The 54,965-nt window shown below is 64.2% G+C and carries 59 protein-coding genes and 2 tRNA genes (1 of these 61 running past the window's edge); 34 read left to right on the forward strand and 27 right to left on the reverse strand.

What is annotated here, in order from left to right:
• From HY852_RS06720 to HY852_RS06760, 9 genes are all read left to right on the forward strand, one after another.
• Positions 1–780: Hsp70 family protein (locus HY852_RS06720; RefSeq protein ID WP_291603614.1), on the forward strand; the 780-nt coding region annotated here is incomplete at its 5' end.
• A gap of 242 nt (positions 781–1,022) precedes the next feature.
• Positions 1,023–2,153 carry a molecular chaperone DnaJ gene (gene dnaJ / locus HY852_RS06725; protein WP_291603616.1) on the forward strand — a complete coding sequence of 377 codons (1,131 nt, stop codon included), beginning with the start codon at positions 1,023–1,025 and terminating at the stop codon, positions 2,151–2,153.
• 91 nt (positions 2,154–2,244) lie between these two features.
• Positions 2,245–2,844 (forward strand): rRNA adenine N-6-methyltransferase family protein, encoded by a 600-nt coding sequence (locus HY852_RS06730; RefSeq protein WP_291603617.1) that lies wholly within the window; start codon positions 2,245–2,247, stop codon positions 2,842–2,844.
• A gap of 60 nt (positions 2,845–2,904) precedes the next feature.
• Entirely contained in the window at positions 2,905–3,483 is a 579-nt protein-coding gene (locus HY852_RS06735; RefSeq protein WP_291603618.1) for an NADPH-dependent FMN reductase, read from the forward strand.
• Positions 3,484–3,489: 6 nt separating this feature from the next.
• Positions 3,490–4,200, forward strand: a complete 711-nt coding sequence (gene pyrF, locus HY852_RS06740) for an orotidine-5'-phosphate decarboxylase (protein ID WP_291603619.1) — start codon at positions 3,490–3,492, stop codon at positions 4,198–4,200.
• 21 nt (positions 4,201–4,221) lie between these two features.
• On the forward strand, positions 4,222–4,524 hold the full coding sequence (locus HY852_RS06745; RefSeq protein WP_291603620.1) for a DUF1330 domain-containing protein: 303 nt from the start codon (positions 4,222–4,224) through the stop codon (positions 4,522–4,524).
• 163 nt (positions 4,525–4,687) lie between these two features.
• On the forward strand, positions 4,688–5,503 hold the full coding sequence (gene dapB / locus HY852_RS06750; protein ID WP_291603621.1) for a 4-hydroxy-tetrahydrodipicolinate reductase: 816 nt from the start codon (positions 4,688–4,690) through the stop codon (positions 5,501–5,503).
• Positions 5,504–5,535: 32 nt separating this feature from the next.
• Positions 5,536–6,159: a 2,3-bisphosphoglycerate-dependent phosphoglycerate mutase gene (locus HY852_RS06755; protein ID WP_291603622.1), complete on the forward strand. Its 624-nt coding sequence runs from the start codon at positions 5,536–5,538 to the stop codon at positions 6,157–6,159.
• Positions 6,156–6,683, forward strand: a complete 528-nt coding sequence (locus HY852_RS06760; protein ID WP_291603623.1) for a GNAT family N-acetyltransferase — start codon at positions 6,156–6,158, stop codon at positions 6,681–6,683. Before HY852_RS06755 ends, HY852_RS06760 begins: the two co-directional genes overlap by 4 nt.
• 22 nt (positions 6,684–6,705) lie before the next feature.
• On the opposite strand, the gene HY852_RS06765 is transcribed toward HY852_RS06760, so the two are convergent.
• On the reverse strand, positions 6,706–7,602 hold the full coding sequence (locus HY852_RS06765; RefSeq protein ID WP_291603624.1) for a bifunctional helix-turn-helix domain-containing protein/methylated-DNA--[protein]-cysteine S-methyltransferase: 897 nt from the start codon (positions 7,600–7,602) through the stop codon (positions 6,706–6,708).
• Positions 7,603–7,655: 53 nt separating this feature from the next.
• On the reverse strand, positions 7,656–8,177 hold the full coding sequence (locus HY852_RS06770) for a DUF2244 domain-containing protein (RefSeq protein ID WP_291603625.1): 522 nt from the start codon (positions 8,175–8,177) through the stop codon (positions 7,656–7,658).
• Positions 8,178–8,199: 22 nt separating this feature from the next.
• Between HY852_RS06770 and nth the strand changes: the two genes are divergently transcribed.
• On the forward strand, positions 8,200–8,985 hold the full coding sequence (nth, locus tag HY852_RS06775; RefSeq protein ID WP_291603675.1) for an endonuclease III: 786 nt from the start codon (positions 8,200–8,202) through the stop codon (positions 8,983–8,985).
• Positions 8,986–9,107: 122 nt separating this feature from the next.
• On the opposite strand, the gene HY852_RS06780 is transcribed toward nth, so the two are convergent.
• The 4 genes from HY852_RS06780 to HY852_RS06795 all read right to left on the reverse strand — a co-directional run bounded on the left by HY852_RS06780 (position 9,108) and on the right by HY852_RS06795 (position 14,346).
• Positions 9,108–9,860: a sulfate transporter family protein gene (locus tag HY852_RS06780; RefSeq protein ID WP_291603626.1), complete on the reverse strand. Its 753-nt coding sequence runs from the start codon at positions 9,858–9,860 to the stop codon at positions 9,108–9,110.
• Between the two features lie 642 nt (positions 9,861–10,502).
• Positions 10,503–10,931 carry a hypothetical protein gene (locus HY852_RS06785; RefSeq protein ID WP_291603627.1) on the reverse strand — a complete coding sequence of 143 codons (429 nt, stop codon included), beginning with the start codon at positions 10,929–10,931 and terminating at the stop codon, positions 10,503–10,505.
• A 217-nt stretch (positions 10,932–11,148) separates the two neighbouring features.
• Positions 11,149–11,598 (reverse strand): nickel-responsive transcriptional regulator NikR, encoded by a 450-nt coding sequence (nikR, locus tag HY852_RS06790; protein ID WP_291603628.1) that lies wholly within the window; start codon positions 11,596–11,598, stop codon positions 11,149–11,151.
• Positions 11,599–11,655: 57 nt separating this feature from the next.
• A complete protein-coding gene (locus tag HY852_RS06795) occupies positions 11,656–14,346 on the reverse strand; it encodes a heavy metal translocating P-type ATPase (RefSeq protein WP_291603629.1) in 2,691 nt (896 codons plus the stop codon).
• A gap of 50 nt (positions 14,347–14,396) precedes the next feature.
• Here HY852_RS06795 and HY852_RS06800 point away from each other — a divergent pair, with 50 nt between their 5' ends.
• From HY852_RS06800 to HY852_RS06820, 5 genes are all read left to right on the forward strand, one after another.
• Entirely contained in the window at positions 14,397–14,672 is a 276-nt protein-coding gene (locus HY852_RS06800; protein WP_291603630.1) for a metal-sensitive transcriptional regulator, read from the forward strand.
• Between the two features lie 103 nt (positions 14,673–14,775).
• Positions 14,776–15,171 carry a hypothetical protein gene (locus tag HY852_RS06805; RefSeq protein ID WP_291603631.1) on the forward strand — a complete coding sequence of 132 codons (396 nt, stop codon included), beginning with the start codon at positions 14,776–14,778 and terminating at the stop codon, positions 15,169–15,171.
• 96 nt (positions 15,172–15,267) lie between these two features.
• Positions 15,268–15,675 carry a FixH family protein gene (locus tag HY852_RS06810; RefSeq protein WP_291603632.1) on the forward strand — a complete coding sequence of 136 codons (408 nt, stop codon included), beginning with the start codon at positions 15,268–15,270 and terminating at the stop codon, positions 15,673–15,675.
• Positions 15,672–17,090 carry an efflux RND transporter periplasmic adaptor subunit gene (locus HY852_RS06815; RefSeq protein WP_291603633.1) on the forward strand — a complete coding sequence of 473 codons (1,419 nt, stop codon included), beginning with the start codon at positions 15,672–15,674 and terminating at the stop codon, positions 17,088–17,090. Before HY852_RS06810 ends, HY852_RS06815 begins: the two co-directional genes overlap by 4 nt.
• On the forward strand, positions 17,087–20,239 hold the full coding sequence (locus HY852_RS06820) for a CusA/CzcA family heavy metal efflux RND transporter (protein ID WP_291603635.1): 3,153 nt from the start codon (positions 17,087–17,089) through the stop codon (positions 20,237–20,239). Before HY852_RS06815 ends, HY852_RS06820 begins: the two co-directional genes overlap by 4 nt.
• Before the next feature lie 15 nt (positions 20,240–20,254).
• On the opposite strand, the gene HY852_RS06825 is transcribed toward HY852_RS06820, so the two are convergent.
• Positions 20,255–21,160, reverse strand: a complete 906-nt coding sequence (locus HY852_RS06825) for a YiiX/YebB-like N1pC/P60 family cysteine hydrolase (RefSeq protein ID WP_291603636.1) — start codon at positions 21,158–21,160, stop codon at positions 20,255–20,257.
• Between the two features lie 186 nt (positions 21,161–21,346).
• On the opposite strand from HY852_RS06825, the gene HY852_RS06830 reads away from it, so the two are divergent.
• Both HY852_RS06830 and HY852_RS06835 read left to right on the forward strand, forming a co-directional pair.
• Positions 21,347–22,762, forward strand: a complete 1,416-nt coding sequence (locus HY852_RS06830; RefSeq protein ID WP_291603637.1) for an FAD-dependent oxidoreductase — start codon at positions 21,347–21,349, stop codon at positions 22,760–22,762.
• On the forward strand, positions 22,762–23,472 hold the full coding sequence (locus tag HY852_RS06835) for an adenine nucleotide alpha hydrolase (RefSeq protein WP_291603638.1): 711 nt from the start codon (positions 22,762–22,764) through the stop codon (positions 23,470–23,472). Before HY852_RS06830 ends, HY852_RS06835 begins: the two co-directional genes overlap by 1 nt.
• Before the next feature lie 6 nt (positions 23,473–23,478).
• Here the strand turns inward: HY852_RS06835 and pheT are convergent, their stop codons facing one another.
• The 3 genes from pheT to pheS form a co-directional block, all read right to left on the reverse strand.
• Positions 23,479–25,887, reverse strand: coding sequence for a phenylalanine--tRNA ligase subunit beta (pheT, locus tag HY852_RS06840; protein ID WP_291603639.1), 2,409 nt, complete (start codon positions 25,885–25,887; stop codon positions 23,479–23,481).
• The gene (locus HY852_RS06845) at positions 25,884–26,327 is read right to left on the reverse strand and encodes an endonuclease domain-containing protein (protein WP_291603640.1); all 444 of its coding nucleotides are present in this window, start codon (positions 26,325–26,327) and stop codon (positions 25,884–25,886) included. The genes pheT and HY852_RS06845 overlap by 4 nt, the downstream gene beginning before the upstream one ends.
• Positions 26,328–26,449: 122 nt before the next feature.
• Positions 26,450–27,532 carry a phenylalanine--tRNA ligase subunit alpha gene (gene pheS, locus HY852_RS06850; RefSeq protein WP_291603641.1) on the reverse strand — a complete coding sequence of 361 codons (1,083 nt, stop codon included), beginning with the start codon at positions 27,530–27,532 and terminating at the stop codon, positions 26,450–26,452.
• Between the two features lie 148 nt (positions 27,533–27,680).
• Between pheS and HY852_RS06855 the strand changes: the two genes are divergently transcribed.
• Entirely contained in the window at positions 27,681–28,088 is a 408-nt protein-coding gene (locus tag HY852_RS06855) for a hypothetical protein (protein WP_291603642.1), read from the forward strand.
• A 37-nt stretch (positions 28,089–28,125) separates the two neighbouring features.
• On the opposite strand, the gene rplT is transcribed toward HY852_RS06855, so the two are convergent.
• On the reverse strand, positions 28,126–28,485 hold the full coding sequence (gene rplT, locus HY852_RS06860) for a 50S ribosomal protein L20 (RefSeq protein ID WP_291603643.1): 360 nt from the start codon (positions 28,483–28,485) through the stop codon (positions 28,126–28,128).
• 82 nt (positions 28,486–28,567) lie between these two features.
• On the reverse strand, positions 28,568–28,768 hold the full coding sequence (rpmI, locus tag HY852_RS06865; RefSeq protein ID WP_029585522.1) for a 50S ribosomal protein L35: 201 nt from the start codon (positions 28,766–28,768) through the stop codon (positions 28,568–28,570).
• Positions 28,769–29,033: 265 nt separating this feature from the next.
• Between rpmI and HY852_RS06870 the strand changes: the two genes are divergently transcribed.
• Positions 29,034–29,453, forward strand: a complete 420-nt coding sequence (locus tag HY852_RS06870; protein ID WP_291603644.1) for a hypothetical protein — start codon at positions 29,034–29,036, stop codon at positions 29,451–29,453.
• A gap of 85 nt (positions 29,454–29,538) precedes the next feature.
• Here the strand turns inward: HY852_RS06870 and infC are convergent, their stop codons facing one another.
• Entirely contained in the window at positions 29,539–30,078 is a 540-nt protein-coding gene (gene infC / locus HY852_RS06875) for a translation initiation factor IF-3 (protein WP_291603676.1), read from the reverse strand.
• Positions 30,079–30,324: 246 nt separating this feature from the next.
• Here infC and HY852_RS06880 point away from each other — a divergent pair, with 246 nt between their 5' ends.
• Positions 30,325–31,116 (forward strand): alpha/beta hydrolase, encoded by a 792-nt coding sequence (locus tag HY852_RS06880; protein ID WP_291603645.1) that lies wholly within the window; start codon positions 30,325–30,327, stop codon positions 31,114–31,116.
• Between the two features lie 57 nt (positions 31,117–31,173).
• Positions 31,174–31,641, forward strand: coding sequence for a nuclear transport factor 2 family protein (locus HY852_RS06885; RefSeq protein WP_291603647.1), 468 nt, complete (start codon positions 31,174–31,176; stop codon positions 31,639–31,641).
• 107 nt (positions 31,642–31,748) lie between these two features.
• Here HY852_RS06885 and HY852_RS06890 read toward each other — a convergent pair whose 3' ends face one another.
• The 3 genes from HY852_RS06890 to HY852_RS06900 all read right to left on the reverse strand — a co-directional run bounded on the left by HY852_RS06890 (position 31,749) and on the right by HY852_RS06900 (position 34,555).
• Positions 31,749–32,546, reverse strand: a complete 798-nt coding sequence (locus HY852_RS06890) for a thioesterase family protein (RefSeq protein WP_291603648.1) — start codon at positions 32,544–32,546, stop codon at positions 31,749–31,751.
• A 171-nt stretch (positions 32,547–32,717) separates the two neighbouring features.
• Positions 32,718–33,914, reverse strand: coding sequence for a tRNA epoxyqueuosine(34) reductase QueG (queG, locus tag HY852_RS06895; protein ID WP_291603649.1), 1,197 nt, complete (start codon positions 33,912–33,914; stop codon positions 32,718–32,720).
• On the reverse strand, positions 33,863–34,555 hold the full coding sequence (locus HY852_RS06900) for a glutathione S-transferase family protein (protein ID WP_291603650.1): 693 nt from the start codon (positions 34,553–34,555) through the stop codon (positions 33,863–33,865). Before HY852_RS06900 ends, queG begins: the two co-directional genes overlap by 52 nt.
• Positions 34,556–34,726: 171 nt before the next feature.
• Here HY852_RS06900 and HY852_RS06905 point away from each other — a divergent pair, with 171 nt between their 5' ends.
• Complete coding sequence (locus HY852_RS06905; RefSeq protein WP_291603651.1) at positions 34,727–35,530, forward strand: undecaprenyl-diphosphate phosphatase; 804 nt, start codon at positions 34,727–34,729, stop codon at positions 35,528–35,530.
• A gap of 102 nt (positions 35,531–35,632) precedes the next feature.
• Here the strand turns inward: HY852_RS06905 and HY852_RS06910 are convergent, their stop codons facing one another.
• Positions 35,633–36,601 carry a complex I NDUFA9 subunit family protein gene (locus HY852_RS06910; protein ID WP_291603652.1) on the reverse strand — a complete coding sequence of 323 codons (969 nt, stop codon included), beginning with the start codon at positions 36,599–36,601 and terminating at the stop codon, positions 35,633–35,635.
• A 135-nt stretch (positions 36,602–36,736) separates the two neighbouring features.
• On the opposite strand from HY852_RS06910, the gene HY852_RS06915 reads away from it, so the two are divergent.
• From HY852_RS06915 to ptsN, 8 genes are all read left to right on the forward strand, one after another.
• A tRNA-Leu gene (locus HY852_RS06915) sits at positions 36,737–36,823 on the forward strand.
• Between the two features lie 290 nt (positions 36,824–37,113).
• Complete coding sequence (locus HY852_RS06920) at positions 37,114–37,728, forward strand: ribonuclease H-like domain-containing protein (protein ID WP_291603653.1); 615 nt, start codon at positions 37,114–37,116, stop codon at positions 37,726–37,728.
• A 160-nt stretch (positions 37,729–37,888) separates the two neighbouring features.
• Positions 37,889–38,617: an LPS export ABC transporter periplasmic protein LptC gene (lptC, locus tag HY852_RS06925; RefSeq protein ID WP_291603655.1), complete on the forward strand. Its 729-nt coding sequence runs from the start codon at positions 37,889–37,891 to the stop codon at positions 38,615–38,617.
• Positions 38,614–39,315: an LptA/OstA family protein gene (locus tag HY852_RS06930; protein ID WP_291603656.1), complete on the forward strand. Its 702-nt coding sequence runs from the start codon at positions 38,614–38,616 to the stop codon at positions 39,313–39,315. The genes lptC and HY852_RS06930 overlap by 4 nt, the downstream gene beginning before the upstream one ends.
• A gap of 210 nt (positions 39,316–39,525) precedes the next feature.
• On the forward strand, positions 39,526–40,527 hold the full coding sequence (gene lptB / locus HY852_RS06935; RefSeq protein WP_291603657.1) for an LPS export ABC transporter ATP-binding protein: 1,002 nt from the start codon (positions 39,526–39,528) through the stop codon (positions 40,525–40,527).
• Positions 40,528–40,617: 90 nt separating this feature from the next.
• Entirely contained in the window at positions 40,618–42,234 is a 1,617-nt protein-coding gene (gene rpoN, locus HY852_RS06940; protein ID WP_291603659.1) for an RNA polymerase factor sigma-54, read from the forward strand.
• Between the two features lie 83 nt (positions 42,235–42,317).
• Positions 42,318–42,926: a ribosome-associated translation inhibitor RaiA gene (gene raiA / locus HY852_RS06945; RefSeq protein WP_291603660.1), complete on the forward strand. Its 609-nt coding sequence runs from the start codon at positions 42,318–42,320 to the stop codon at positions 42,924–42,926.
• 220 nt (positions 42,927–43,146) lie between these two features.
• Positions 43,147–43,608 carry a PTS IIA-like nitrogen regulatory protein PtsN gene (ptsN, locus tag HY852_RS06950; protein WP_291603661.1) on the forward strand — a complete coding sequence of 154 codons (462 nt, stop codon included), beginning with the start codon at positions 43,147–43,149 and terminating at the stop codon, positions 43,606–43,608.
• Positions 43,609–43,756: 148 nt separating this feature from the next.
• Here the strand turns inward: ptsN and HY852_RS06955 are convergent, their stop codons facing one another.
• From HY852_RS06955 to HY852_RS06990, 8 genes are all read right to left on the reverse strand, one after another.
• Positions 43,757–44,023: a DUF1150 domain-containing protein gene (locus HY852_RS06955; protein WP_291603662.1), complete on the reverse strand. Its 267-nt coding sequence runs from the start codon at positions 44,021–44,023 to the stop codon at positions 43,757–43,759.
• Positions 44,024–44,073: 50 nt separating this feature from the next.
• The gene (locus HY852_RS06960; protein WP_291603663.1) at positions 44,074–44,499 is read right to left on the reverse strand and encodes an Hsp20 family protein; all 426 of its coding nucleotides are present in this window, start codon (positions 44,497–44,499) and stop codon (positions 44,074–44,076) included.
• A gap of 206 nt (positions 44,500–44,705) precedes the next feature.
• The gene (locus tag HY852_RS06965) at positions 44,706–45,797 is read right to left on the reverse strand and encodes a sn-glycerol-3-phosphate import ATP-binding protein UgpC (protein WP_291603664.1); all 1,092 of its coding nucleotides are present in this window, start codon (positions 45,795–45,797) and stop codon (positions 44,706–44,708) included.
• Position 45,798: 1 nt separating this feature from the next.
• Positions 45,799–46,647: a sn-glycerol-3-phosphate ABC transporter permease UgpE gene (gene ugpE / locus HY852_RS06970; protein WP_291603665.1), complete on the reverse strand. Its 849-nt coding sequence runs from the start codon at positions 46,645–46,647 to the stop codon at positions 45,799–45,801.
• A complete protein-coding gene (gene ugpA, locus HY852_RS06975; protein ID WP_291603666.1) occupies positions 46,647–47,528 on the reverse strand; it encodes a sn-glycerol-3-phosphate ABC transporter permease UgpA in 882 nt (293 codons plus the stop codon). Before ugpA ends, ugpE begins: the two co-directional genes overlap by 1 nt.
• 76 nt (positions 47,529–47,604) lie before the next feature.
• On the reverse strand, positions 47,605–48,921 hold the full coding sequence (gene ugpB, locus HY852_RS06980) for a sn-glycerol-3-phosphate ABC transporter substrate-binding protein UgpB (RefSeq protein WP_291603667.1): 1,317 nt from the start codon (positions 48,919–48,921) through the stop codon (positions 47,605–47,607).
• 271 nt (positions 48,922–49,192) lie between these two features.
• Positions 49,193–50,398, reverse strand: coding sequence for a CaiB/BaiF CoA-transferase family protein (locus HY852_RS06985; protein WP_291603668.1), 1,206 nt, complete (start codon positions 50,396–50,398; stop codon positions 49,193–49,195).
• A gap of 198 nt (positions 50,399–50,596) precedes the next feature.
• Positions 50,597–51,022 carry an organic hydroperoxide resistance protein gene (locus tag HY852_RS06990; RefSeq protein ID WP_291603669.1) on the reverse strand — a complete coding sequence of 142 codons (426 nt, stop codon included), beginning with the start codon at positions 51,020–51,022 and terminating at the stop codon, positions 50,597–50,599.
• Positions 51,023–51,175: 153 nt separating this feature from the next.
• On the opposite strand from HY852_RS06990, the gene HY852_RS06995 reads away from it, so the two are divergent.
• A complete protein-coding gene (locus HY852_RS06995; protein WP_291603670.1) occupies positions 51,176–51,634 on the forward strand; it encodes a MarR family winged helix-turn-helix transcriptional regulator in 459 nt (152 codons plus the stop codon).
• 101 nt (positions 51,635–51,735) lie between these two features.
• On the opposite strand, the gene HY852_RS07000 is transcribed toward HY852_RS06995, so the two are convergent.
• Together HY852_RS07000 and HY852_RS07005 are read right to left on the reverse strand one after the other, a co-directional pair.
• A tRNA-Ala gene (locus HY852_RS07000) sits at positions 51,736–51,811 on the reverse strand.
• Positions 51,812–51,878: 67 nt separating this feature from the next.
• Positions 51,879–52,274: a TIGR02300 family protein gene (locus tag HY852_RS07005; protein ID WP_291603671.1), complete on the reverse strand. Its 396-nt coding sequence runs from the start codon at positions 52,272–52,274 to the stop codon at positions 51,879–51,881.
• Positions 52,275–52,433: 159 nt separating this feature from the next.
• Between HY852_RS07005 and aroA the strand changes: the two genes are divergently transcribed.
• The 3 genes from aroA to HY852_RS07020 form a co-directional block, all read left to right on the forward strand.
• Positions 52,434–53,771 (forward strand): 3-phosphoshikimate 1-carboxyvinyltransferase, encoded by a 1,338-nt coding sequence (gene aroA, locus HY852_RS07010; RefSeq protein ID WP_291603672.1) that lies wholly within the window; start codon positions 52,434–52,436, stop codon positions 53,769–53,771.
• Positions 53,768–54,406 carry a (d)CMP kinase gene (gene cmk / locus HY852_RS07015; protein ID WP_291603673.1) on the forward strand — a complete coding sequence of 213 codons (639 nt, stop codon included), beginning with the start codon at positions 53,768–53,770 and terminating at the stop codon, positions 54,404–54,406. Before aroA ends, cmk begins: the two co-directional genes overlap by 4 nt.
• A 251-nt stretch (positions 54,407–54,657) precedes the next feature.
• The coding region annotated (locus HY852_RS07020; protein WP_291603674.1) for a S1 RNA-binding domain-containing protein crosses the window boundary (this coding region is incomplete at its 3' end): on the forward strand, positions 54,658–54,965 show 308 of its 753 nt. Its footprint extends 445 nt past the window's final position.

A 54,965-nucleotide genomic window follows, 5' to 3' on the forward strand; every position in this document is an offset into this window, starting at 1 on the left:
GGCGTGCTGCAGGGCGACGTCAAGGACGTTCTGCTCCTCGACGTGACTCCGCTGTCGCTGGGCATCGAGACGCTGGGTGGCGTGTTCACCCGCATCATCGATCGCAACACCACCATCCCGACCAAGAAGAGCCAGGTGTTCTCGACCGCCGAGGACAACCAGAACGCGGTCACCATCCGGGTCTTCCAGGGTGAGCGCGAGATGGCGGCCGACAACAAGCTGCTCGGCCAGTTCGACCTGATGGGCATTCCGCCGGCCCCGCGCGGCATGCCGCAGATCGAGGTGACGTTCGATATCGACGCCAACGGCATCGTCAACGTCCAGGCCAAGGACAAGGCGACCGGCAAGGAGCAGCAGATCCGCATCCAGGCGTCCGGCGGACTGTCGGAAGCCGATATCGAGAAGATGGTCAAGGATGCCGAAGCCAACGCGGCTGCGGACAAGAAACGCCGCGAGGCGGTCGACGCCAAGAACCATGCCGACGCGCTGGTGCATTCCACCGAGAAGGCGCTGGCGGAGCACGGTTCGAAGGTTGCGGAGACCGAGCGTCGGGCCATCGAGGATGCAGTCAGCGACCTGAAGGAGGCGCTGAAGGGCGACGATGCCGAGGCGATCAAGGCCAAGACCAACACGCTGGCGCAGGCTTCGATGAAGCTCGGCGAGGCCATGTACAAGCAGCAGGCCGAAGCCGATGCGGCCAAGGATGCTGCAAAGGACGACGTCGTTGACGCGGAATTCACCGAAGTCGACGACGACAAGAACAACAAGAAGTCTGCATAGAGCCCGCGAGGGTCGCGATGCGGACGGATTGGACCCATGCCTCGATAGCCTCTCCCTTCTCGGGGGAGGCGGTCGTATCGGGCATGACGGGGCACTCCCCCGATACGATCGGTCAATTCCCGGCAATCATGTTGAACGCTGCTCTGCAGCCCTCCGCCGCGCGGCGGGAGGGCGCTCGTACCGTCGCGAGGCGACGTTGTTACTCTCCGACTTGAACCGCGATTGGATAGACCGAGTTCAGCATGTCCACCAAGCGCTGCTATTACGAAACCCTCGAAGTCGAACGCGACGCTGACGACTCCAGCCTGAAATCGGCCTTCCGCAAGCTGGCGATGAAATTCCACCCGGACCGCAATCCGGGGGATCAGACCAGCGAAGTCCGTTTCAAGGAAATCAACGAGGCCTACGAGATCCTGAAGGATAAGGATAAGCGGGCCGCCTATGACCGTTACGGCCACGCTGCGTTCGAGCAGGGCGGCTTCGGCGGTGGCGCTGCCGGGTTCGGTGCGGGTTTTGCGTCCTCGTTCTCCGACATTTTCGAGGATCTGTTCGGCATGGCCGGGCAGCGCGGCCGCGGTGGCCGCGAGCGTGGCGCCGACCTGCGCTACAACATGGAGATCACGCTGGAAGAAGCCTTCCAGGGCAAGACCGCGCAGATCGAGATTCCGGTCTCGGTCACCTGCGAGTCATGCTCAGGTACCGGCGCCAAGGCAGGCACCAAGCCGAAGACCTGCTCGATGTGCGGCGGCATGGGAAGAGTGCGTCAGGCGCAAGGCTTTTTCACGCTGGAGCGGACCTGCCCGGGCTGCCAGGGTCGCGGCCAGATGATCGAGGACGCCTGTTCTTCCTGTTCGGGGTCGGGCCGGGTGACGCGCGAGCGCACGCTGTCGGTCAACATCCCGCCAGGTGTCGAGGACGGTACTCGCATCCGGCTGGCTGGCGAGGGTGAAGCCGGTATTCGCGGCGGCCCGCCTGGCGATCTCTATATTTTCCTTTCGCTGGCCCAGCACGCGTTCTTCCAGCGCGATGGCGCCGACCTGCATTGCAGGGTGCCGATTTCGATGGTGACGGCGGCGCTCGGCGGCGAATTCGAGGTGCCCACCATCGAGAAGGCCAAGACCAAGGTGAAGGTCCCTGCCGGCACCCAGTCCGGCCGCAGATTCCGCATCGCATCAAAGGGCATGCCGGTGCTTCGTTCGCGCCAGATGGGCGACATGTATGTGCAGGTCGTCGTCGAAACACCGCAAAACCTGACCAAGAAGCAGCAGGAATTGCTGATGGAATTCGAAAAGCTGTCATCCGGCGCGACCCAGCCGGAGTCCGCGGGCTTTTTCGCCAAGGTCAAGGATTTCTTCGGCACTCGCGCGAATTGACGTTCGGCTTGACCATATCCCCGGCGGCCTATACGTGTTTGTGACGAGTTTCTGACACGCCGCGGCCGACGCGGTCCCGTCTGGTAGTGATATGCCACTGCAATCGTCTGTACGTGCGTTGAAAAAGCCTCGTCTTGACGATGAGGTGCGATTTCTCCGTTCATGGATCGAAAAACCGCTGCACGTCGGCGCCGTCATGCCGTCGGGACGGCCTCTCGCCCGCACCATGGCGCAATATGTCGACCTCGAGTCGGACGCGCCGGTAATCGAGCTCGGGCCCGGTACGGGTGCGATCACGCAAGCCTTGGTCGAGCGCGGCATCGACCAGAAGCGGCTGGTTCTGGTCGAGTATAATCCTTCCTTCTGCGCGCTGCTGCGCGACCGCTATCCGCAGGCCAAGATCGTGCAGGGCGACGCCTACAGGCTGCGTGATACGCTCTGGAACGTTCTGGGCACGCGTGCCTCCGCCGTCGTTTCCGGCCTGCCGCTCGTCACCAAGCCGATGCTTACCCGCCTCAAGCTGATCCGCGACGCCTTTGCGCTGCTCGCGCCGGGCGAGCCCTTCGTGCAGTTCACTTACGCCGTGGTCCCGCCGATTCCTAAATCGCTGCCCGGCGTGTCCACAGAGGCATCCGAGCGGATCTGGATGAATCTTCCGCCTGCCCGCGTCTGGGTCTACCGCAAGAGCTGATCTTTCCTGCTCGCGCTCCTCGCGAGGCGGTCCCCGTCACGCCGAACGCGATTTTAGCTCATGGCTACGCCGAAAATCCTCGTCATTCCCGGATCAACGCGCACCGGCTCGCACAACGTGAGGCTTGCCGCTGTCGCGGCTTACGAATTCGCGCAGGCTGGCGTCGAGGTGACGCGCATCTCGCTCGCCGATTTCCCGCTGCCGATCTATGACGCAGACCTCCAGGCGAGATCCGGGATACCGAAGAACGCGGTCAACCTGAAGCGCATGATCGGCTCCCATCATGGCGTATTGATCGTCACGCCGGAATACAACGCGTCGGTGCCGCCGCTTCTGAAGAATGCGATCGACTGGATCAGCCGCGTCCAGGATCCGCACGAGACGCGCAACCAGGTATTTCGCGATCGTCCGTTTGCGATTGCCGCGGCCTCGCAGAGTCGTCTCGGCGGCGCCCGCGCCTTGGCGGCGCTGCGGCTGATCCTCTCCGCCTGCCACGCCAACGTGATTGCCAGCCAGCTCGCGCTGTCTTTCGCCGACCAGGCCTATGACGATATGGACAGGCTGAAGCTCCAGGCCGATATCGATGCGCTGGGCGGCCTGGTGCGGCAATTGATCGACGTTTCCCAACGCATGATGTGAGGTGACATGCAGCCAGCCAAAATCGCCCAGCGTGAGCGCCTGATCGTCGCGCTCGACCTGCCCGGCACCGAATCGGCGGAGGCGATGATCGCGCAGCTCGGCGACAGCGTCGCCTTCTACAAGATCGGCTATCAGCTCGCTTATGCCGGCGGCCTGTCGCTGGTCGCCAAACTCGCGGATCGCGGCAAGAAGGTCTTCATCGATCTGAAGCTGCACGACATCGGCAACACGGTGGCGCGCGGCGTCGAGAGCATCGCCAGATCAGGAGCCACCTTCCTCACCGTGCACGCCTATCCTCAGACCATGAAGGCGGCAGTCGAGGCCCGCGCCGGCTCAAATCTCAAGATCCTCGCCGTCACCGTGCTGACCTCCTACGACGATGACGATCTGCACGCGGCCGGCTATCGGCTCGGCGTGTCCGACCTCGTCGCCGCGCGCGCCCAGCAGGCGCAGGTGCTCGGCGTGGACGGGTTGGTCTGCTCGGCGGAGGAAGCGGCCTCGCTTCGCAAGATCGTCGGTCACCAGATGTATCTGGTCACGCCCGGGATCCGGCCGGCGGGCGCCGCAACAGGCGACCAGAAGCGCATCATGACGCCAGCCCGCGCGATTGCCGCGGGAGCCGATTACCTGGTGGTGGGTCGCCCGGTGCTCGAGGCAGCCGATCCCAAGGCTGTGGCCGAGGCCATCCAGGCGGAAATCGCGCAGGCGCTGGATTGAAGAAGAGAACGGAGGAGATGAATGGCCAAGGGATACTGGATCGGACGCGTCGACGTTCATAACGATGACGGGTACAAGGCCTACGCGGCGGCCAACCCGGCCATTTTCAAGAAGTTCGGTGGTCGCTTCGTCGTGCGCGCCGGCAGGTTCACGGCCGTGGAAGGCCAAAGCCGCTCCCGGAACGTCGTGATCGAGTTTCCCGATTATGAGACCGCGCTGGCCTGCTACAACTCGCCCGAATACCAGGCGAACATCAAGGTGAGACAGCCGCATTCCATCGCCGACCTCATCATCGTCGAAGGCTATGATGGCCCGCAGCCCTAAGCTCGGGTTCGGTCGTCACGGCCGGGCTGGGCCGGGTCATCTCCGTTTCTGACGCTGTGTCATTCCGGGATCGCCCTTCGGGCGCCCGGGAATGATGCGTGTGGTCCCGATCGGTTGCCGGAACATCGTCCCCCGGCTACAACGGCGCGGAGAGGATAAAACCATGTCCGACATGCGCTTGATCGTTGCGGGGGCGGGCGGCCGGATGGGCCGCGCATTGACGCGTGCGATGGCGGAAACCGAAGGCGCCGTGCTGGTGGGTGCCCTGGAAGCGCCGGGCTCGCACCTGTTGGGCAAGGACGCCGGCGTGCTGGCCGGACTGCCGGCCAACGGCATCCAGCTGTCGGCCGATCTGTGGTCGATGTCGGCCGAAGCCGACGGAATTCTCGATTTCACCGTGCCGGCCGCCACCATCGCCAACGTCGCGATCGCCGCCGAGCGCGGCCTGGTCCACGTCATCGGCACCACCGGGCTGTCGGCGTCCGACGAGGCCGTGATCAGGAGCGTCACCAACCGTGCGGTCGTGGTGAAGTCGGGCAATATGAGCCTGGGCGTCAATCTGCTGGCGGCGCTGGTCAAGCGCGCGGCGCAGGCACTGGGCGAAAATTTCGATATCGAGATCGTCGAGATGCATCACCGCGCCAAGGTCGATGCGCCCTCGGGCACCGCCTTGATGCTGGGCGACGCCGCCGCAGCGGGCCGCGGTATTTCACTGGAACAGCATTCGGCCCGCGGCCGCGACGGTCTCACCGGGCCGCGCCGCACCGGTGACATCGGCTTTGCCTCGCTGCGCGGCGGCACTGCGGCGGGCGATCACAGCGTGATCTTTGCCGGGCCCTTTGAACGCCTGACACTGTCGCACCACGCCGAGGATCGCATTCTCTTTGCCCACGGCGCGCTGAAGGCGGCCCTGTGGGCGCATGGCAAGGCGCCTGGCTTCTACTCGATGGCCGACGTGCTCGGCCTTTCCGACGCCTGAACGATTTGATCCAACTTCACGGAAAGTAAGGAATGAGCGAACGTCTTCTCGTGCTCGTGCGCCACGGCCAGAGCGAATGGAATCTGAAGAACCTGTTCACGGGCTGGAAGGACCCCGATCTGACCGAGCAGGGGGTTGCCGAGGCAAAGGAAGCCGGCCGCAAGCTGAAGGCCAACGGCCTCACCTTCGACGTCGCTTTCACTTCGGTGCTCACGCGCGCACAGCACACGCTCGATCTGATCCTCGCCGAGCTCGGCCAGACCGGCCTGCCTACAGCCAGGAACCTCGCCCTGAACGAGCGCGACTACGGTGACCTCTCTGGGCTGAACAAGGACGACGCCCGCAAGAAGTGGGGCGAGGAGCAGGTGCATGTCTGGCGGCGCTCCTACGATGTGGCGCCGCCCGGCGGCGAGAGCCTGAAGGATACGCTGGCGCGCGCGCTGCCCTATTACGTGCAGGAGATCCTGCCCTGCGTGCTGCGTGGCCAGCGCACGCTGGTCGCCGCCCACGGAAACTCGCTGCGAGCCCTGATCATGGTGCTGGAGAAGCTGTCGCCCGAAGGCATTCTCAAGCGCGAGCTCGCCACCGGCGTGCCGATCATCTACCGGCTCAACGCCGACTCTACCGTCGCGTCCAAGCTCGATCTGGCGACGTGAGCGCAAGCTTCGAGATCTCTGTTCTCGAAGCCCCACTTTCGGAGGCAGCGATCGATCAGCTCGCCTCCGTGCTGGTCGATTGCGTCGATGGCGGTGCCAGCGTCAGCTTCATGACGCCGTTCAGTAAGGGCGATGGTCTCAGATTCTTCCGCAAGGTCGCCGGCTCCGTCGCTGCCGGCGATACGGTGTTGCTGGCGGCAACGCTTGACGATCGCATCGTCGGAACGGTGCAGCTTGGCCTGGATACCCCGCCCAACCAGCCGCATCGCGCGGACGTGAAGAAGATGCTGGTGCACCGTGCCGCGCGTGGTCGTGGCGTCGGTGCGGCATTGATGGCGGCGATCGAGGATGAAGCAAAGCGGCGCGGCCGCTGGCTACTGGTTCTTGACACCGTGCCGGGCGACAACGGCTATCGGCTCTACAGGAGTGCCGGCTGGACCGAAAGCGGCGTCATTCCGGATTACGCGCTGCTTCCCGACGGGCGGCTGTGCGACGCGGCGGTGTTTTGGAAGCGGCTGCGCTAGCTTCTGCGCGTCGGCACTTTGGCTACTGCAGTCCCAGTTGCCCCGCCTCCCAGCCGAGCATGGCGCGCTTGCGCGTCAGGCCCCAATGGTAGCCGGTGAGCGCGCCGCCCTTGCCCAGCGCGCGGTGGCACGGCACCACGAAAGAGATCGGATTCCTGCCGACTGCGGCGCCGACCGCGCGCGATGCCTTCGGGCTCTTGATCCTGCTCGCGATGTCGGAATAGCAGACCGCGCGTCCCATCGGTATCCTGAGCAGCGTCTCCCACACCCGCACCTCGAAATCGGTGCCGATCAGGACCACGCGCAGCGGTTGATCCGGCCGCCACAGCCTGGTGTCGAAGATGCGCTGGGCGAGCGGTGCCGTTCCCTCGTGATCTTCGACATAGGTCGCCTTCGGCCACCGTCGCGTCATGTCCGCGAGCGCGACCTGCTCTTCGCCGGGATCGGCAAACGCAAGCCCCGACAGGCCGCGGCTGGTGGCGATCACGATCGCGGTGCCGAAGGGCGAGGCGTGCAAGCCGTAGCGCAGCGTGAGCCCGGCGCCGCCGTTCTTCCATTCGCCCGGCGACATCGCTTCATGCGTGACGAAGAGATCATGCAGTCGTCCCGGTCCCGACAGTCCGGAATCGAGGGCGGCATCGAGCACGCTGGCGGAATCCCTGAGCAGGCTCTTGGCGTGGTCGAGCGTCAGCGCCTGCATGAAGGCCTTGGGCGTCAGGCCGGCCCAGCGGCGGAACAGATGATGCAGTTCGTCCGGCGTGACGCAGGCGACATCGGCCATCGCCTCGATGGTCGGCTGCGCGCGCCAGTGCTCGGAAATGAACGCGATCGCCCGGCGCACCGCGTCATAGTCACGCAGCGCGGCGTCCTGGGGGCCCGGCTTGGCCAGGCGCTGGTCATGGATGGCTAATGTCATCATGCTTGGGATGTAAGGCAGCGCCGTTGCGGAAACCACCCGATTTCTGATCGCGCCTAAGCGACGGGATTGAACGTCGGGCCGCGCCTGGCCGCCGCCAGCGCCGCCAGTAAGGCTTTGGCGAAGCTGGCCTTTTCGTCGGGAGCGAGAAAGCTGCCGATCGAGATCCGCCGGCCGTGCGAGACCAGGTAAAGATGCTCCACACCGAATGTCTCGTGCGTCTCCACGTCCAGCTTGACCCACAGCGGGTTGAGCGCCCATTCGACGACATGGCCACGGTGGCTGATCCGGCGCAGGCGCAAGTGCGACGGCGTCACCAGGATCTCTTCACGCGCCCGGGCGCGGCGGAAATTGACCCTGAAGGCCCACCAGATTGCCAGCACATCGAGCGCAAGAAAGCCGAGCACCGGCCAGGCGCCCATCACCATGAACGCGATGCCGGCGGCGAAGCTGACCGCGCTCACGAAAACCAGCAGCAGGACAAAGCCGTTGCGGCTGAGCGAGCGGTGCGGCGTCAGCAGCGCGGAAAACAATTCCGGCTCGGCGGCTTGTTGATCAAAGTCGTTGCCTGTGCTCATGGCCGCTCAGTATATCCCGATCATGGCGAAAATCACCCGCAAGCCGGCTTCGAGAAGACCGATACCTTCCCCGCGCGGCGCGAAGTCCGGTACGCGGCCCGGAGCGAAGAAATCAGCAAAGCCGGCGGTTCAGACCGTCCGCGCCCCGAAGCGGTCGCTGAAGGCGGCAAAACCCTGGACGCCGGCCGAAATTCGCGAGGCATTCAGCCGCTTCCAAAAAGCCAATCCGGAGCCGAAGGGCGAGCTCGAACATCTCAATCCCTTTACCCTTCTCGTCGCGGTGGTGCTGTCGGCGCAGGCCACCGATGCCGGAGTCAACAAGGCGACGCGCGAATTGTTTGAGATCGCCGACACGCCGCAAAAGATGCTCTCGCTCGGCGAGGAACGCCTGCGCGACTACATCAAGACCATCGGGCTTTACCGCACCAAGGCCAAGAACGTCATCGCGCTCTCGCAGAAGCTGATTTCTGATTTCAACGGCGAGGTGCCGCGGACGCGTGCCGAGATCGAGACGCTGCCGGGGGCGGGGCGCAAGACTGCAAATGTGGTGCTCAACATCGCCTTTGGCGAGCACACGCTCGCGGTAGACACCCATGTTTTCCGTGTCGCCAACCGGACCGGGCTCGCGCCGGGCAAGACGCCGCTCGAGGTCGAGCTTGGCCTGGAGAAGGTGATCCCGGCCGAGTTCATGCGGCACGCGCATCACTGGCTGATCCTGCACGGCCGCTACACCTGCCTCGCGCGCAAGCCGCGCTGCGAGGTGTGCCTGCTCAACGACCTGTGCCGGTGGCCGCAGAAGACGGCATAGCTGGAGCAACTTGCACTGCCTCAATCCTGAGGAGCCGCGCTCTTGCGCGGCGTCTCGAAGGATGGGCCACGGGCCTCATGGTTCGAGACGGCGCTGCCGCGCCTCCTCACCATGAGGAGAAACTACACCACCGGCACGCCGCTCTTGCGCCTGGGCTCGATCAGCTCGGGCCGCGGGCCGGACAAGCGCTTGTGCATGTGAACCATGAAGGCCATGCCGAACAGCGGTGTCGCGAGATTGACGATCGGGATGGAGACCATAACGGCGATGATGAGCCCGGCGATGAAGATCGTCGTGGCATTGTCCTTCCGCATCGCCTTTGCTTCCTCGGGCGAACGGAAGCGCATCGCCGCGAGCTCGAAATATTCCCGTCCCAACAGCCACGCCGTGGCGATGAAGAAGACGAGGAATCCTGCGCCGGCGAGGAAAACGAAGGGCAGCGCCACGAAATAGACCAGGATGGTAAGCAGCGCCGTCTTGATGCCTTCCTGCAGCGCGACGCCGAGCGGCAGCGCGACGCCGGGCTGTTCGGCAGGATAGTGTTCGCGCTCGACATGGTCGGCGACCTCGTCGACGAAGATGCTGGCGACGAGGGAGGTGATCGCCGGCATCAGCATGATGCCGCCTAACACCACGCCGAACCCGGCGGCGATCGACACGATCCAGGCGAGCACGTTCAGCGGCGTGTGGTAATCCGGTCCCAGCAGGCCCTCGGCCCAGCCCTGGCCATAAGTGGCGAACCAGGTGAGCAGCCGCTGCAGGCCGATCGCCAGCACCGTGATCATGACCAGCGCCAGCCCGATCGACCGCCACAGGATCGACCGCATCGGCGGCGAAATGATTTGCGACAGCGCCTTGACGGCAGCATCGAGCATGGCGGCAACCTCGCACGGCAGAAACACTCGGCGAGAGGTAGATATGCCGGCCGGCTTAGGCAAGGTCTTGGCCAGCGTCGGGTATCCAGCGCCTTGCCGCGCACGCTCGGGCCGGAGGCGACCATGGCAACGACCACGATGATCATCGCGCCGTAATCAGGCCGAGCACCCAGGCTGGATTGACGATGCCGGAAGCGCGAGCCTGCGGGACCATCGGACGGGCCTTCCGAAGCTCCAGGCTGTGGATAACGTGGATGGCTGCGAAGAGCTGTGGAAAAGCCAAAGTCTGCGCGCAAGCTGATCCGGCGCGGCAGAACTGGGCAGCCTGAAACAAATGGCCGGGGGCGATTATGGGCAGGTCGATGACGGACCTTCGACAGACGCGGCTTGAGCAATATGAGACCTCCGCGACTGAATGCGAGATGCTGGCACGGCTGACGGCTGACCGGTCGACCCAAACGGCATACGAGCACCTTGCGTCCCACTACCGCCGTCTTGCGGCTGGCTTTCGTGAAGCGCTCGCGATGCACCATGCCGCATTGGCCAAGTTGAGGCTGCGCTAGGCCAATCTGGATCGGCAGCGCGCCACAACTCAGGCCATCAGGAAGCGGGTCTTTCCGGAAAGCTCGTGGCGGGAATGGCTCAGCCCTTGTTGTCGCCTTCCACCATCCTGCGTTTGACTTCCTCGCACGTCTTGCGGACCTCGTGCGTGAACACCGCACACTCTTCAATTCGTTTGAAAATCTTCCTGGCTTCCTCACGATATGCCGCCGCGGTATCACGCATGTACGCGATCGCGGTGTGCACTTCGGACGTCATTGCCTCGCATTTCTTGGCTGCATCGATCAGCTCGGCTCCCATCGCTTCGATCTCTTTTGCAGCAGACTCATAGTCGCGCACCACCGCCTCGGCACTGAGCGCGCCGACGCGCGGGACACCGTCCTGGTGCTCGACGTAATCAGGCAGCGCGATTGAAGCCAAGGAGCTACCTGAACGGACAACTGCAATATTGGGTTCAAGTTCGAGCAAATTCACTTCGGTGGTTGTTCGAAGCTGTTCGATGCTGCCCATAGGTCGATCCTCCCTAATTCGCATTGGAAAGACCCCCAGATGCAAAAGCATTACCAGAAACAGTACGAGTGCGTCCTGCCGCCTATGTGCTTGACAGCCAGCCAATCGCCGTAATCTCCGGGAGTTCCGCCAGCGGAACCTCCGCCGAGACCGATGCCATCGGTCCCACCGCAGAACGCGGACCGTGGACGCCCGCTCAAGCCGACCTCGTCAAGTTCTAATCGTGCCGGTGCACGTGCCTGCGGACAGCCTTGGCCGGCTTGCCTGACGTGGTCGGGATCATCACGACCCGCCCGTAGCGCACGCCGCGCTCGGCGATGATGTGGTCGGCGAAATGACGCACCTCATCGGCCGATCCCCTCAAGGCCGTCATCTCCATGCAGTTGTCGTCGTCGAGATGGACGTGCAGCGTCGCCAGCGCGAGGTCGTGATGGCCATGAAATTCCTGGACGAGACGCTTGGAGAGGTCGCGGGCGGCGTGATCGTAGACATAGACGAGACCGGCGACGCACTGACCCGTCTGCGCTGAATCCTCCGCGACCTGCTGCAACCCTGCGCGCGCCAAATCGCGGATGATTTCGGAGCGATTCTGATATCCGCGCGCTTCGGCCGCGGCATCGATCTCCGCGAGCAAATCGTCCTCGATCGTGATGGTAATCCGCTGCATCGGGCGCCCCGTCCTTTAGAACACGCATCGGCCGGCTGCCGACACGCCTGCTCCACCTTACAGGCGCGTGGCGCGCAGCCGCAACGCGTTGCCGACGACGCTCACCGAGGACAGCGCCATCGCCGCCGCTGCAATGATCGGCGACAGCAGGATACCGAACGCCGGATAGAGGATGCCGGCCGCGATCGGGATGCCGGCGGCGTTGTAGATGAACGCGAAGAACAGGTTCTGGCGGATGTTGCGCATCGTCGCCTGGGACAGCCGCCGGGCGCGGACGATGCCGGTGAGATCGCCCTTGAGCAGGGTCACGCCCGCGCTTTCCATGGCGACATCGGTGCCCGTGCCCATGGCGATGCCGACCTCGGCAGCGGCCAGTGCCGGGGCATCATTGACGCCGTCGCCGGCCATCGCAACGCTGCGGCCCGCCTTCTGGAGTTTCGCGACCACGGCGCTCTTCTGATCGGGCAGCACCTCGGCTTCGACGTCGGCAATGCCGAGCTTGCGCGCGACGGCGCTCGCGGTGGTGCGGTTGTCGCCGGTCAGCATGATGACCTTGACGCCCTCGGCGGCGAGATCCTTCAGCGCCTGCGGCGTTGACGCCTTCACCGGGTCGGCGATCGCGAACAGCCCTGCCACCTTCCCGTCGATCGCCATGTTGATGACGGTCGCGCCGTCCTGGCGGAGCCGTTCGGCCTCGGCATCGAGCGGCTTCGTGTCGATACCGGTCGCGGAAAGGTATTTGGCATTGCCGAGAACAATGGTCTTGCCGTCGACTTTCCCGGTGGCGCCCTTGCCGGTCGGGGAATCGAACTGATCCACCTGTCCAAGGTTGAGCTGCTTGTCCTTGGCCGCGCGAACGATGGCGTCCGCCAGCGGATGCTCGCTGGCACGCTCGACGCTGGCCGCAAGTCGCAGGATCTCGTCTTCGACCAAGCCCTCGGCGGGAACGATCGCAACCACCTTCGGCTTGCCCTCGGTCAGCGTACCCGTCTTGTCGACGACGAGGGTGTTGATCCTTTCCATCCGCTCCAGCGCTTCGGCATTCTTGATCAGGACGCCGGCCTGCGCGCCCCGTCCGACGCCGACCATGATCGACATCGGGGTCGCGAGTCCGAGCGCACACGGACAGGCGATAATCAACACGCTGACGGCAGCCACCAGACCGAACGCCAGCCGCGGCTCCGGTCCGAACCAGGCCCAGGCGGCGAAGGCGATGATGGCGACGACAACGACCATGGGCACGAACCAGCCCGAAACCTGGTCCGCCAGCCGCTGGATCGGCGCGCGCGAGCGCTGCGCCTCCGCGACCATCTTGACGATCTGCGACAGCAGCGTGTCGCGCCCGACCTTTTCCGCGCGCATCACGAAGCCGCCGGATTGGTTGAGCGTGCCCGCGATAACCTTGGCTCCCGCCTCCTTGGTGACCGGCATGGACTCTCCCGTCACCAGCGACTCATCGAGCGAGGAGCGCCCCTCAAGAATGATGCCGTCCACCGGCACCTTCTCGCCGGGACGCACCCGCAGACGGTCGCCGACATGGAGCGTGTCGATCTCGACCTCGTGCTCGCTTCCGTCGTCGCCGATGCGGCGCGCGGTCTTTGGCGCGAGCTGCAGCAGCGCCTTGATCGCGCCCGAGGTCGCCTCGCGGGCTCGCAGTTCGAGCACCTGGCCGAGCAGCACCAGCACGGTGATGACCGCCGCCGCCTCGAAATAGACCGCGACCGCCTCGCCGTGGCCGCGGAAGGTGGCGGGGAAAACCTGCGGCGCGACGGTGCCGACGAGGCTGTAGAGATAGGCGACGCCCGTGCCCATCGCGATCAGCGTGAACATGTTGAGGTTGCGGGTCAGCACCGATTGCCAGCCGCGGACGAAGAACGGCCAGCCCGCCCACAGCACGACCGGAGTCGCGAATGCCAGCTGGATCCAGTTCGACAGGGCTGGGTTCACCCAATTGTGCGGACCGGCGAGATGTCCTCCCATTTCCAGCACCACCAGCGGAACCGAAAGCAGCGCGCCGATCCAGAAACGGCGCGTCATATCGATCAGCTCAGGATTGGGCGCAGTCTCCAGGCTCACCACCTCGGGCTCCAGCGCCATGCCGCAGATCGGGCACGATCCGGGACCCACCTGGCGAATCTCCGGATGCATCGGGCAGGTGTAGATTGCGTCCGCCGGCACGTCGGCCGGCTTTTCCTCAGCCCTCGACTTGTCGAGATACTTGCCGGGATCGGCCGCGAATTTGGTGCGGCAGCCGGCCGAGCAGAAGTGGTAGGTCTTGCCTTGATAATCGAAGCGATGCTTCGAGGTTGCCGGGTCAACCGTCATGCCGCAGACTGGGTCGAGCACTTTTCCAGTCACCTCGCCGTGAGCGTGATGAGCTTGTCCGGCGTGGGCGCCGTGCCCGCCGCAGCAGCTTGAAGCCTTCGCGGCATTCTCGACGACCGGAGCCGGTCCCTTCAATTTCTCAAGGTACTTGCCGGGGTCGGCGGCAAATTTGCTGCGGCAGCCGGCGCAGCAGAAATGATAGGTCACGCCTTGATAGTCGAAGCGATGCTTCGAGGTCGCCGGATCAACCGTCATGCCGCATACGGGATCAATGACTTTTTTGGCCGGCTCAGCGTCATGCCCGCCACAGCAGCTTGCTGTTTCCGCCGGCTTGGTGATCGCCTGACGCTCCGTCTGCGAGGAACAACAGCATCCGGAATGGCTTGTCGGATCGCCCGCCTTGTTGTGATCGGCTTCGCTCATCGAAATTCTCCGGCCTTGAAACCTATACCCGGTAGGGGTATATATGCGGAATGCGACAGGACATCAAGGCTTCGCTTCAGAAACGGCTGGGCCGTATCGAAGGGCAGGTCCGCGGGCTTTCGAAGATGGTCGACGAGGATCGCTACTGCATCGATATCGTCACCCAGATCTCCGCCGTGCGCGCCGCCTTGCGTCGGGTGGAGGAAGAGATCCTTAAGGATCATGTGGCGCACTGCGTCGAACATGCGATTGCCAGCGGCAACACAGCCGATCAGCGAAAAAAAATCGCGGAACTGATGGCAGTCATCAGCAGGTCGGAACGCTAGCATGCGGCGCCCGATGCAGTTTGATGCCGGTCAATGTCCGCCCGGACGCAATTTGCGATTTATTATGCTTCTTGCGCCGGTTGCTTTGTGAGAAGATGGAAGCGTGAAACGCAACTTCGCCATACGCCGGCTGCTCGCGATCCTCGTGGTCGCAGGGCTCGTATTGGCGCCGTTGGCGCGCGCGGTGATGGCAACCACCACGCCGGAAACGGCCATGACGATGGCGAGCCAGATGGCCGACCACGTGTCCATGTCGGCCATGGACGGCGCGATGGCCGACCACATGTCGTGCTGCCCGTCCAACGCGCCGGCCGTGGTCGATTGCGACCAATGCGTATTCATGGCCGGCTGCATGTCGGCCTGCACGGCAGGCCTGTCCGCTGCGAAGTTCGAGTATCTTCCGATCATCTCCGCCACGCTGCCGCTCTTGCGTGACGACGCCCGCCTTGTCGGCCTGGGGCGGCCGCCTCCCGAACACCCGCCTCGAGTCCTGGTCTGAGCGGCGTCGATGACGCCGCTTGCGGCCGCGCGCCCGTTCGCGCGGATCGACGTATGCCGCCTGGCGGCAGGACCATGACATCCGAGGACTATTCACATGAAGACGCCCACTACCTCGCGCGCCCTGCGGGCTGCGCTCATTGCTCTCGCCATGACCGGTTCGGTCAGTCTCGCGAAGGCCGATATCAAGGACTATGAATTCCGCCTGGTCGATCCGAGTGTCGCCGTCGGGCGGGACAAGCTCTTGACCGTGCAGCTCATCAACAAGACGACGGGCAAGCCGGTGCCGGACGCGGTCATTTTCGCGGTCCGGCTCGACATGGCGCCCGACGGCATGCCTGAAATGGCAACCAAGATCGTTCGCGAGGCCGGCGGGGAGCCCGGCACCTATCGGTTCAAGGCCGCCTTCGGCATGGAAGGCCGATGGCAGCTTTCGCTCGGCGCCAAGGTGCAGGGCGAGACCGGGACTGTCGAAAGCAAGCTCGTCATCACGGCGCAGAAATGAAACGCGCCGTGACCGCTGGCGTCGCGGCCGTCGTGTTGATGGCGGCGGGCGGCGCATATCTGGGTGTTCGCGGGCACCATCATGACAACGACCTCGCGGGCGGCGCGCTGGTGACAGCGGCCGTCGCGCAGACGGCCGACGAGCCGATCTACTACCAGGACCCGGACGGCAAGCCGTTCTATTCGCTGGCACCGAAGAAGACGGCCGACGGGCGCGACTACAAGCCCGTGCCGCGAGCTGCGGATGTGAGTTTCGAGGATGAGCCTGAGGCCGCCTCCGCTCCACCTGCCCGCGCAGCGGGTGATCGCAGGATCAAGTTCTATCGCAATCCCATGGGCCTGCCCGACACCTCGCCGGTGCCCAAGAAGGACTCCATGGGGATGGACTACATCCCCGTCTATGAGGGCGAAGACAACGACGACAGCTCAGTCAAGCTGTCGCCTGGCAAGATCCAGCGCACCGGCGTCAGAGCCGAGAAGGCCGCGGCGCGCGTGATCCACACCACGGTTCGCGCACCCGGCTCCGTCCAACTGGATGAGCGCCGTGTTTCCGTGATCTCGATGCGCTCGGAAACCTGGGTGCAGAAGGTCGCCAATGTGACCACCGGCGCGCGGGTCGCGAAGGGCCAGCCGCTGATGGAGATCTACAGCCCGACAATTGCGGCGGCCGCCGCCGAATACATCGCAACGATCACTTCGAAGACCACTGGCACTGTCGGCGCTTACGGCCGCGGGTCGCGGCAGCGCCTCGTCAACCTCGACGTTCCCGAGCCGGTGATCTCGGCGATGGAGAAGAGCGGCATCGTTCCGATCAGTATCGAATGGTCGGCGCCGCGCGAAGGCATCGTGCTGGAGCGCAATGCGATCGAGGGCATGCGTGCGCAGCCCGGCGACGTCTTGTTCCGCGTGGCTGATACTTCCGTGGTCTGGGCCCTGATCGACGTGTCCGAGCGCGATCTCGGGTCGATCGCCGTGGGTCAGGCCGTCGCGGTCAAGGCACGCGGCCTCCACGGCCGCGACTTCAGCGGGAAGATCAGCATGATCTATCCGCAGCTCAACAAGGATACGCGAACCGTCCGCGTCAGGGTCGAGCTTGCCAACCCCGATGCGGTGCTGCTGCCCGACAGGTATGTGGACGCGGCGATCGATACCGGCAGCCCGTCACCCGTGCTGGCGGTGCCCGAAAGCGCGATTCTGGACAGCGGCAACCGGCAGGCCGTGTTCATCGACAAGGGCGAAGGCCGTTTCGAGCCGCGCGAAGTGAGGCTCGGCAGCCGCGGCGGCGGCTATGTCGAGATTCGGGAGGGAATCACCGAAGGCGAGCCTGTCGTCGTCTCCGCCAATTTCCTGATCGATGCCGAAAGCAACCTCAAGGCCGCCCTCAAAGGCTACTCGGACGCGGGGAAACAGCCATGATTGCGCGTATCATCGCCTGGTCGGCGCGTAACCTCCTGCTGGTCTTCTTCGGAACCGGCTTTGCCGCTGCGGCCGGAATCTATGCCCTGGCGCATCTGCCGCTGGATGCGATCCCCGATCTCTCCGATACCCAGGTGATCGTCTATACGGAATATCCGGGGCAGGCCCCGCAGGTGATCGAGGATCAGGTCACCTATCCCCTGACCACGGCCATGCTGACGGTGCCGCGCTCCAAGGTGGTCCGCGGCTTCTCGTTCTTCGGCGTGTCCTTCGTCTACGTCATCTTCGCGGACGGCACCGACATCTACTGGGCCCGCTCGCGGGTGATGGAATTCCTGAACAGTGCGGGATCGCGCCTGCCGCCCGGCGTGACACCGACCATCGGCCCGGACGCTACCGGTGTCGGCTGGGTTTACCAATATGCCGTCATCTCGAAAGAGCTGAACCTTGCCGATACCCGCGCAATCCAGGACTGGAACCTGAGATTTGCGCTGGCCAAGGCCGAAGGAGTTGCCGAGGTCGCCAGCGTCGGCGGCTTCGTCCGCCAGTACAACGTCATCCTCGACCCGCAGCGCATGCGCGATCTCGGCATCACGCTGCCGAAGATGCGCGAGGCGATCCGCGCCTCCAATGCCGACGTCGGCGGCCGCACCGTCGAGCTCTCGGAATTTGAATATGTCATCCGCGGCAAAGGTTATGTCAAAGACATCAACGACCTCGGCAACATCGTGCTGAAGGTCAACAGGGGCACGCCCGTCCTGCTGCGCGACGTCGCCCGCGTCGACCTCGGCCCGGATGAGCGCCGCGGCATCACCGAGCTGAACGGCGAGGGCGAGGTGGCGAGCGGCATCGTGCTGCAGCGCTTCGCGGTCAATGCCCTCGACGTGATCGAGAACGTCAAGAAGCAGTTTGCGCGGATCGCAAGCAGCCTGCCGAAATCGGTCGAGATCGTGCCGGTCTATGACCGCTCCAACCTCATCAACGCAGCAATCGAGACGCTCAAGCGCACGCTGCTCGAGGAGAGCATTATCGTCGCGCTCGTGTGCATCGTGTTCCTCCTGCATTTCCGCAGCGCGCTGGTGGCGATCCTGATGCTCCCCGTCGGCGTTTTGATGGCGTTCGGCGCGATGAAGCTGCTCGGGCTCGGCTCCAACATCATGAGCCTGGGCGGCATCGCAATCGCGATCGGCGCCATGATCGACGCAGCGATCGTCATGATCGAGAACGCGCACAAGCACCTCGAACGTGCCGGGCCCGAGCGCTCGCGCGTCGCCGTGTTGATCGACGCGGCGGCGGAAGTCGGCCCTGCGCTGTTCTTCAGCCTGCTCGTCATCACCGTTTCGTTCATGCCGATCTTCACCCTGGAATCGCAGGAAGGACGGCTGTTCAGTCCCCTCGCCTTCACCAAGACTTTCGCCATGGCGGCGGCTGCGCTGCTCTCGGTGACGCTGGTGCCGGCGTTGATGGTGGTGTGCGTGCGCGGCCGCATCGTCCCGGAGCACAGAAATCCGATCAACCGATTCCTGATCTTCATCTATCGGCCGGTGATTGCCGCGGTCATGCGAGCCAAGGTGCTGGTGATCGTCCTCGCGTTGGGAGTGCTTGCGGCCACCATCTGGCCGGCGCGACAGCTCGGCAGCGAGTTCATGCCGACACTGAACGAGGGCACTCTGCTCTATATGCCGACCACCCTGCCCGGCATCTCCGTGACCAAGGCGGCGGAGCTGTTGCAGATGCAGGACCGCATCATCCGCTCCTTCCCGGAAGTCGCCTCGGTCTACGGCAAGGCCGGCCGCGCCTCTACCGCCACCGACCCTGCCCCCTCGGAGATGTTCGAGACCATCATCAACCTCAAGCCGAAGCAGGAGTGGCGGGAGGGCGTGACGATCGAGAGCCTGACCGCGGAAATGGATCGCGCGCTGCAATTTCCCGGCCTGTCCAATGCCTGGACCATGCCGATCAAGTCGCGCATCGACATGCTCTCGACCGGCATCCGCACTCCGGTCGGCGTCAAGGTCATCGGCACCGATCTGGTTGAGATCGACCGGATGGCGAAGCAGATCGAGCAGGTGCTACGGACCGTGCCGGGAACGTCCTCGGCCTACGCCGAGCGCAGCCTCGGCGGCTACTACCTCGACGTGACGCCGGACCGCGCGACATTGGCGCGTTACGGCCTCCTGGTCCAGGACGTCCAGGATGTCATCGCCACCGCGCTGGGCGGGCAGACGGTGACCACCACGGTCGAGGGCCGGCAGCGCTTCTCCGTCAACATGCGCTATCCGCGCGATCTGCGCAGCAACCCGCAGGCCATCGCCAACGACGTGCTGGTGCCGCTGCCGGGCGGCGGCACCGTGCCGCTGGGAGAGGTGGCAAAGGTGGCGCCATCGCGCGGTCCGACGTCGATCCGCACGGAGAACGGGCAGCTTGCGACGTACATCTACGTCGACATTCGCGACCGCGACGTCGGCGGCTATGTCGCCGACGCGCAAGCGGCGGTGCAGGGCGGCGTTCAATTTCCGCCCGGCTATTACGTGGTGTGGAGCGGTCAGTACGAATATCTCGAACGCGCCATGGCGCGGCTCAAGATCGTCGTGCCGGTGACGCTGCTGATCATCTTCCTGCTGCTCTACCTCAACTTCCGCTCCATCACCGAGACCCTGATCGTGATGCTGTCGCTGCCCTTCGCCCTGGTCGGCGGCCTGTGGATGATGTGGTGGCTCGGCTTCAACCTGTCGGTTGCCGTGGTGGTCGGCTTCATTGCGCTTGCCGGCGTCGCCGCCGAAACCGGCGTCGTCATGCTGATCTATCTCGACCATGCTTGGGCGGCGGCCATGGCGCGATGTGCGGCGGAGGACCGCTCGCCCTCGCGCAAGGACCTCTATGCCGCCATCATGGAAGGCGCGGTGGAGCGGGTGCGGCCCAAGATGATGACGGTGGTTGCGATCATGGCTGGCCTGCTGCCGATCATGTGGAGCACCGGTACCGGCTCGGAGATCATGCAGCGTATCGCGGTGCCGATGATCGGAGGCATGCTATCATCGACGTTGCTGACGCTGATCGTGATCCCGGCGATCTACGGGCTCGTGCAGGAGCGCAGGATCCGCGTTGCGGTGCGAAAGAAATCGGCCGAGCTTGCGCAGGCGGCCTAACGGTGCAAAACGAGGCTATCGACCGCGCAGGCGCGCGCTCGGCGTCGGTGTCACTTCTTGAACCGGAACCCAAGCCGGAACCGGCGTCGTCTCGTCAGTCTCTTCAGGAACAAGCGGCGGCGAACCGAGCGCTTCTGGAAACACACCGAATTCGCCCGCCACCTCCTCGAGCGGCTTCTGCTTGTCGGCCCAGTGCAAGGCAGTGTAGTCGAAACCATGCACGATGGTTGGTTTCACGACTTCGAAATAGGGCGAGATGTCGAAATCGCGCGGCATATAAAGCGATGAATCGCGGATGTGCAGGATCTCGCGCTTGGCCCGGCGGGTGCCGGCACGCGTGATCTTGGGCAGGATCGGATAGCGCACGCAGTCGAACGCCTGTGCGATGAGCGCCGAGCAGATCATCTTGGTGGGATCGCCCGAGCCGAACGCGATCAGGCGTCGGCGCCAGCGCTGCGGCACCGGCAGCGGAAACAGGTAGCGCGCCAGGTCCACGATGTTCTTGGTATCGTAACCGAAGCCGACCCGGTTGATCGCATAGCGACAGACCGTGTGGCGGTCTTCAAACGACAGCCCGACCGGGCGGCAGACGCGGGTGTGATAGGGAAAGTATTTCGATAGCGGGGCGGTGGCGACGCCCTCGCCGATGTTGGCCTCGATCAGAACATGCGGCTCGCCGTCCGCCTCCGCGGCGCCGTCGATGGGACCGACGAACAGCGCGGCATGCGACCAGGTCGACTGCGTCAGATATTTGATGATGCCGGAAATACGGTTGTTGCCCTCGACCAGCAGCACGTCGCCCGGCTCGATGATGCCCCGCAGATGTTCCGGATCGCTCGGCGTGAACGGCTCGTAACCCGGCACCTCCTTCTCAAGGTACCGGGCAATCAGCTTGCCGATCGTATCGAGCACGGACCCCACGTCGGACTCTCCCACCGCCTTTGCGGCTGTTTTTCCTCCTTTATCATGGCCGACAGCCCTTTCAATTCGGTTCATCGTTTGGTGGGATCAATCATGATTGATTCACCATGATAGTTGCCGCGTGGCATGAGATGCGGCAAGATTCACAGGCTGTTCCTGGCAGTCTCAAGCCCCGGAAACCATGACATGACAATCACGCGCCGCAGCTTTCTCTCGGCGTCCGTGGCATTGGCGGCCGCCCCGCCGCTCAGCCGTGCCGCCTGGGCCGCACCCCTGCCGCGCGAGGTGGATGTCGTCGTGATCGGCGCCGGCGCCGCCGGCATCGCCGCGGCGCGGCGTATCATGGCAGCCAATCGCAGGGTCGTGGTGATCGAGGCATCCAGCCAGATAGGCGGGCGCTGCATCACGGATACCACGACCTTCGATGCGCCGTTCGATCGCGGCGCGCGCTGGATGCACAATCCCGACAGCAATCCGATAATCAGGCTCGGCCGCAACGCCGGGCTTGACGTGCTTCCGGCGCCTTCCGGCCAGAAGATCCGAATCGGCCGCCGCAATGCGCGCGCCGGCGAAACCGAGCAGTTTCTGGCAGCGCTGGTGCGCGCCAATCGCGCCATCGACGAGGCGACGCGCGGCAAGCTAGACACCTCCTGCGCGTCCGCGCTGCCGAAGGATCTCGGCGATTGGACCGGTACCGCCGAGTTCGTGCTCGGCCCAAGCTTTGCCGGCAAGGAGCTGAAAGAGTTCTCCGCCATGGACAAGGTGCGCGCCCAGGACCGTAACGCCATGATCTTCTGCCGGCAGGGACTCGGCACGCTGATTGCAAAACTCGGGCAGCAGGTGCCGGTCGTGCTGGCAACACCGGCGAGCCGCATCGCTTGGAGCAAGCGCGACGTCAGCGTCGAGACGGGGGCCGGCAAGATCGCCGCGCGCGCCGCCATCATCACGGTCTCGACGAACGTGCTCACCTCGGGCGTCATCAAATTCGCGCCCGATATCCCCAAGCGCACGCTCGATGCCGCGGCCAGGCTCAGCCTCGGCAGCTACGACCACATTGCCCTCGAGCTGCCCGGAAATCCGCTCGGGCTGGCCCGCGACGACGTCATCATCGAACAGAGCAATTCGAACCGCACCGGGCTGCTGCTTGCCAACGTCGGCGGATCCTCGCTGTGCACGGTGGATGTGGGCGGCTCGTTCGGCCGCGACCTTTCGGGCCAGGGCGAACAGGCGATGGTCGCGTTCGCGAGGGAATGGCTGACCAGGCTGTTCGGCAGCGACATTGCTAGCGCAGTGAAGAAGACCAGCGCGACGCGCTGGAATGCCGCGCCTTTCGTCATGGGCGCCTTGTCGGCGGCTTCCCCGGGCGGACAGCCGTCACGACGGATCCTGGCCGAGCCGGTCGGCAGCCTGTTTCTGGCAGGCGAAGCGACGCATGAAATGCTGTGGGGGACGGTCGACGGTGCGTGGGAGAGCGGCGAGCGCGCCGCGGATGCCGTATTGCGCCGGATCGGCGCCGTGAAATCCGCTGAGCCGGACGAAGTGCCCACGCAGTCGACCCGCCGATCCCGCCCGGCGCGGACGCAAGCCTCGCCGCCCCGCTGATGGCGAAGCCGAAGGCATTGATCTCCTGGTCGAGCGGCAAGGACAGCGCGTTTTCGCTGGTTGAGGTACGTCGCGCCGGCGACTTCGAGGTCATCGGCGCGCTGACGACGGTGACGGAGACGTTCGACCGGGTCTCGATCCACGGCGTGCGCCAGGAAATCCTGCGGGCGCAGTGCGAGGCCGCCGGCCTGCGCCAGATCGTCGTGTCGATCCCCTACCCTTGCCCAAATGATGTCTATGAGGTGCGCATGGGCGAAGTGATCGCGCGGGCCGTCGCCGACGGCATTACCCACGTCATTTTCGGCGATCTTTTCCTCCAGGAGATCAGGGCCTATCGCGAGCAGAAGCTCAACGGCTCGGGCATTACGCCGGTGTTTCCGCTCTGGAACAGGCCAACGGTGCCGCTGGCGCGTGCGATGATCGAAAGCGGGCTCGAAGCTTATCTCGCCACCGTCGATCTGAAGAAGCTGCCGGCCGACTTCGCCGGTCGCAGGTTCGATATGCAACTGCTGGCGGATCTACCCGAGGGCATCGATCCCTGCGGCGAGAACGGCGAATTCCACACCTGCGTGGTCGCAGGCCCGATGTTCACGCATCGGTTGCCGGTCGTGCCGACGGAGCGCGTGACTCGCGACGGCTATGCCTATTGCGATCTGGTGCTGGACAGCGGCATTGCCGCTGCACCCCATCCAGCGCGGGCAGGCCGATGATTACGCTTATCCGCGCAAGGTGCCGCCGGTCTTCTTCGTCACCTCGGCGACGATCTTGGCCGCAACCGCCTCGATCTCCTGATCGGTAAGCGTCTTCTCGCGCGGTTGGATCGTCACCTCGATTGCGATCGACTTCCTGCCGTCCTCGATGCCCTTGCCTTCATAGACGTCGAACACCGTCACGCCCGTGATCAGCTTCTTGTCCGCTCCTTGCGCGGCGCGGACGATATCGCCGGCCTTGACAGTGCGGTCGACGATGAAGGCGAAATCGCGCGACACCGGCTGGAACGCGGACAGTTCGAGCGCGGGCTTGGCGCGGGTCGCCTTCTTCTTGGCTTCGGGAATGCGGTCGAGGATCACCTCGAACGCCATCAACGGACCGTCCGCGCGCAATGCTTCGAGCGCGCGCGGATGCATCTCGCCGAAATAGCCGAGCACGTTTTGCGGTCCGATCTGGATGGTGCCGGAGCGTCCCGGATGCAGCCAGTCGGGGCCGCCGGGCACGATCTGCAGCGCCTGCATCGGCGCGCCGGCCGCCGCGAGCACCGCGAGCGCATCCGCCTTGGCGTCGAACGCGTCGGCGGTGTGTGAGCCGGACCAGTGCCGGCCCAGACCTTCCGCGGCGGCAAAGCCGCGGCGGATCCCGGCCGCGGCCACCAGCTGGTCGTGCGGACGGTCGCCCTTGAACACCTGGCCGACCTCGAACAGCGCGACATCGCCAAGGCCGCGGTCGGCATTGACCTGGGCGGCCGCGATCAGGCCGGCCAGCAGGGTCGGTCGCATGTCGCTCTGGTCGGAGGCGATCGGATTGGCAAGCTCGAGCGCGTGCTGGCCACCGCCGAACAGCTGCGCCGCGGCCTTCGAGATGAAGGACCATGTCACCGCCTCGACCATGCCGCGCGTCGCCAGCGCGCGCTTGGCGCGGCGGGTGCGGAGCTGGAGCGGCGTCAGTACCGGCTTGCGTGCGTCCTCGCCCCGCCCGAACGGGGTCATCGCCACCTTGTCGACGCCGACCATGCGTACGATTTCTTCGACGATGTCGGCCTTGCCGTGCACGTCGGAGCGCCAGGAGGGAACGGCGATTTTCACCACCAGTCCGTTGCCGGCCATCATGAAGCCGAGGTGGGAGAGAATGCGCTTCATCTCCGCGGCCGATACGTCGATGCCGGCCAGCCGCCTGACCTCGGGGAGCGGGAAATCGATCACCCGGTCGTCGGGGAAGGGATTGCCGGCCACGACGTTGTCAGACGGCGCGCCGCCGCACATCTCCATGACCAGACGCGTGGCGAGCTCAAGTCCCGGTACCATGAACGCCGGATCGACGCCGCGCTCGAAGCGATAGCGGGCGTCGGAATTGATGCCGAGCTTGCGGCCGGTCTGGGCAATGTTGATTTCGTTCCACAGCGCCGATTCGATCAGCACGTCGGTGGTGTTTTCGTCGCATCCGGAAGCCTCGCCGCCCATGATGCCGGCAAGCGATTCCACGCCGTGGTCGTCGGAGATGACGCACATGCTGCCGTCGAAGGTGTAGGTGCGGCCGTCGAGCGCGAGCAGCTGCTCGCCGTCGCGGGCATGGCGAACGAGGAGATTGCCCTTCACCTTGCCCGCGTCGAACACGTGCAGGGGCCGCGCCCGGTCATAGGTCATGAAGTTGGTGATATCGACCAGCGCGTTGATGGGCCTGAGCCCGATCGCGGTCAGTCGCTGCTGAAGCCATTGCGGCGACGGACCGTTCCTGACGCCGCGCACCAGCCGCAGCGCAAAGCCGGGGCAGAGCTTCGGATCTTCGATCGTCACCTTCACCGGACAGGGGAATTCGCCCTTGACCGGCTTGATGCCGGGATCTTTGAACCTGCCCATGTCGGCAGCGGCAAGGTCGCGCGCAACACCGTGCACGCCGGTGCAGTCCTGCCGGTTGGGCGTCAGATTGATCTCGAACACGGGATCGCCGAGCCCCGCCCATTCGGCATACGCCACGCCGATCGGCGCATCGGCGGGCAGCTCCATGATGCCATCGTGATCATCGGAAATCTGCAGCTCGGCCGCCGAGCACAGCATGCCGCGGCTCTCGACGCCGCGGATGGTGCCGACGGAAAGCGTGATGTTCTTGCCGGGGATGTAGGTCCCGGGCGGCGAGAACACGCTGACGAGGCCGGCGCGCGCGTTCGGCGCGCCGCACACGACCTGCACCGGCGCCGCACCGTTTCCGGTGTCGACCATGCAGACGCGCAGGCGGTCGGCGTTGGGATGCTGCTCGGCAGAGATCACCCTGGCAATCGTGAAAGGCTTCAGCGCCTTCGCCTTGTCCTCGAGGTTCTCGACCTCGAGCCCGATCATGGTGAGCTTGTCGGCGAGCTTTTCGACCGGCTCGTCGGTGTCGAGATGGTCCTTCAGCCAGGAAAGCGTGAATTTCATGGCTGCTTCTTCTCCACGATTGCTTCCATTTCCCTCCCCCGCTTGCGGGGGAGGGTCAGGGTGGGGGTTCTCTCCGCGATCGCGGTGGCAATTGTTTCGAGAACGCCGACGCGGTTTGTCATGACGTCGTGGTTATTGAACCGCATAACCTTGAAGCCCTTTGCTTCAATTACGGCAGAACGTACGGCGTCTGCTCGCTCGGCTTCATCAGAGAAATGTTGTCCGCCGTCGAGTTCGATTACGAGCCTTGCGGCATGGCAGACAAAATCGGCGACGTAACTCTCGATGGATACTTGGCGGCGAAAACCGGCCCCGTCCAGGCGGTGATCGCGCAGCTCTGACCAAAGAATTCTTTCGGCATTGGTGGAATTTCGTCTGAGCGCACGCGCGTTTGCGCGAAGCTTGGAGGAGACCTTCCAGGTGGGCTTTTGCTCGTCCATCACGACCTCCGACGCGGAGAAACCCCCACCCCGGCCCTCCCCCGCAAGCGGGAGAGGGAGTTCGACCAGTCCCGGCGCTGGAGTGATCGTAACCTTGCGGAGATCTGGTGCGACCGCCAACCTCACGAGCTCAACCCTCCGGCAAGCGTCGGGACGTCGAGCGGCTTGAAGCCGTAATGCGAGAGCCAGCGTACGTCGCTATCGAACAGCTGCCTGAGATCGTTCATGCCGTATTTCAGCATGGCGATGCGGTCGATGCCCATGCCCCACGCGAAACCCTGGTACTCGTCCGGATCGATGCCGCAGGCACGCAGCACGTTCGGATGCACCATGCCGCAGCCCAGGATCTCCAGCCAGTCCTCGCCCTCGCCGAAGCGGATCTCGCCCTTGTCGCGCCGGCACTGAATGTCGACCTCGAGCGAGGGCTCGGTGAAGGGGAAGAACGAGGGCCGAAACCGCATGTTGATGTGATCGACCTCGAAGAATGCCTTGCAGAACTCGTGCAGGATCCATTTGAGGTGACCGAGATGCGACTCCTTGTCGATCACGAGGCCTTCGACCTGGTGGAACTGCGGCGTATGCGTCGCGTCCGAATCGATGCGATAGGTGCGGCCCGGACAGATGACGCGGATCGGCGGCTTCTGGCTCAGCATGGTGCGCACCTGCACCGGCGAAGTGTGAGTGCGCAGAAGCATGCGCGAGCCGTCTTCCTTCGGAGGGAAGAAGAACGTGTCGTGCATCTCGCGCGCCGGATGCCCGACCGGGAAGTTCAGCTTGGTGAAATTGTAGTCGTCGGTCTCGATATCGGGACCTTCGGCGACCGAAAATCCCATGTCGGCGAAAATGGTCGTGAGCTCGTCCCAAACCTGGCTGAGCGGATGGATGCGCCCCGCCTCGGCCGGTGGCTCGCGCGCCGGCAGGGTGACGTCGATCGTCTCCAGCTTGAGCCGCGCGTCCAGCGCCGCGGATTTCAGAACCTCTCGCCGTTCGGCGAGCGCCTGGGTGACCTTGTCCTTGGCCTGGTTGATGGCCGCGCCCTGCGTCTTGCGCTCGTCCGGCGACATCTTGCCGAGCGTGGCGAGCAGGGCAGAAATCGCCCCTTTCTTGCCCAGGGAGGACACACGTACCGCCTCCAGCGCGGCTTCGTCGCCGGCGGTTGCGATCTGTTCGAGGATGGATTTTTCCAGCATTGCGAGGTCGGACACGGTCAAATCTTCTCTTCCAAAGGGCCGCCGGGTTGTGGCCGCAGCCGGGTCAAAACGTCAAGGCAAAAGCGGGAAATCCGGTTCGGCGAAGGGCTCTTGAACCGCCTCCGGCATCGACGCCACCAAGATGAAGCCGAAGGAATGAGTGATGCGTTTTACTTCCTGTCTGGCCGGCTCGATTCTGTCCCTGGCTCTGCTCGCGGGTGCCGCCCGGGCTACAACCAGTGAATGCCCGGCCAAAACCACTGCCACGGACGAAATCGTCGCGATACTGAAGGACGCTCCCAACTGCGAGCGCGCGATGAAGCTGCTCGAGGCCTGCGAATACAGCGCGAGCGGCGATGCCCAGTTCGGCGCCGTGGTCGAGAAGAAATGCGAAGCGGACTTTCTCGACCACCTGAAGGCGCCGCGGAAGCTGACCTATCAGCGTGAGCTCAGGGTGTGCGACCGGAAATACCGGAACGAGGAAGGTACCATGTACGTCTCGTTCACGGCGTTCTGCCGGGCGGAGGTGGCCCAGCGCTATTCGCGCCAGGCGCTCACGGCGGGCCACTAGGGCCCAGCCCCTCGTGCCCGGGACCGCCAGTGCTGGCTCAGGCTGCCAGCGCCGCCTTGGCCTTCTCGGCGATCGCCTGGAACGCCACCGGTTCCCGGATGGCAAGGTCCGACAGCACCTTGCGGTCGACCGTGATTCCCGACTTGGAGAGACCGTCGATAAATCGGCTGTAGGTCAGGCCGAACGGCCGAACGGCGGCATTGAGGCGCTGGATCCATAGGGCGCGCATGGTCCGCTTCTTGCGCTTGCGATCACGGAACGCGTACTGCCCGGCCTTCTCCACCGCCGGCTTGGCGGCGCGGATCGTGTTCTTGCGGCGGCCGTAAAAACCCTTTGCGGCCTTGTAGACTTTCTTGTGCTTGGCGTGGGCGGTCACACCGCGTTTGACGCGAGACATGACGAAATCCTTCGAAAAACAGAATGGCTGACGGGATTGCCGCGCGAACGCGGCCGGCTATGGCGATCGAAAACGGACGCGATCAGGCGTTCGGCAAGAAATACTTCTTGATATTGTCGCCGTCGGTCTTGAACAGCACGCGGGTACCGCGGAGCTGACGGATCTGCTTCTTCGTCCGCTTGATCATGCCGTGACGCTTGCCGCGCTGGGCGTGCATCACTTTGCCGGTGGCAGTCACCTTGAAGCGCTTTTTGGCGCCCGACTTGGTCTTCAGCTTGGGCATTTGGCTCTCCTTCATGCCGCAACAGGAAACTGCCCGCGAGGGCGGTCCAATCGGCTAAAATGCTCGTTAGAGCGTTGAATATGCTCAGGTTCTTGCATTCAGCAAGGAAACCCGCACAGGCATCGCCACGGCAGCCCTATTCAGCCGGGCGATGAAGGCTGCGCTTATGGCAGAGGACAGGCCAATTGGCAACGATGAACCGTGGAACGCGGGCATCGGGACCGCGGTTGAGCCCGCCGACGCGCCAGCCTCGAGGAGTAAGAACATGACCGCTTTCCCGCGATCGACCATCCCTGTTGTCGTGTCCCGCCCGCGCCTGTGGCCCTGGCTACCGCTGCTGGCGGCCCTGATCATCGCCGCCCCCGGGCCTGGTCACGCCAGAACGATCAGGGCGGCAGGTCCCTACGATGGCGTCTGGAACGTGGTTTTCGCCACCACGCGCGGCAATTGCAGCTCGGGTTACAGCGTGCCGTTCACGGTGAGGGGCGGCCGCGTCTCATCGGCCGGCGGCGGCAGGGTGCAGGGTCTCGTCAGTCGCGCCGGCAGCGTCTCCGTCCGCGTCTCCGTGGGCAAGTCGCGGGCGAGTGGGGGTGGCCGGCTTGGGCGCGGCGTAGGTGCCGGCGCCTGGCGCGGAATCATTTCCGGCGATCGGTGCAGCGGAACCTGGCAGGCGACGAGGACGTGACCACAGCTCCCCACCGCGAAAACGACCCGCCAGATTGCCTGACGGGCCGTCCTTTACCGTTTGTCCCCTTGACGCGGGATCGGCGCTAGCGCGGGGCCAGCACCATAACGACCTGGCGGCCCTCGAACCTGGCGTCCTGCTCGACCTTGGCGAGGTTGGCGACGTCATTCTTGATCTTGTCCAGGAGCTTGGTGCCGATCTCCTGGTGCGCCATTTCGCGGCCGCGATAGCGCAGCGTGATCTTGACCTTGTCACCCTCTTCGAAGAAACGCTGCATCGCGCGCATTTTCACTTCGTAGTCGTGATCGTCGATCATCGGCCGGAGCTTGATCTCCTTGATTTCGACGGTCTTCTGGCGTTTGCGGGCTTCGGCAGCCTTCTTCTGCGCCGAATACTTGTACTTCCCGTAATCCATGATCTTGCAGACGGGAATGCTCGTATTCGGCGAAATTTCGACCAGATCCATGCCGGCTTCCTGGGCCATCCTGATGGCCACTACGGTTTCGACGGTGCCCAGGTTTTGACCGGTCTGATCGATCAGCTGGATCTGCGCATTCCGGATCTCGTCATTGGTGCGCGGCCCATCTTTGGCGGCAGTGGGCGGGGCTCTATTGGGACGGCGAATGGTTAGTTCTCCAAAGTTGTGAACGAAGCAGACAGTTTGAAGGAAGATGGCTTGACGGGCAAGCAACTCGCACGCGCGCTTGCGAAAAAACCCTCAAATGAGAGGCAATTTGGTCACGCCCACCGACACGGCCCTCGACATAGACACCCTGTTCGTGTTCCGCAAGCATCGAGAGCCGCCCTGGGCCCGATGATCCCCGCCGATTGGCCGCGCCGGCCCAAACAACCGAGCTAGAGTAAACGTTCCATGACAGATCTTTCCGGTGATGGTGAGAGCTTCGTGCTCTTCGAGGTGGGCCAGGGCAGTTCGGCGCGAAGTATCGCGGTACGCGCCCGCGCCGGCAAAGGTCCGGGGCTGTTCTGGCTCGGCGGCTTCAAATCCGACATGCAGGGCACCAAGGCGCTGGCGCTCGACGCCTGGGCCAAGGAACACGGCCGCGCCTGCGTCCGGTTCGACTATTCCGGACACGGCGAATCGGGCGGCGACTTCGTCGACGGGACCATCGGACGATGGCTGGAAGAGAGCGTTGCGGTCTTCGAGGAGTTTTGTTCAGGCCCGCAGGTCGTGATCGGGTCTTCGATGGGCGGCTGGATGGCGTTGCTCCTGGCGCGCGAAATTCAGAAACGGCGCGGCAAGGGGTCGCTGGCCGGGCTCGTCCTGATCGCGCCGGCACCTGATTTCACCGAGGAGCTGATGTGGAAGGGCTTTCCGGCCGAGGTGAAGAAGGAGATCGAGACCAAGGGGGTCTGGCTCAGGCCATCGCAGTATGACGACGGCTCGCCCTACCCGATTACGCGGAACCTGATCGAGGAAGGTCGCAACCATCTTCTGCTCGGTGGATCGATCGATGTCGGATGCCCGGTCCGCATCCTGCAAGGCGCGCAGGATCCGGACGTGCCGTGGCAGCACGCGTTCGCGCTGGCGCACCGGTTGCCGGCGGAAGACGTGGTGCTGACCATGATCCAGGACGGCGACCACCGCCTGTCGCGGCCGCAGGACATCGCGCGTCTCCTTGCCGCCGTCGCGGAGATGGGGTGAACTCTTTCGGAGCTCATCTAATCATGCGCCACCATGACAAGATCGGGAGAAAGCGCCATGGACATCAAAGCCATGCTCGATGCCTTCTGCGCGGCCGTCGAGCAGCGCAACGGCAAAGCCTTCGCGGACCTGTTCACCGCGGACGGCATCTATCATGACGTGTTCTACGGTGCGTTCGAAGGCCGCGCCAGGATCGCCGAAATGATCGATGACTGGTTCTACCGCACGGCAAGCGATTTTCGCTGGGACATGCACGAGCCGGTCTCGGACGGCAAAACGCTTTATGCGCGCTACACCTTCAGTTACCGCTCGGCGCTGCCGGAAGCTAAGGGAGCGCGGGCGATGTTCGAGGGCGTCGCGATCATGAAGCTGCGCGAGGCAAAGATCGCCGAATATCACGAGGTCGCCAACACCGCGACGGGGTTTGTCGACATGAACTTCGCGCCGGAGCGGATGGCGAAGATTTTCGCCAAGCAAGGCGCCGCGCTGAAAGCACGGCCGGAGATGCAGAGGCACTTGGTGTGAGGCGTTTCTCCGTCGTTCCGGCGCATGCTCTCTCCCGAATTCGTCATTCCGGGATGCGCCGCAAGGCGCAGGCCCGGAATGACGAACGGATAAAGGAGCGGCCCGACCTATCTTTTCGACGGGTTCGGCATCGGTTTGCGCTGCGACAGTGCGGCGACCGTTGACGTTCCGATCGGTCCTTCCTCGTCGTACAGCCAGCATTCGCCGATCGCAACGCCGTCGGTCGAATGATGGTTCACCACCTCGAAGCCGATCCATTCCTTCACCGGCAAACGGTGCAGATACAGCGTGACATCGCTGTTGATGAAGCCGAGACCCTCCTCGCCCGCATTGGCGAAGGGGCTGGCGAAGTCGGCGGCGACCGCGACGCGCACGAACGGCGTCGGCGGGGAGCCGTCGACCAGTTCGCGCACTTCGCTCATCCACAGGCGTCTCGGTCCGAGTGAGCCCATGTGACCGACGATCGGCCGGGTCGCCCACTTGCCGTGCATGCCGAGCCGCGGATCGGTCGGCGGCGGAATGTCTGCAGGCTTCGGCGCGTCCCAGTTAGGCGGTGACCAGATCCGCCCCTGCGGGTTCTGCGTCTTGCGCAACAGCTGACAGGAGGCGCGCGCCATACTCACGCCGCCGGAAAGGAATTCCGCTTCCACGACGCGGATGCGCAAGCCGTCCCGCACCAGGCGCGTGGTCACCTCGATGGGGGCATCGATGGTCGGCAGGCGAAACATGTCGACCGTCAGGCGTGCCGGCACAAAATCGGCAGCGCCGTGACGCTCCTCGATCACAAAGGCGAGGAGACCGATGATGACGCGGCCGTGCAGCGATTTGTGGTCCCAGGGACCATTGGCGATTTCCGTCGGGCGGAAGATGTCGTGGTCGCGGATGAAGAAGGGCTGGTTTTTCATGACGCGCGAGCTTGAAGGAATCCGCGCGGGGAAATCAAGGGTGGTGCTGATCCTCACGGTGAGGAGGCGCGCAAGCGCCGTCTCCGGACGATGCTGCGCATCGCCGGCAGAACCGTGAGGCCCCAAGCGGCCTCACCCTTCGCTTGCTTCGCAAGCTCCTCAGGCTGAGGATCACTCAACGGCGTCTGCGAGGCGCCACTCTTCACGAACGCTTTCGTTACCCTCGACCGACATCGCGCTCGCTTTCATCGCCTCGAACTCTTCGCTCGAGGTCAGTTGCGACATCGCCCACACCGCCGCGCCGCGGACCAGCGGGCTTGCATCGTCGAGCAGCGGCCGTGCCTGCTGAGCAAGCAAGCGATCGCCGGAATTGCCGATCGCGATCAGCACGTTTCGAACAAACCGGTCGCGGCCGATGCGCTTGACCGCGGACCTGGTGAACAGCGCGCGGAAAGCGGCATCATCCAGCTGCGCAAGTTCGGCAAGGGATGGCGCGCGCAATTCCTCGCGCGCGGCGAGCCTTGTCTCGCGCCCCTCTTGCGCGAACTTGTTCCAGGGGCATACGGCGAGGCAGTCGTCGCAGCCATAGATGCGGTTGCCGATCGCTTTGCGGAATTCGCGCGGGATCGCGCCCCTGCTCTCGATCGTGAGATAGGAGATGCAGCGCCGCGCATCGAGCTTGTAGGGGGCGGAAAAGGCTGACGTCGGGCAGGCGTCGAGGCAGGCGCGGCAGGTGCCGCAATGATCTGTATCGGGCTCGTCGCGCGGCAGGTCGAGCGTGGTGAAGATCGCGCCCAGGAACAGCCACGAGCCGAACTCGCGCGAGACGAGGTTGGTGTGCTTGCCCTGCCAGCCCAAGCCCGCCGCCTGTGCCAGCGGCTTCTCCATGACGGCGGCGGTGTCGATGAACACCTTCACCTGACACGGCCTTGTCGCGACCAGCCAGCGCGCCAGCGCCTTGAGATTCTTCTTGATCAGTTCGTGATAGTCGTCGCCTTGCGCGTAAACAGAGATCGCGCCCCGCGTTCGCTCTTTCAGGATGGCGAGCGGATCGTGATCGGGACCGTAATTGACGCCGAGCATGATCACCGAGCGCACGTCAGGCCAAAGGCCGCGCGGGCTCTCGCGGCGTCCGGGGCCGGCGGCAAGCCAGTCCATGTCGCCATGCGCGCCGGAGGCGATGAATTCGCGGAAATGCGTCGCGGCGCCCGCGATCGCGTTCGGCTCGGTGATGCCGATGCAGTCCAAGCCGAGCGATCGCGCCGGATGCGACAGCGCCGTCCTGAACTCAGTGGCTGGAAGGTCAGTGCCGGGCTTCAGAAATCGAGGTCCACATAGGTCGGCGACGCCGGTACGCCCGCCAGCCATTCGCTGAGCAGCGGACGGAACGACGGGCGGGACTTCACCCGCGCGTACCACGCCTTTGCCGCCTCGTCCTCGATCCATGGCACATCGCCCAGATAGTCGATCGCCGAAAGATGCGCGGCGGCGGCGAGGTCCGCATAGGTCAGGCGGTCCCCGGCCAGGAAGTTCCGCGTCCGCGCCAGCCAGCCGATATAGGCCAGATGATAGCGCACATTGGACTTCGCCGCGCGAAGTATGTCTGCCGACGGCGCTCCGCCGCCGTGCTGTTCGCTCATGAAACGCTTGTAGATGCGCTCGTTGACCAGCGGATGGGAGGCCTCTTCGAAGAATTTCTCGTTGAACCAGGCCATCAGCCGGCGCACCTCGATGCGCTCACTGATGCCTGTCGGCATGAGACGTTTGTTGCCCATCTCCGCGCCATGGGCGTCGTCGATATATTCGGCGATCACGCCCGGGCCCGGGATTGCGGGCTGGCCCTCGGTCACCAGGACGGGCGTCGTGCCCGCCGGATTGAGGGCGAGGAACGCCTCTCGCCGCTCCCAGGCGCGTTCTTCAGTCAGCCGCAAATCGAGCCCGTATTCGCCAAGAATGAGGCGGACGAAGCGCGAATGCGGACAGAACGAGTGATGAAACAGCGTGAACATGCAGCCTTTGATTATGCTTGCGGTATTTAAGGGTCCATCAATGCCTGACCCGGCGCCACACTAGTCGTCCGGAGGGGTGAGGCAACCTCTTGTTTGGGCATTTTGCGATTGCGGCAACGGGACGAATAGGCGAGAAGAGCCCCGCTTTTCCGGTCGAAATGGACCCTAAATATGTCAGACGTATTGCGAGCCGTGATCCTCGGCATCGTCGAGGGTGTCACGGAGTTCCTGCCTGTTTCCTCGACCGGTCATCTATTGCTGGCGGGCCGGTTCTTCGGCCTGGGCGAGGATAGTTTCTGGAAGAGCTTCGATATTCTGATTCAGCTCGGCGCAATTCTTGCGATTGTCGCGCTGTATTTCGTCAAGCTGTCGCGGGTCGCAATCGGCGTGTTCGGCAATCCGGACGATCGGCGTTTTGTGATCGGTGTGCTCGTTGCCTTTGTACCCGCTGTGCTTGTCGGCTTGATCGCCGGAAAGCATATCAAGGAGTTCCTGTTCAACCCATGGGTCGTGTGCTTCTCGCTGATCGTCGGCGGGGCAATTCTTCTGTGGGTCGACCAGCTCGATCTCAAGCCGCGCGAGCATGACGCCACGCGGCTTCCGCTTCTCACCTATCTCTATATCGGAATCGCTCAATGCGTCGCCATGATACCGGGCGTGTCACGGTCCGGCGCGACCATCGTCTCGGCGATGCTGCTGGGCACGGACAGGCGCGCCGCTGCGGAGTTTTCCTTCTTTCTCGCGATTCCCACCATGCTCGGCGCCTTCGTCTATGATTTCTACAAGAACCGCGGCGAGATGACGATGGACCACCTCGGCATCGTGGCGATCGGGTTCGTCGTCTCTTTCATCACCGCCATGATCGTGGTGAAGACGTTCCTGCAATACGTCACACGGCACAGCTTCGTGCTGTTCGCCTGGTGGCGCGTGATCGTGGGCACGCTCGGCCTGATCGCGCTGGCGCTGGGGTGGTAACGCTCTCGGGAACGCGTCAGGCGGGTGCTGTAGGGCGGGCGAAGCGAAGCGCGCCCGACGTGTGCGTCCAATGCGTCCTGGTCTGCACGGCGCCGGCGCGCCTTAGGCGTTCTTGCGGTGGAACTGGCCGGCCGTGCGGAAGCGCCAGAGATATTGCGGGGCAATCGCCTCCAGCGAATCAGGCGTAATCCCCAGTCCCTCCAGCGTCAGGCCGGCGGCCTTTGCCGCCTCGGACACCACGTTGTCGGACTTCAGCAGCATCACCTGGTCCGGCGTCAGCTTGAGCGCGCCGGGGGCGAATTGCAGGAAGAGGGCCTGGAATTTGGCAAGCCAGAACGGCAGCGAAACCAGCATGCGGTTCCGCTCCGTGATCGCGAGGATAATCTCGATGATCTCGCGGAAGGTCAGCACTTGCGGGCCGCCGAGCTCGTAGGTCGCTCCCTCCCGGGTCTTGCCGTCGACCGCATCGGCAATTGCCGTGGCGACGTCCCCGACATAGACCGGCTGCATCTTCGTGGCGCCGCCGCCGATCAGCGGCAGCACCGGCGAAATGCGCGCCAGCGCCGCAAAGCGGTTGGTGAACTGGTCGCCGGGCCCGAAAATCACCGAGGGGCGGAAGATCGTTGCGGAAGGTGCGGCCGCCAGCACCGCCTTTTCCCCCGCGGCCTTGGCCCGGGCGTAGCTTGAAGCCGAGTTCTCGTCGGCGCCCAGCGCGGAGACATGCACCATGCAGGCGCCGACGGCGGAGGCTGCCTTCGCCACCGTTTCGGCCCCCTTCCCTTGCACGGCGTCGAAAGTCTGCGCGCCACCTTCGGCGAGAATGCCGACCAGGTTGATCGCGACATGCGAATCCCGCATCGCCGCGTCGACGGAAGCCGGGTACCGCAGATTGGTCTGCACCGCATGGACCTGGCCGACCCGGCCGAGCGGCTGCAGGTGGCCGGCGAGTTCCGGCCGCCGCACGGCGACACGGACCCGGTAGTCGCGCTTGCACAGCGCGCGGACGACGCTCCTGCCCAGAAACCCCGATCCGCCGAAAACCGTGACGAGAGTGTCCAGATTCGATGCCATGGTTCTGTTCCTGGGGTCTATTCCTGCCGGAAGCTGCGCCGGGACCGCTTGTATCCACCGGATTTGCGATGCGCAATCCGCCCTTCACAGACCAATTTGACAAGCGCGCAACCGATCCGTAGTAACCGGCCCCATGCCCAGGTGGCGGAATTGGTAGACGCGCTGGCTTCAGGTGCCAGTGGCTTCACGGCCGTGAAGGTTCGAGTCCTTTCCTGGGCACCACTTTTCTTTGTCCATGGCTGATCGGGGTGCCGATTCCGGGATGAAACGCCGGATCCGGCTCCAAACCAGGTCGGTGGTAAGGACCGGGACGAGACGTGCGGGCTTCCTGACAGGAGCTCGCATCGGGCCACACTTGAGATCTCACCTGGAGTTATTCACGCCCCGGGCCGCATCCGCGTCAGCCATTCCGATTCGGCCCCTCCCCTCCCCATCCTTCAGCCCCGGCCCTCGCCAGCTTGGGTCGCGGGCGCTAGCTTGGGCGCCACATCGATTCGACGAGGCTTGAAGTCATGACCGTACGCCTGCATCGCGGCGACCTGCCCGATTTGTCCCGCTATACCGAATCGGTGGCCATCGACACCGAGACCATGGGTCTCCATCCGCATCGCGACCGGCTTTGCGTCGTGCAACTGTCGAACGGCGACGGCAGCGCGGACGTGGTGCAGATCCCCAAGGGCCACACCGATGCGCCGAACCTGAAGGCGCTGCTCGCCAACCAGGCGATCACCAAGATCTTCCACTACGCGCGCTTCGACATCGCGGCGCTGTATCAGGCCTTCGGAGTCATGGCGCAGCCGATCTACTGCACCAAGATCGCCTCGCGCCTGGGTCGCACCTATACCGATCGCCATGGGCTGAAGGATCTCGTGCGCGAGTTGCTCAATGTCGATCTCTCCAAGCAGCAACAGTCGAGCGATTGGGGCTCGGAAAGCCTGAGCGAGCCGCAGCTCGCCTACGCCGCTTCGGACGTTCTGCACCTGCATGCGCTGCGCGAGCGGCTGGACGCCATGCTGCTGCGCGAGGGACGCAGCGAGTTGGCGAAGGCCTGCTTCGATTTCCTGCCGACGCGGGCCAGGCTCGACCTGCAGGGCTGGGAAGCCGAGGACATCTTCTCCCATTCGTGAGGTGCGGCCGGGCACGCCCGATCGCCGCTCCCTGGCGGTCGCGCGGGGCTTTGGCTGGGTGCCGCCTGCCCCGTTTCGGACACACTCCTAACCACTGTCGCGGGCTGCATAATCCGGCAATGCCGGGTACAATCGCGCCATTCGGCCTTTCGGAGCAGCGGTGAACTCGGCCCAGAACCCAACGTTTGATGCCGGCCTTGAGGCACGCTTTGCCAGTGCGGAGCGTCACAGCCGTCTTGTGCGGCTGCTCAGGGTCGCGGTCCCGGCAGCGGTGCTGTTGGCCATGGCCGCCATCGTCGGCGTATCGATCTTCAATCCGTTCCGGATGCTGATGCCCAAGCTTCCCATAGATGCCGGAAATCTCGTCGTCTCCGGAACGAAGATCACGATGGAATCGCCCCATCTGTCCGGCTACACGCCCGATCAGCGGCCTTACGAGCTGTGGGCTGCCACAGCGACCCAGGACATCACCGATCCAAACCATGTCGAGCTCAAGGCCATGCGCTCGAAGCTCCTGATGCAGGACCAGTCGACCCTCACCCTCGAATCCCGCACCGGCGTGTTCGACAGCAAGCAGCAGGTTCTGGAGCTGCGGAAAAATATCATCCTGCGCACGACGACCGGCTATGAAGCGCGCCTGAGTCAGGCTGTCGTGGACATGGCCAAGGGCACGGTCACATCCGACGAACATGTCGACGTCAAGCTGATCAATGGCACCCTGTCGTCCGATCGCCTGAAGATCACGGATGGCGGCGACGTCATCAGGTTCGAAGGCAACGTCGTCATGCAGCTCGAAAACCTTAGTCAGGCGACGCCGGGCCAGCCCGAGGCGCCGGCCGAGCCGGCACAACCGGCCAAGACGCGTCCCTCCAACAAGTCCTCCAAATGACCATCATGGCGACTCCTCGCAACCTTTCCACGCGACGCCTCGCCTTTGGCGTGGGCGCGGCATTGTTCGGCCTCGCGCTCGCTTCGGCAGATGGCGCCTGCGCGCAAAGCGCGATGCAAGGCGTGCCGAACGCGATGCAGGGCTTCACGCAAAACCGAGATCAGCCCATCCAGATCGAAGCCGCCTCGCTTGAAATGCGCGACAAGAAGAAGGAGGCGACCTTCTCGGGCAACGTGAAGGTGGTGCAGGGTGACACCACCATGACCTCGAAGACGCTCGTGGTGTTCTACGATTCGAGCCCTTCCCCCGCCGCCGCGCCGCCGGCCAATGCCAAGGGTGGCAAGGGGGCGCCGATGCAGTCGGCGAGCCCGGGGCCGACCGGCAGCTCGTCGATCAAGCGGCTGGAGGCACGCGGCAACGTCGTGGTCACCCAGAAGGATCAGGTCGTCACCGGCGAGACCGCCGTGTTCGACACCCGGACCAACCTGATTAGCATGCTGGGAGGCGTCGTCCTGACGCAGTGCAAGAACGTGCTGCGGGGCGACCGGCTGTTCGTCGACATGACGAGCGGCGTCTCGCGGGTCGAATCCGACAGCGGCAAGGTTCAGGGCCTTTTCATGCAAGGCCAGGATTGCGGTTCATCCAAGTCAGGCGGCGGATCGCCGCTGCCATCCTTCGGGTCGAGCAAACCCAAATAATATCAATATCTTGGGTGTTCGGCGGGCGGGCGGAGGTTGAAGCCGTGCCGACAAGCCTGTATCTACCCCCGTGGGCTCGGCAGCGGGATCCGCCGCTTAGGGATTACGGGTGTTTCGCTGGGCAAGGAACATCCATTCATTCATGCTGCGCCGGCGAATCATGTCGCAGCGCGTCGCGGGATCACCGTGAAAGGCAGAAGCGAAGCGGGGATGGTCGATTTACTCAGCTTGTTCCGTCGCCGCTCCGCTAAACGCGGCCGGCCGGGCTTTGGCCGTGCGCGCGAGGACATCACGTCCATCGGCGACTCGTTGACCAGTTTCCTGAACTCCGTGGTTGGTGATGCACCCTCGATCGCGCGCGACGAGAGGATGGCCGCTGCGGAGCCGCCGAGGGTCAAGCCGAGGGTCGAGAAACCGAGGTCGCCGGCCGCGAAACCCGCAAGGCCCCCCAAGACCAACGGCTCTGCCGGGCCGCAGCTGTTGCAGCGGCCGGGGTACCTCGCGGTGCACAGCGTGGAAAAGAGCTTTGGCAGCCGCCATGTTGTGCGGGGCGTCAGCATCTATGTGCGCCGCGGCGAAGCGGTTGGTCTGTTGGGGCCGAACGGGGCGGGCAAGACCACCGTGTTCTACATGATCACGGGGCTGATCAAGGCGGATCGCGGCGCCATCGAGCTCGACGGTCACGACGTCACCAGGCTGCCGATGTATCAGCGCGCCCGGCTCGGCATCGGCTATCTGCCTCAGGAAGCCTCGATTTTCCGCGGCCTGTCCGTCGAACAGAACATCCGCGCCGTGCTCGAGGTGGTCGAACCCTCCAGGAAGAAGCGCGAGGCCCAGCTCGACTCCCTGCTCGAGGAGTTCAACATCGCACGGCTGCGCAAATCGCCGTCCATCGCGCTCTCCGGCGGCGAGCGGCGCCGCGTCGAGATCGCCCGCGCCCTGGCGACCCGCCCCAATTACATGCTGCTCGACGAGCCCTTTGCCGGCATCGACCCGATCGCGGTCGGCGACATCCAGGATCTCGTTCGCCACCTCACCAACCGCGGCATCGGCGTCCTGATCACCGACCATAACGTCCGGGAGACGCTCGGCCTGACGGACCGCGCCTACATCGTCTATGCGGGGGAGATTTTGACGGAGGGTACCCCGGATCAAATCGTTAACGACCCGGATGTACGGCGCCTTTACCTTGGCGAGGAGTTCCGCCTCTAGCCCTTTTTTCTTGTTCGTCAAGCCGTGTACATCGACCTTGTAGTAGGCTAAGCAAAAATCGGACCAACTACTAGGAACGGTTCTTGCTTTATGGCCCTGAGTCAGAGATTAGAATTTAGGCAGTCGCAGTCGCTGGTGATGACGCCGCAGCTGATGCAGGCGATCAAGCTGCTGCAACTGTCCAATCTCGACCTTTCGGCCTTTGTCGAAGAGGAACTGGAGCGGAACCCGCTACTGGAACGCCCCAGCGACAGCGCCGAGCCGCCGGTTCCGGGCGAGCCGGCCGGGGAGGCGCAATTCGGCGAAGCGACCGGACCGGCCGACGAGGGGGCGCAGGGTGCAGGGGAGGGGCTTGAGCCCGCCCCGGACGACTGGATGAGCGGCGATCTCGGCACCCGTACCGAGATCGAGCAGACGCTGGACACCGGCCTCGAGAATGTCTTTTCCGAGGAGCCGGCCGAGGCGGCCGCCCGCAATGCCCAGGAGGCCGCGCCCAGCGTCTACACCGAATGGGGCGGCGGCGCTTCGACGGACGAGAGCTACAATCTCGAGGCCTTTGTCGCCGCGGAATTGACGCTGGCCGATCACCTCGCCGAGCAGCTTTCTGTAGCCTTCACCTCGACGGCGCAGCGCATGATCGGACAATATCTGATCGACCTCGTCGACGAAGCCGGGTATCTGCCGCCGGACCTTGGCCAGGCAGCCGACCGGCTCGGCACCTCCCAGGAAGAGGTCGAGGCCGTGCTCGCGGTTATCCAGAAATTCGATCCGCCGGGCATCTGCGCGCGAAGCTTAAGCGAGTGTCTCGCCATCCAGCTGCGGGAGCTCGACCGCTACGATCCGGCGATGCAGGCACTGGTCGAGCATCTCGATCTGCTCGCCAAGCGCGACATCGGCGCCTTGCGCAGGGTCTGCGGCGTCGACGACGAAGACATCAAGGACATGATCGGCGAGATCCGCCATCTCGATCCCAAGCCGGGCCTCAAGTTCGGCTCGCTGCGGCTGCAGACCGTGGTGCCGGACGTTTATGTCCGCCCGGGTCCGGACGGCGGCTGGCACGTCGAGCTCAACAGCGACACGTTGCCGCGCGTTCTGGTCAACCAGACCTATTACGCGGAGCTGTCGAAGACGATCCGCAAGGACGGTGACAAGTCCTACTTCACCGACTGCCTGCAGAACGCGACCTGGCTCGTGCGCGCGCTCGATCAGCGCGCCCGCACCATTCTGAAGGTCGCGACCGAGATCGTGCGGCAGCAGGACGGCTTCTTCACGCACGGTGTCGCGCATCTGCGCCCGCTCAATCTGAAGGCCGTAGCCGATGCGATCCAGATGCACGAATCCACGGTGTCGCGCGTGACCGCCAACAAGTACATGGCGACCAATCGCGGTACCTTCGAGCTGAAGTACTTCTTCACCGCCTCGATCGCGTCGGCCGACGGAGGCGAGGCCCACTCGGCGGAAGCCGTTCGTCACCACATCAAGCAGTTGATCGATGCGGAGGATCCTTCCACGATCCTTTCGGACGACACCATCGTGGAACGGCTGCGCGCATCGGGCATTGATATCGCACGTCGCACGGTCGCGAAGTACCGCGAAGCCATGCGCATTCCCTCCTCGGTGCAGCGCCGCCGTGACAAGCAAGGTGCTCTTGGCAATCTGCTCCCGACCGCGTCCGCGGATCGGTCCCGAAATACCGAGCCCGCCTGATTGCGCCGACGCCAAATCGCGCTACTCTCAGTCCCCCTTTTTCGATCGATCCCAGCGCGGAATCAACCAAGCGAGGCATCAAGATGAGTCTGCGGATTTCGGGAAAAAGCATCAGCATCGGCGACGCGCTGCGTAGTCGGGTCAGTGCGCGTACCGATGAAGTCCTGCGCAAATATTTTGACGGCAATTATTCCGGCCACATCACGTTCAGCAAGGACGGGTTCGGGTTCCGCACCGACTGCGCCCTGCACCTGGACACAGGGATCACGCTGGAAGCCGACTCCAACGCACCCGACGCTTATGCCAGCGCCGACCAGGCGCTGCTCATGATTGAAAAGAGGCTCCGCCGCTACAAGAGCCGGCTGAAGGACCGCTCGGCACGGAAAGCGTACGCGGCGGCGGCGGCAATCGCGGAACTTCAGGCTCCGGTGCTGGACGCATCGAGCTATGTGATCGAGGCGCCCACGCATGACGACGGTGAGGTCGCCGCGTACAACGCCGTCATCATTGCGGAAGCGACCACCTCGTTGAAGCGACTGTCCGTCAGCGAGGCCGTCATGGAACTTGACCTGACCGGGGCCGCCTGCCTGGTATTCCAGCACGGCTCGAGCGGCCGGGTTAATTTCATCTACCGTCGCGCCGACGGCAATATTGGCTGGATCGACCCCCCGGTGGTTAAGTCGGAAAGCTAGCTATCTTCACCATTGACGCTTTCGGGCCCTCTTCCTATGGTCCGCCGCCCTTAAGGATAAGCAACGACCAAGACGGGCGCGGGAGTTGGCGCCGGGGTTGCGTTGGGGTAGAAGCCCCCCACATCACCACCGGTAACTGCGCCTTCCACCTGAATGTCTTGACGCTGGCCTGCTTGGGCCTATTCGCAACCTGACGGTTCAATTCACCTCGGAACGCCCTATGCCGATTACCGATTTGGTCGCACCCGAGGCGATTCTCCCGGCTTTGAAGGTCAACAGCAAGAAGCAGGCGCTGCAGGAGCTGGCGGCGAAGGCGGCGCAATTGACCGGGCAGAACGAGCGCTCGATTTTCGAGGTTCTGCTGCAGCGGGAGAAGCTGGGCACGACGGCAGTGGGCTACGGCGTCGCCATTCCACACGGCAAGTTGCCGAAGCTGGAAAAGATCTTCGGCCTGTTTGCCCGGCTCGAACGTTCGATCGATTTCGAGTCGATGGACGGCCAGCCGGTTGATCTCCTCTTCCTGCTGCTGGCGCCCGAGGGCGCGGGCGCCGACCACTTGAAGGCGCTGGCGCGGATCGCGCGCCTCTTGCGCGACCAGGATATCGCCAAGAAGCTGCGCGCCTCGCGCGACGCGCAGGCGATTTACTCGGTCCTGGCGCTGCCGCCGGCGACCGCAGCCTGAAGCGGTTTGCCAACCATCCTGATTGCGACGCGCGCGGGCTGTACGATCGGGCCGCTGTTCCGGCTCATCGCAGCCCGAAGGTGAAACGGGTCCGCCTCGGCTGACCGAGGCGAACCCGCCACTAAATCGTTCGGTGCTCCGACAGCGCTCAGTGAACGCTGACGGCCTGCAGCTCGTTGCTCCACGCGTTGGCGATCGCAGCCTCGCGGCTGTCGGTCAGCATGATCGGCGTGCCATCGGCCGAATGCAGCGCAAAAAGTTTAAGGCCCGGCGCGATTTTGGGGGCCTGAGGGAACAGGTCCGGCACGTCCTCGGAACGGATCTGCTTCACATAGGCGATATGACCCTCGCCAAGGGTGGCCAGCATCTCCGGTGAGACGCTCTCGGCTTCATAGATGACGCTACCGTCAGTCATGGTCTCGACTCCTCCAACACACCAAGCGGTCGAGTCCGCTACTCGTTCCATTATTCGTGTTCATTGATAGCGATTGTCTTAACGATCTTCTCCGGTTCCGGCCGGGCAAGATCGATCGACAACAACCCGTTCTTCAGATCCGCGCCCAGCACGTGCATCCCCTCTGCCAGCACGAAGGTGCGCTGGAAATGGCGCGCGGCAATGCCGCGATGGATGTATTGCCGGGCCTTGTCCTCCTGCTGCCGACCGCGAATTACGAGCTGGTTTTCCTCAATCGTTACATCGAGTTGATCGCGGGTAAAACCTGCGACCGCCAGCGTGATGCGCAGTCGTTCGGGCTGGCCGTCCGACCGTTCGAACCTCTCGATATTGTAGGGAGGGTAACCGTCGGCGCCTTTGACGACGCGATCGAGCACGCGCTCAATCTCGTCGAATCCCAAAAGGAACGGACTGGATAGCGAAGGAACACGAGACATAGTTTACAAAGTCCTCTCGAAGCGACTTTGAAGTTTCAGGGCCCTTACGGCGCCCCTTGCAAAGCAATATGGGGACATTGCCGTGGCGGTTCAAGCAGCTAGCGGTTCCTCGCAGGGCGGTCGCCGGTATGCGCGCGAGCGGACCCCAATCTCGCGCCACGAGCTCGGGATTTCGGCCCTCGGCGCGCCGGGTTGACGGCGGGCGTTCAGGGTTCGATCCGCCGCCGCCCGTCGGCCGTGAACAGGTGGAGCTTGTCGCGCGGAGCGGCCACCCGGATGCGCTGGCCGATCGCGGGAGCCTCGGCGCCCGGGATGCGGACGATCACTTCGCCCGGCGGCAGCTCTCCGGGCGTGGCGGCGACGCCCAGCTCTTCATGCTGCCGCGAACCGTACACGAAGGTCTCGGCGCCGACCCGCTCGATGGCCTCCACCGTCAGGCCAAGGGTGATCCCGCCATCCGGGGTTTTGTCGGTGATGGCGAAATCCTCCGGCCGGATGCCGACAATGCCGGCCTCCGCGGCAGGGCCGCCCGAGGGAAGCTGCGACCTGATATCGTCCGGCCGGATCGCCATCAGATTCATGGGCGGCGCGCCGATGAAGGAGGCGACGAAGGTGGTCTGGGGCTTCTGGTAGACCTCCAGCGGATTGCCGATCTGCTCCACCTCGCCGCCGTTCATCACCACCAGAATGTCGGCCAGCGTCATCGCTTCGAGCTGGTCGTGGGTGACGTAGATCGCGGTCGTGGAGAGGCGGCGCTGCAATTTGCGGATTTCGACCCGCATCGCGATGCGCAGCTTGGCGTCGAGGTTCGACAGCGGCTCGTCGAACAGAAAGACTTTCGGCTGCCGCACGATCGCGCGGCCCATCGCCACGCGCTGGCGCTGGCCGCCGGATAATTGCCGTGGCTTGCGCTCGAGCATGGCGCCGAGTTCGAGGATGCGCGCAGCTTCCTCCACGCGCGTCTTGATTTCGGCTTCCGCCATGCCGCGGTTGCGCAGGCCATAGGCCATGTTGTTGTAGACGCTCATATGCGGATAGAGCGCGTAATTCTGGAACACCATCGCGATGTCGCGATCGGCCGGTTCGATCTGGTTGACGACGCGCCCGCCGATGTCGATCTCGCCGCCGGTAATGGTCTCGAGTCCCGCGACCATCCGCAACAGCGTGGATTTGCCGCAGCCGGAGGGGCCGACCAGCACACAGAACTGGCCGTCGCCGACCTCGAACCCGATGCCTTTGATCGCCTCGAAGCCGCCGGGATAGGTCTTGCGGACGTTGCGGAGGGTTACGTTGGCCATTTCACTTTTCCGTCTGGACCAATCCGCGCACGAACAGCCGCTGCATGAAGATGACCACCGCGACCGGCGGCAACATGGCAAGGACCGCGGTCGCCATCGCGAGCTGCCATTCGGCGAGCTCGTCCGTCGTCACCAGCATCTTCTTGATGCCAATCACGATGGTCTGCATCGAATCCTGCGTGGTGATCAGCAGCGGCCAGAGATATTGATTCCAGCCATAGATGAACTGGATCACGAACAGCGCCGCCATTGTCGTGACCGACAGCGGCAGCAGCGTATCCCAAAAGAAGCGGAAAGGACCGGCGCCGTCGATGCGCGAGGCTTCCAGCAATTCGTCCGGCACGGTCATGAAGAACTGGCGGAACAGCAGCGTGCCGGTGGCCGATGCAATCAGCGGCAGGATCAGGCCGGCATAGGTGTCGAGCATCTTGAGGTCGGCGACGACCTTGTAGGTCGGATAGATGCGCACCTCGACCGGCAGCATCAGGGTGATGAAGATGATCCAGAACGCGGTCTTGCGGAATGGGAAGCGGAAGTAGACGACCGCATAGGCCGACAGGATCGAAATGAAGATTTTCCCGATCGCGATGCCGATCGCCGAGACGAAGGAATTGATCAGCATGTGCGCGACCGGCTCGCGGCTGGTGCGCGAGCCGCCGACGAAGATGGCGCGATAGTAGTTTTCCAGCGTCCGGCTGCCGGGTGTAGCGGGCATATGGCCGCCGACCACGGTCGCCGCGTCATGGGTCGAGGCGATCAGCGCGAGATAGACCGGAAAGGCGACGATCAGAATGCCGAGGGTAAGGATGGCGTAGGCGATGAAATCGCTGAGCGGGCGGTGCTCGACCATCAGTATTGCACCTTGCGTTCGACATAGCGGAACTGGATCGCAGTGAGCGCGATCACGATCACCATCAGCACCACCGACTGAGCCGCCGAGCCGCCGAGATCGCCGCCGAGCCGGCCATCGGCATAGACCTTGTAGACCATTGTCGTGGTGGAGCCGGCGGGTCCGCCGCCCGTGACGGCGTCGATGATGCCAAAGGTGTCGAAGAAGACGTAGACGACGTTGACCACCAGCAGGAAGAACGTTGTCGGCGACAGCAGCGGGAAGATGATGGTCCAGAAGCGGCGCATTGGCCCCGCGCCATCGATCGCGCCGGCCTCGATCACGCTTCTCGGGATCGATTGCAGGCCGGCGAGGAAGAACAGGAAGTTATACGAGATCTGCTTCCACACGGAGGCCATCACCACCAGGATCATGGCGTGCGTGGAGTTGAGCAACGGATTCCAGTCGAGGCCCATGCCGCGCAGCGGGCGCGCCAGCATGCCGAGCGAGGGCTGGAACATGAAGAACCAAAGCACGCCGGCAACCGCGGGCGCCACCGCATAGGGCCAGATCATCAGCGTCTTGTAGGCGCCGGCCGCTTTCAGGTTCTTGTCGGCCTGGGTCGCGAACAACAGCGCGATGGAGAGCGACAACGCGGCGACCAGCGTCGAGAAGATCACTGTCGTCAGCATCGACCGGTAATATTCAGGCTGGGCGAACAGCGCCTCATAATTCTCGAGACCGACAAATTCGGACACGAGGCCGAACGCATCCTCGCGCAGGAAGGACTGCCAGATCGCCTGGCTTGCCGGCCAATAGAAGAAGACAACCGTGATGACGAGCTGCGGCAGCAGCAGCAGATACGGCAGCAGGCGGTTGTTGAAAACGGTGGCTTTTTCCATTCAGGCGTCGCGGTCTTACCGGTGATGCAGCGCTCCCTCCGCAGGAGGGAGCGCCGGTAGCCTGGTTCGGCTTCGCCTACTTTGCAGTCTTCTCGAAGGCGCGCAACATGGCGTTGCCGCGAGAGACGGCAGAATCGAGGGCTTCCTTCGCGGACTTCTTGCCGGCCAGCGCTGCCTCGATCTCCTCAGACCAGAGATCGCGCATCTGCACCATGTTGCCAAAGCGCAAGCCGCGCGAATTCTCTGTCGGCTCCTTGTTGGTGAGCTCCTTCAGCGGTGTTTGCAGCGTCGGGTTCTTCTCATAGAAGCCGTCCTTGATCGACTTCTCGTAGGCCGCCTTGGTGATCGGCAGATAGCCGGATTCCTGGTGCAGCTTGGCCTGACGGCCGGTGTCCGACAGGAAGGTGAAGAACTTTGCGACGCCCTTATATTCTTCCGGCTTCTTGCCGCCCATCACCCAGAGCGACGCGCCGCCGATGATCGAGTTCTGCGGGGCACCGGCGACATCAGGGTAGTATGGCATCGGCGCGGAGGTGAAGTCGAACTTGGCCGTGCCTTTGGCGGTGGCGTAATAGCCCGACGAGGTCAGGAAGATCGCGCATTCGCCGGAGCCGAAGCGGGCTTCGTTGGTGCTGGTGCGGCCACCGTAGTCGTAGGTCTTGTCCTTCTGCAGATCGACGAGGTTCTGCAGATGTTTGACGTGAACCGGCGAATTGAACTTCAGCTCGGTATCGAAACCGTCGAGGCCGTTGGCCTTGGTGCCGATCGGCAAATTATGCCAGGCGGAGAACTGCTCGATATGCGCCCAGGAGGCCCAGGCGTTGGAGAAGCCGCAGGTCTCATGGCCGGCCGCCTTCAGCTTCTTGGCGGCGTCGAACACTTCCGGCCAGGTCTTCGGAATTTGCGCGACGCCGGCCTTCTTCAATTCATCCTTGTTGATCCACATCACCATGGAGGACGAGTTGAAAGGAAACGACAGCATGTCGCCCTTCGAGGTCGAGTAGTAGCCGGTGATGGTCGGCAGATACGCCTTGGGATCGAACGGCTCGCCCGCGTCCTTCATCAGCTGGTAGACTGGCTTGATGGCGCCGGTGGCGCTCATCATGGTCGCGGTGCCGACCTCGAACACCTGCATGATGTGCGGCGCATTGCCGGCCCGGAACGCAGCGATGCCCGCATTCATGGTGTCGGGATAGCTGCCCTTGTAGGACGGCACGACCTTGTAGTCGGACTGGCTGGCGTTGAACTCCTCGGCGAGCTTGTTGACGATGTCATTGTTGCCGCCGGTCATGGCATGCCACCACTGGATCTCTACCACCGCATGAGCCGGCGAAGCGCCGAATGCCATCGTGGCCGCAACCGCGGCAGCCGCACTGAATTGTCGAAGAGTCATCAAAATTCTCCCCAGGGATCGTCGTCGATTTGATGCGCTAGCAGCGCCAGATGACGTTCAAATGACTGTGTAAGCGGGCCGATCGTAGGCGGCAAGCGGCACGGAAGGGAAGCGGTAAAATAGGCAAGAACTATCGTTCGGGCGCCGCGCGATCGCTCCATTCAAGGCGTGAATGCCGCTGATGCGAGCTGACCTGGCGAGCCGCCGGAAGCTGCGCCGCATCACGACCGATGCTGCGCCGCCTTCAGAAAGCGATTCTTGCGACCCGGGCCTAGCGTTTCCGCTGCGGCCCGCAGACCACGCCTTTGCTGACGAGAGCCTCGACCTCGCTCCGGGAGTATCCGAATTCGGCAAGCACCTCGGCCGTGTGCTGGCTGAATTTCGGCGGTACGCGGCGAAGGCTCGGCTTGCTGCGCTCGAGCCGGATCGGGGAGGCCACGCCCTTGTACCAGTCCTTGGCAATAATATCGCCGCGGTAGATCGTGTGCGGATTGTTCAACGCCTGGTCGATCTTCTGCACGGGCCCGGCCGGCAGTCCTGCAGCCAAAAGGCGATCGCAAAGCGGTTCGGCCTCATGCTGACTGAATACGGCGGCGAGCTCCGCGCGCAGGGCTTCACGGTTGGCGACACGATCCTTGTTGCGGGCAAAGCGCGGATCGGTGGCAAGCTCGGGCTTGCCGATCTCCTGGGCCAGCTTGCGGAACGTGCCGTCGTTGCCGACGCCGATGAAGATATCGTCGGTCTTGGTGGGAAAGATCGCGTACGGCACGAGGTTCGGATGCTCGTTCCCGGTGAGGCTCGGCGGCTTGCCATGCATGAAATAGTTCGCGGTGTGCGGATGCATGATGGCAAGTCCGGTCTCGAACAGCGTCGTTTCGAGGAACTGACCAAGGCCCGAACGCTGCCGCTCCGCCAGCGCCATCAGGATTCCGATCGCGGCGTAGAGCCCGGTCGAGATGTCGACGAGCGGCACGCCAATGCGCGTCGGGCCGCTTTGCGGTGAACCGGTCGCGGCGATCATGCCGGTCATGGCCTGGATGATGGCGTCATAGCCGGGATTGCCGCCGCGCGGGCCGTCGGCGCCGAACCCGGAAATCCGGCAATGGACCAGGCGCGGAAATTTCGCCCGCAGCACGTCATTGCCGATGCCCCATTTGTCGAGCGTGCCGGGCTTGAAATTCTCGATCAGGGCGTCGGCGGTCTCCAGCATCTTGAGCAGCACCGCGCGTCCGCCTTCGGAGGCAAGGTCGAGCCCGATCGAACGCTTGTTGCGGTTGATGCCGACGAAATAGGCGGCGTCTTCGTCGTGGAAGGGCGGGCCCCAATCCCGCACCTCATCGCCCGCGGGCGGCTCGACCTTGATGACGTCGGCGCCGTGGTCGGCCAGGATCTGCGTGCAATAGGGGCCGCCGAGCACGCGCGTGAGATCGATCACGCGCAATCCGCTCATCGCACCTGATGCGGCTTCGGAACTCATGAAAGCAACCTTCGCTGAAGAATGGATCGAACGGTTCGAACCGTTCGAAGCTCACGCCTAGCGAGGTTCGGCTGGGCCAGCAATGCCTTCCTGCGCGGAGCGGCATGCAGCATGGCTGTGCGTTGGTGCCGCGCTGCGAGGATTCCCAAGCGGGCCGGCCGGGCCGAAGAGCTCGCTCCAGGCCGGCCGGCTCGCGCGTCAGACTACCTTCAGGCGGACATCGACATTGCCGCGCGTGGCGTTGGAATAGGGACAGACTTGGTGCGCCTTGGCGGCCAGCGCCTCGGCTTCCGTGCGGGGCACGCCCGGCAGGGAGACGGCGAGTTCGATATCAAGTCCGAATCCGCCTTCCGAGCGTGGCCCGATGCCCACGGTCGAGGTTACCGAGGTGTCGGCCGGTAGCTTCGGACCGCCCTGCGAGGCGACGAATTTCATCGCGCCGATGAAGCAGGCGGCATAGCCGGCCGCGAACAGCTGTTCGGGATTGTTGCCAGGACCGCCGCCTCCGCCCAGCTCCTTCGGCGTGGCAAGCTTGACGTTGAGCGTTCCATCCTGGGTTGCGGCCTGGCCGTCGCGGCCGCCGGTGGCCTTGGCGCTGGTTCGGTAAAGTACGTTCACGGACATCGGGGTCTCCTCACTCGGTTCCACTGGCCATCTGTATTGCTCACAATTAGATTGTGTGCAATTAAAAATGCGCCAGTCTCACATTCAATTGTCCGCAATTGATCAGGCGGACGAAGGCCGGCAGAATCGTGAGCGCAGGCCCGGAGATTTGCGATGGTGAAGAAGAACGGTGGGGACCAGGTGCTCGCGCTGGGCAACCAGCTGTGCTTTGCCGTCTATTCGACCGCGCACGCGTTCAACCGCGTATACAAGCCGCTCCTCGACCGGCTCAGGCTGACCTATCCGCAATATCTGGTGATGCTGGTCCTGTGGGAGCGTGACGGTGTGGCCGTGAAGGAGATCGGCGAGCGCCTGTTTCTCGATTCGGGCACCCTGACCCCGCTACTCAAGCGGCTGGAGGCGGCGCAGCTCGTCAAGCGGACCCGCAGCCTCGAAGACGAGCGGCAAGTGCTGATTGCGCTGACCCCGCAGGGTCAGGAGCTACGTGAGAAAGCGAAGGCCGTGCCACAGGCGATTCTTGCCGCGACGGCGTGCTCGGTCTCTGAACTGGCCACCGCGCGAGACCAGCTCGTCGCGCTGCGCGACCGTCTGAACGCGGCGGCAGGGGAGTAGGGGCGGATCAACCGAAACGGGCTACGCCGCGGCAGCTGTCGCTTCGCTAGGAGCGAGCACGGCGTGCTCGCCGAGCCATAGCTCGCGAAGCGAGCGAAGGCTGGTGGAGCCAGGCGGGATCGAACCGCCGACCTCTTGCATGCCATGCAAGCGCTCTCCCAGCTGAGCTATGGCCCCTTAACGCCGCCGGCGCGCTGTGGGCGACGCGCCAGAAAAGACCCAGAACCACAGTTCTGGGATTATCTCAAGTCTCTTCGTCGCCTCCGACGTCGCCGATGATGTCGGTGACGTCCTCATCGCCTTCTTCTTCGTCGGCAATGAAGGTCGAATCGTCGTCCTCATCGTCCTCGAGGGTCTCGTCGATCTCGATGTCGTCCTCCGATTCAGGCACGACTGCCTTGACCTTGCCGGTTTTCTCCTCGGCATCGGCCTCCTCGAGCGGCACCAACTCTTCGGCTTCCGCCGGCTCCGGCGCCACGTCGGGGATCGGCGCGCCAGTGCGGGCACGCACGGGTGCCACAGGCGCGATCGGCACAACTTCTCCGGTATAGGGTGAAATCACCGGACTCTTGTTTAGGTCGTAGAACTTCTTGCCAGTGGTCGGGCAAATACGTTTGGTTCCAAGATCGGATTTGGCCACGGTGGAAATCCTGGGAATGTCTGAGGAGCGGTGCTTCACTTGGCTAGTTGAGAGCCCGCTGTCAATAGCGCTTTACAGAAGAAAGACGGGACCGTGACGCGCTGGGGAGCATGTGATACCTGCCCGGCAAATCTGCGGACGCATCGCTAAGGACCCAACTTGACCCATTCCGACCAACCGAGGCCGCTCGAAGCCCGAGCCAGCGGTCCGTTAACCGGGGAAGTCCGCGTGCCCGGCGACAAGTCGATCTCGCACCGGGCCCTCATCTTGGGGGCGCTTTCCGTCGGCGAAACCCGGATTTCCGGCCTCCTGGAGGGTGAAGACGTCCTCAATACGGCACAATCGATGCGCGCCCTGGGCGCCAAGGTGGAGCGGACCGGCGATTTCGCGTGGGTTGTCCGGGGCGTCGGAGTCGCCGGCTTCGCGCAGCCCAGGGATCCGCTCGATTTCGGCAATTCCGGTACCGGCTGCCGGCTCGTCATGGGAGCCGTCGCCGGCTGTCCCATTACCGCGGTTTTCGACGGCGATGCCTCGCTGCGCAGCAGGCCGATGCGGCGGGTGCTCGATCCCCTGGAGCAGGTGGGCGCCAGGGTGATCGCCGGCGGGGAGGGCGGACGGTTGCCGCTCACGCTGCAGGGCGCACGCAATCCGTTGCCGATCGAGTATCGGACCCCGGTCGCTTCGGCCCAGATCAAGTCGGCCGTGCTGCTGGCGGGGCTCGCAGCGCCGGGCACCACGACCGTCATCGAGACCGAGGCGAGCCGCGACCATACCGAGCTGATGCTGAGGCATTTCGGCGCCGAAATCGTTTCGGTGCCGGAAGGGGCGCACGGCCGCCGCATCACGCTGACCGGGCAGCCCGAATTGCGGGGCGCCGATGTCGTGGTGCCGGCCGATCCGTCCTCCGCGGCCTTCCCGGTCGTTGCAGCCCTGATCGTCGAAGGCTCCGATCTGATCCTCACCGACGTCATGACCAATCCGCTGCGCACCGGTCTGTTCACGACGCTCCGCGAGATGGGCGGGTCGATCGAGGAGAGCGAGGTGCGTGGCGACGCCGGCGAGCCCATGGCGCGCCTGCGGGTGCAGGCCTCGCGCCTGCGCGGTGTCGAGGTGCCGCCGGAACGCGCCCCCTCGATGATCGACGAATATCTGATCCTCGCGGTCGCGGCCGCCTTCGCCGAGGGCAGGACGATCATGCGCGGCTTGAAGGAGCTGCGCGTCAAGGAATCCGACCGCCTGGCGGCGACTGCCGAGATGCTGCGCGTCAACGGCGTGAATGTGGAGATTTCCGGCGACGATCTGATCGTCGAGGGCAGGGGCCATGTGCCCGGCGGCGGCCTTGTCACGACCCATATGGACCACCGGATTGCGATGTCCGCGCTGGTCATGGGGCTCGTCGCGGACAAGCCGGTCAAGGTCGACGATACCGCTTTCATTGCCACCAGCTTCCCGGATTTCATTCCGATGATGCGTTCGCTAGGGGCCGAGTTTTCATGATCATCGCCATCGACGGACCCGCCGCCTCCGGCAAGGGCACCTTGGGCAAGCGCCTCGCCCATCATTACGGCTACCGGCATCTCGACACCGGTGTCATCTACCGCGCCGTGGCCTATGCGCTGATGAAGGCCGGCGCCGATTTGCGCGACGAGCCCGCCGCCGTCACCGCCGCCCAGGAACTCGATCCCGAGAAATTCGGTGACCCCGTCCTGAAGACGCAAAAGGTCGGCGAGGCCGCTTCCGTGGTATCTGCCTTGCCCCGGGTTCGGGAGGCTTTGGTTAATTTTCAGCGCCAATTTGCCGCGGATCCGCCAGGGGCAGTCCTCGACGGCCGCGACATTGGAACCGTGATCTGCCCGGATGCGGACGTGAAGATCTTCGTTGTCGCCGACCCCAAGGTGCGCGCCCGTCGCCGCACGCTGGAGGCGCGGGCACGGGGCGAGGACGCTGACGAGGCCGCCGTGCTTGCCGATATCCTCCAGCGCGACGAGCGCGACCGCAACCGCTCGGTGGCCCCTCTGAAGCCGGCACCGGATGCTTACTTGCTAGATAATTCGCAACTGGATATAGAAGGCGGCGTCCGGGCCGCCATCGACATCATCGAGGCCGTCCGAGCGGGCCGGCAGCGGGGTTGATCCGCAGCCGTCATTGGAGGAACGCCCGCTCCCGCTCTCGAATTGTCGATACCTCGCTCCCGCTATTCGGGGTCGATGACGTTCAAGGCTCCGGAGCAACTTCAACGTATCGAACGTGCAGGCTTGTGCCGGCCCGCTGTTGCCTCGGGGCAACCGGCGGTCGCTCGAGGGTTTGCGGACCTTACGACACTGCATGCGCGATGCGCCCTTAAACCAGAATGGCCGGCAAGTATTCCGCAAGTGGAGAACAAATGGCTTTGACTACTGCTGATACCTACCACCCGACGCGCGATGATTTCGCGGCTATGCTCGACGAGTCCTTTACTCGCGGCAACCTGCAGGAAAGCTCCGTCGTCAAGGGCAAGGTGGTTGCGATTGAAAAGGACATGGCCGTCATCGACGTCGGCCTGAAGACCGAGGGCCGCGTCGCGCTGCGCGAATTCTCCGGCCCCGGCCGCGAAAGCGATCTGAAAGTGGGCGACGAGGTCGAAGTGTTCCTCGATCGCATCGAAAACGCGCTCGGTGAGGCCGTGCTGTCGCGCGACAAGGCGCGCCGCGA

This window comes from Bradyrhizobium sp. (assembly GCF_016213215.1).
In the GTDB taxonomy this organism is placed as follows: domain Bacteria; phylum Pseudomonadota; class Alphaproteobacteria; order Rhizobiales; family Xanthobacteraceae; genus Bradyrhizobium.

Coding starts and splice junctions, on each gene's coding strand:
- rplT (WP_291603643.1), bottom strand. CDS start 28,485: ATGTCTCGCGTCAAACGCGGTGTGACCGCCCACGCCAAGCACAAGAAA.
- HY852_RS06730 (WP_291603617.1), top strand. CDS start 2,245: ATGCCACTGCAATCGTCTGTACGTGCGTTGAAAAAGCCTCGTCTTGAC.
- HY852_RS06920 (WP_291603653.1), top strand. CDS start 37,114: ATGACCGTACGCCTGCATCGCGGCGACCTGCCCGATTTGTCCCGCTAT.
- HY852_RS06835 (WP_291603638.1), top strand. CDS start 22,762: ATGGCGAAGCCGAAGGCATTGATCTCCTGGTCGAGCGGCAAGGACAGC.
- HY852_RS06880 (WP_291603645.1), top strand. CDS start 30,325: ATGACAGATCTTTCCGGTGATGGTGAGAGCTTCGTGCTCTTCGAGGTG.
- HY852_RS06780 (WP_291603626.1), bottom strand. CDS start 9,860: ATGCTCGATGCTGCCGTCAAGGCGCTGTCGCAAATCATTTCGCCGCCG.
- HY852_RS06785 (WP_291603627.1), bottom strand. CDS start 10,931: ATGGGCAGCATCGAACAGCTTCGAACAACCACCGAAGTGAATTTGCTC.
- raiA (WP_291603660.1), top strand. CDS start 42,318: ATGAGTCTGCGGATTTCGGGAAAAAGCATCAGCATCGGCGACGCGCTG.
- HY852_RS06745 (WP_291603620.1), top strand. CDS start 4,222: ATGGCCAAGGGATACTGGATCGGACGCGTCGACGTTCATAACGATGAC.
- rpmI (WP_029585522.1), bottom strand. CDS start 28,768: ATGCCCAAGCTGAAGACCAAGTCGGGCGCCAAAAAGCGCTTCAAGGTG.
- HY852_RS06905 (WP_291603651.1), top strand. CDS start 34,727: ATGTCAGACGTATTGCGAGCCGTGATCCTCGGCATCGTCGAGGGTGTC.
- HY852_RS06765 (WP_291603624.1), bottom strand. CDS start 7,602: ATGATGACATTAGCCATCCATGACCAGCGCCTGGCCAAGCCGGGCCCC.
- HY852_RS06890 (WP_291603648.1), bottom strand. CDS start 32,546: ATGAAAAACCAGCCCTTCTTCATCCGCGACCACGACATCTTCCGCCCG.
- HY852_RS06870 (WP_291603644.1), top strand. CDS start 29,034: ATGACCGCTTTCCCGCGATCGACCATCCCTGTTGTCGTGTCCCGCCCG.
- rpoN (WP_291603659.1), top strand. CDS start 40,618: ATGGCCCTGAGTCAGAGATTAGAATTTAGGCAGTCGCAGTCGCTGGTG.
- HY852_RS06810 (WP_291603632.1), top strand. CDS start 15,268: ATGAAGACGCCCACTACCTCGCGCGCCCTGCGGGCTGCGCTCATTGCT.
- HY852_RS06820 (WP_291603635.1), top strand. CDS start 17,087: ATGATTGCGCGTATCATCGCCTGGTCGGCGCGTAACCTCCTGCTGGTC.
- HY852_RS06755 (WP_291603622.1), top strand. CDS start 5,536: ATGAGCGAACGTCTTCTCGTGCTCGTGCGCCACGGCCAGAGCGAATGG.
- HY852_RS06930 (WP_291603656.1), top strand. CDS start 38,614: ATGACCATCATGGCGACTCCTCGCAACCTTTCCACGCGACGCCTCGCC.
- HY852_RS06910 (WP_291603652.1), bottom strand. CDS start 36,601: ATGGCATCGAATCTGGACACTCTCGTCACGGTTTTCGGCGGATCGGGG.
- HY852_RS06955 (WP_291603662.1), bottom strand. CDS start 44,023: ATGACTGACGGTAGCGTCATCTATGAAGCCGAGAGCGTCTCACCGGAG.
- HY852_RS06735 (WP_291603618.1), top strand. CDS start 2,905: ATGGCTACGCCGAAAATCCTCGTCATTCCCGGATCAACGCGCACCGGC.
- HY852_RS06900 (WP_291603650.1), bottom strand. CDS start 34,555: ATGTTCACGCTGTTTCATCACTCGTTCTGTCCGCATTCGCGCTTCGTC.
- HY852_RS06845 (WP_291603640.1), bottom strand. CDS start 26,327: ATGGACGAGCAAAAGCCCACCTGGAAGGTCTCCTCCAAGCTTCGCGCA.
- dnaJ (WP_291603616.1), top strand. CDS start 1,023: ATGTCCACCAAGCGCTGCTATTACGAAACCCTCGAAGTCGAACGCGAC.
- dapB (WP_291603621.1), top strand. CDS start 4,688: ATGTCCGACATGCGCTTGATCGTTGCGGGGGCGGGCGGCCGGATGGGC.
- HY852_RS06830 (WP_291603637.1), top strand. CDS start 21,347: ATGACAATCACGCGCCGCAGCTTTCTCTCGGCGTCCGTGGCATTGGCG.
- HY852_RS06795 (WP_291603629.1), bottom strand. CDS start 14,346: ATGAGCGAAGCCGATCACAACAAGGCGGGCGATCCGACAAGCCATTCC.
- ugpA (WP_291603666.1), bottom strand. CDS start 47,528: ATGGAAAAAGCCACCGTTTTCAACAACCGCCTGCTGCCGTATCTGCTG.
- cmk (WP_291603673.1), top strand. CDS start 53,768: ATGATCATCGCCATCGACGGACCCGCCGCCTCCGGCAAGGGCACCTTG.
- nth (WP_291603675.1), top strand. CDS start 8,200: ATGGCGAAAATCACCCGCAAGCCGGCTTCGAGAAGACCGATACCTTCC.
- pyrF (WP_291603619.1), top strand. CDS start 3,490: ATGCAGCCAGCCAAAATCGCCCAGCGTGAGCGCCTGATCGTCGCGCTC.
- HY852_RS06995 (WP_291603670.1), top strand. CDS start 51,176: ATGGTGAAGAAGAACGGTGGGGACCAGGTGCTCGCGCTGGGCAACCAG.
- ugpE (WP_291603665.1), bottom strand. CDS start 46,647: ATGGTCGAGCACCGCCCGCTCAGCGATTTCATCGCCTACGCCATCCTT.
- HY852_RS06990 (WP_291603669.1), bottom strand. CDS start 51,022: ATGTCCGTGAACGTACTTTACCGAACCAGCGCCAAGGCCACCGGCGGC.
- HY852_RS06855 (WP_291603642.1), top strand. CDS start 27,681: ATGCGTTTTACTTCCTGTCTGGCCGGCTCGATTCTGTCCCTGGCTCTG.
- pheT (WP_291603639.1), bottom strand. CDS start 25,887: ATGAAATTCACGCTTTCCTGGCTGAAGGACCATCTCGACACCGACGAG.
- HY852_RS06965 (WP_291603664.1), bottom strand. CDS start 45,797: ATGGCCAACGTAACCCTCCGCAACGTCCGCAAGACCTATCCCGGCGGC.
- HY852_RS06800 (WP_291603630.1), top strand. CDS start 14,397: ATGCGACAGGACATCAAGGCTTCGCTTCAGAAACGGCTGGGCCGTATC.
- lptB (WP_291603657.1), top strand. CDS start 39,526: ATGGTCGATTTACTCAGCTTGTTCCGTCGCCGCTCCGCTAAACGCGGC.
- HY852_RS06770 (WP_291603625.1), bottom strand. CDS start 8,177: ATGAGCACAGGCAACGACTTTGATCAACAAGCCGCCGAGCCGGAATTG.
- HY852_RS06885 (WP_291603647.1), top strand. CDS start 31,174: ATGGACATCAAAGCCATGCTCGATGCCTTCTGCGCGGCCGTCGAGCAG.
- HY852_RS06815 (WP_291603633.1), top strand. CDS start 15,672: ATGAAACGCGCCGTGACCGCTGGCGTCGCGGCCGTCGTGTTGATGGCG.
- HY852_RS06985 (WP_291603668.1), bottom strand. CDS start 50,398: ATGAGTTCCGAAGCCGCATCAGGTGCGATGAGCGGATTGCGCGTGATC.
- ugpB (WP_291603667.1), bottom strand. CDS start 48,921: ATGACTCTTCGACAATTCAGTGCGGCTGCCGCGGTTGCGGCCACGATG.
- ptsN (WP_291603661.1), top strand. CDS start 43,147: ATGCCGATTACCGATTTGGTCGCACCCGAGGCGATTCTCCCGGCTTTG.
- HY852_RS06960 (WP_291603663.1), bottom strand. CDS start 44,499: ATGTCTCGTGTTCCTTCGCTATCCAGTCCGTTCCTTTTGGGATTCGAC.
- queG (WP_291603649.1), bottom strand. CDS start 33,914: ATGGCTGGCGGGCGTACCGGCGTCGCCGACCTATGTGGACCTCGATTT.
- nikR (WP_291603628.1), bottom strand. CDS start 11,598: ATGCAGCGGATTACCATCACGATCGAGGACGATTTGCTCGCGGAGATC.